Annotated in this window: 58 protein-coding genes (1 of these 58 cut by a window edge); 32 read left to right on the top strand and 26 right to left on the bottom strand. The window is 66.3% G+C overall.

Features of this window, described 5'->3' with window-relative positions; translation table 11 throughout:
- From AB0L57_RS31545 to AB0L57_RS31530, 4 genes are all read left to right on the top strand, one after another.
- Positions 1–801 carry the 3' portion of a hypothetical protein gene (locus AB0L57_RS31545; RefSeq protein ID WP_364970097.1) on the top strand. Its footprint begins 168 nt before the window's first position, so the window shows 801 of its 969 coding nt (coding positions 169–969); its start codon lies beyond the left edge, outside the window; its stop codon occupies positions 799–801.
- An 11-nt stretch (positions 802–812) separates the two neighbouring features.
- Entirely contained in the window at positions 813–1,556 is a 744-nt protein-coding gene (locus AB0L57_RS31540; protein WP_364970094.1) for a hypothetical protein, read from the top strand.
- A 508-nt stretch (positions 1,557–2,064) separates the two neighbouring features.
- Entirely contained in the window at positions 2,065–5,565 is a 3,501-nt protein-coding gene (locus tag AB0L57_RS31535) for a DNA-directed RNA polymerase subunit beta (protein WP_364970132.1), read from the top strand.
- A 108-nt stretch (positions 5,566–5,673) separates the two neighbouring features.
- On the top strand, positions 5,674–9,627 hold the full coding sequence (locus tag AB0L57_RS31530) for a DNA-directed RNA polymerase subunit beta' (protein ID WP_364970091.1): 3,954 nt from the start codon (positions 5,674–5,676) through the stop codon (positions 9,625–9,627).
- Positions 9,628–9,936: 309 nt separating this feature from the next.
- Here AB0L57_RS31530 and AB0L57_RS31525 read toward each other — a convergent pair whose 3' ends face one another.
- Positions 9,937–10,629, bottom strand: a complete 693-nt coding sequence (locus tag AB0L57_RS31525; protein ID WP_364970089.1) for a TetR/AcrR family transcriptional regulator — start codon at positions 10,627–10,629, stop codon at positions 9,937–9,939.
- A 76-nt stretch (positions 10,630–10,705) separates the two neighbouring features.
- On the opposite strand from AB0L57_RS31525, the gene AB0L57_RS31520 reads away from it, so the two are divergent.
- Positions 10,706–11,548, top strand: a complete 843-nt coding sequence (locus tag AB0L57_RS31520; RefSeq protein WP_364970088.1) for an SDR family oxidoreductase — start codon at positions 10,706–10,708, stop codon at positions 11,546–11,548.
- Between the two features lie 246 nt (positions 11,549–11,794).
- On the opposite strand, the gene AB0L57_RS31515 is transcribed toward AB0L57_RS31520, so the two are convergent.
- From AB0L57_RS31515 to AB0L57_RS31505, 3 genes are read right to left on the bottom strand one after another with little or no spacing between them, the layout of a single operon-like run.
- On the bottom strand, positions 11,795–14,170 hold the full coding sequence (locus tag AB0L57_RS31515) for an excinuclease ABC subunit UvrA (protein ID WP_364970086.1): 2,376 nt from the start codon (positions 14,168–14,170) through the stop codon (positions 11,795–11,797).
- A 46-nt stretch (positions 14,171–14,216) separates the two neighbouring features.
- Complete coding sequence (locus tag AB0L57_RS31510; RefSeq protein ID WP_364970085.1) at positions 14,217–14,627, bottom strand: VOC family protein; 411 nt, start codon at positions 14,625–14,627, stop codon at positions 14,217–14,219.
- 17 nt (positions 14,628–14,644) lie between these two features.
- Positions 14,645–15,082, bottom strand: coding sequence for a helix-turn-helix transcriptional regulator (locus AB0L57_RS31505; RefSeq protein WP_364970082.1), 438 nt, complete (start codon positions 15,080–15,082; stop codon positions 14,645–14,647).
- A gap of 81 nt (positions 15,083–15,163) precedes the next feature.
- Here AB0L57_RS31505 and AB0L57_RS31500 point away from each other — a divergent pair, with 81 nt between their 5' ends.
- Both AB0L57_RS31500 and AB0L57_RS31495 read left to right on the top strand, forming a co-directional pair.
- Entirely contained in the window at positions 15,164–15,487 is a 324-nt protein-coding gene (locus AB0L57_RS31500) for a metalloregulator ArsR/SmtB family transcription factor (RefSeq protein WP_364970080.1), read from the top strand.
- A 5-nt stretch (positions 15,488–15,492) separates the two neighbouring features.
- Positions 15,493–15,972 (top strand): SRPBCC family protein, encoded by a 480-nt coding sequence (locus AB0L57_RS31495; protein WP_364970078.1) that lies wholly within the window; start codon positions 15,493–15,495, stop codon positions 15,970–15,972.
- Here AB0L57_RS31495 and AB0L57_RS31490 read toward each other — a convergent pair whose 3' ends face one another.
- The gene (locus AB0L57_RS31490) at positions 15,973–16,650 is read right to left on the bottom strand and encodes a hypothetical protein (RefSeq protein ID WP_364970076.1); all 678 of its coding nucleotides are present in this window, start codon (positions 16,648–16,650) and stop codon (positions 15,973–15,975) included.
- Between the two features lie 216 nt (positions 16,651–16,866).
- Between AB0L57_RS31490 and AB0L57_RS31485 the strand changes: the two genes are divergently transcribed.
- Entirely contained in the window at positions 16,867–18,018 is a 1,152-nt protein-coding gene (locus tag AB0L57_RS31485; RefSeq protein WP_364970073.1) for a nucleotide pyrophosphatase/phosphodiesterase family protein, read from the top strand.
- 9 nt (positions 18,019–18,027) lie between these two features.
- Here the strand turns inward: AB0L57_RS31485 and AB0L57_RS31480 are convergent, their stop codons facing one another.
- The 4 genes from AB0L57_RS31480 to AB0L57_RS31465 are packed head-to-tail and all read right to left on the bottom strand — an operon-like array spanning position 18,028 to position 20,686.
- Positions 18,028–18,534: a hypothetical protein gene (locus tag AB0L57_RS31480; protein ID WP_364970071.1), complete on the bottom strand. Its 507-nt coding sequence runs from the start codon at positions 18,532–18,534 to the stop codon at positions 18,028–18,030.
- Positions 18,531–19,607, bottom strand: coding sequence for a MerR family transcriptional regulator (locus tag AB0L57_RS31475; protein ID WP_364970068.1), 1,077 nt, complete (start codon positions 19,605–19,607; stop codon positions 18,531–18,533). Before AB0L57_RS31475 ends, AB0L57_RS31480 begins: the two co-directional genes overlap by 4 nt.
- 39 nt (positions 19,608–19,646) lie before the next feature.
- Positions 19,647–20,135 (bottom strand): hypothetical protein, encoded by a 489-nt coding sequence (locus tag AB0L57_RS31470; protein ID WP_364970065.1) that lies wholly within the window; start codon positions 20,133–20,135, stop codon positions 19,647–19,649.
- The gene (locus AB0L57_RS31465; protein ID WP_364970062.1) at positions 20,132–20,686 is read right to left on the bottom strand and encodes a cupin domain-containing protein; all 555 of its coding nucleotides are present in this window, start codon (positions 20,684–20,686) and stop codon (positions 20,132–20,134) included. Before AB0L57_RS31465 ends, AB0L57_RS31470 begins: the two co-directional genes overlap by 4 nt.
- Before the next feature lie 180 nt (positions 20,687–20,866).
- Between AB0L57_RS31465 and AB0L57_RS31460 the strand changes: the two genes are divergently transcribed.
- Complete coding sequence (locus AB0L57_RS31460; RefSeq protein ID WP_364970059.1) at positions 20,867–21,796, top strand: helix-turn-helix domain-containing protein; 930 nt, start codon at positions 20,867–20,869, stop codon at positions 21,794–21,796.
- A 99-nt stretch (positions 21,797–21,895) separates the two neighbouring features.
- Here the strand turns inward: AB0L57_RS31460 and AB0L57_RS31455 are convergent, their stop codons facing one another.
- Positions 21,896–22,033 (bottom strand): hypothetical protein, encoded by a 138-nt coding sequence (locus AB0L57_RS31455; RefSeq protein ID WP_364970056.1) that lies wholly within the window; start codon positions 22,031–22,033, stop codon positions 21,896–21,898.
- Positions 22,034–22,259: 226 nt separating this feature from the next.
- Here AB0L57_RS31455 and AB0L57_RS31450 point away from each other — a divergent pair, with 226 nt between their 5' ends.
- Positions 22,260–22,730: a DUF4442 domain-containing protein gene (locus AB0L57_RS31450; RefSeq protein WP_364970053.1), complete on the top strand. Its 471-nt coding sequence runs from the start codon at positions 22,260–22,262 to the stop codon at positions 22,728–22,730.
- 19 nt (positions 22,731–22,749) lie between these two features.
- Here AB0L57_RS31450 and AB0L57_RS31445 read toward each other — a convergent pair whose 3' ends face one another.
- Positions 22,750–23,769: an aldo/keto reductase gene (locus AB0L57_RS31445; protein WP_364970050.1), complete on the bottom strand. Its 1,020-nt coding sequence runs from the start codon at positions 23,767–23,769 to the stop codon at positions 22,750–22,752.
- A gap of 101 nt (positions 23,770–23,870) precedes the next feature.
- Here AB0L57_RS31445 and AB0L57_RS31440 point away from each other — a divergent pair, with 101 nt between their 5' ends.
- Positions 23,871–24,716: a helix-turn-helix transcriptional regulator gene (locus tag AB0L57_RS31440; RefSeq protein ID WP_364970047.1), complete on the top strand. Its 846-nt coding sequence runs from the start codon at positions 23,871–23,873 to the stop codon at positions 24,714–24,716.
- A 4-nt stretch (positions 24,717–24,720) separates the two neighbouring features.
- Here the strand turns inward: AB0L57_RS31440 and AB0L57_RS31435 are convergent, their stop codons facing one another.
- From AB0L57_RS31435 to AB0L57_RS31415, 5 genes are all read right to left on the bottom strand, one after another.
- Positions 24,721–25,704 carry a pirin family protein gene (locus AB0L57_RS31435; RefSeq protein ID WP_364970044.1) on the bottom strand — a complete coding sequence of 328 codons (984 nt, stop codon included), beginning with the start codon at positions 25,702–25,704 and terminating at the stop codon, positions 24,721–24,723.
- Between the two features lie 121 nt (positions 25,705–25,825).
- Positions 25,826–26,137 carry a GNAT family N-acetyltransferase gene (locus tag AB0L57_RS31430; protein ID WP_364970042.1) on the bottom strand — a complete coding sequence of 104 codons (312 nt, stop codon included), beginning with the start codon at positions 26,135–26,137 and terminating at the stop codon, positions 25,826–25,828.
- Entirely contained in the window at positions 26,134–26,619 is a 486-nt protein-coding gene (locus AB0L57_RS31425) for a carboxymuconolactone decarboxylase family protein (protein ID WP_364970040.1), read from the bottom strand. Before AB0L57_RS31425 ends, AB0L57_RS31430 begins: the two co-directional genes overlap by 4 nt.
- 85 nt (positions 26,620–26,704) lie before the next feature.
- Entirely contained in the window at positions 26,705–27,139 is a 435-nt protein-coding gene (locus tag AB0L57_RS31420) for a MerR family transcriptional regulator (protein ID WP_364970037.1), read from the bottom strand.
- A 77-nt stretch (positions 27,140–27,216) separates the two neighbouring features.
- Entirely contained in the window at positions 27,217–27,585 is a 369-nt protein-coding gene (locus AB0L57_RS31415; RefSeq protein ID WP_364970034.1) for a VOC family protein, read from the bottom strand.
- Between the two features lie 85 nt (positions 27,586–27,670).
- Between AB0L57_RS31415 and AB0L57_RS31410 the strand changes: the two genes are divergently transcribed.
- Positions 27,671–27,871 carry a hypothetical protein gene (locus AB0L57_RS31410; RefSeq protein WP_364970031.1) on the top strand — a complete coding sequence of 67 codons (201 nt, stop codon included), beginning with the start codon at positions 27,671–27,673 and terminating at the stop codon, positions 27,869–27,871.
- 12 nt (positions 27,872–27,883) lie between these two features.
- Here AB0L57_RS31410 and AB0L57_RS31405 read toward each other — a convergent pair whose 3' ends face one another.
- Positions 27,884–28,375: a histidine phosphatase family protein gene (locus tag AB0L57_RS31405; protein ID WP_364970028.1), complete on the bottom strand. Its 492-nt coding sequence runs from the start codon at positions 28,373–28,375 to the stop codon at positions 27,884–27,886.
- 191 nt (positions 28,376–28,566) lie between these two features.
- Here AB0L57_RS31405 and AB0L57_RS31400 point away from each other — a divergent pair, with 191 nt between their 5' ends.
- Positions 28,567–30,234, top strand: a complete 1,668-nt coding sequence (locus tag AB0L57_RS31400) for an FAD-dependent oxidoreductase (protein ID WP_364970129.1) — start codon at positions 28,567–28,569, stop codon at positions 30,232–30,234.
- 98 nt (positions 30,235–30,332) lie between these two features.
- On the opposite strand, the gene AB0L57_RS31395 is transcribed toward AB0L57_RS31400, so the two are convergent.
- From AB0L57_RS31395 to AB0L57_RS31385, 3 genes are all read right to left on the bottom strand, one after another.
- Positions 30,333–31,064 carry an acyl-ACP thioesterase domain-containing protein gene (locus AB0L57_RS31395; protein ID WP_364970126.1) on the bottom strand — a complete coding sequence of 244 codons (732 nt, stop codon included), beginning with the start codon at positions 31,062–31,064 and terminating at the stop codon, positions 30,333–30,335.
- 281 nt (positions 31,065–31,345) lie between these two features.
- On the bottom strand, positions 31,346–32,539 hold the full coding sequence (locus AB0L57_RS31390) for a transglycosylase SLT domain-containing protein (RefSeq protein ID WP_364970025.1): 1,194 nt from the start codon (positions 32,537–32,539) through the stop codon (positions 31,346–31,348).
- Positions 32,536–32,856 (bottom strand): hypothetical protein, encoded by a 321-nt coding sequence (locus AB0L57_RS31385; protein ID WP_364970022.1) that lies wholly within the window; start codon positions 32,854–32,856, stop codon positions 32,536–32,538. Before AB0L57_RS31385 ends, AB0L57_RS31390 begins: the two co-directional genes overlap by 4 nt.
- A gap of 121 nt (positions 32,857–32,977) precedes the next feature.
- On the opposite strand from AB0L57_RS31385, the gene AB0L57_RS31380 reads away from it, so the two are divergent.
- Together AB0L57_RS31380 and AB0L57_RS31375 are read left to right on the top strand one after the other, a co-directional pair.
- Positions 32,978–33,952 carry an NADPH:quinone oxidoreductase family protein gene (locus AB0L57_RS31380; protein WP_364970019.1) on the top strand — a complete coding sequence of 325 codons (975 nt, stop codon included), beginning with the start codon at positions 32,978–32,980 and terminating at the stop codon, positions 33,950–33,952.
- A gap of 57 nt (positions 33,953–34,009) precedes the next feature.
- Positions 34,010–35,122, top strand: a complete 1,113-nt coding sequence (locus AB0L57_RS31375; protein WP_364970016.1) for a winged helix DNA-binding domain-containing protein — start codon at positions 34,010–34,012, stop codon at positions 35,120–35,122.
- Positions 35,123–35,137: 15 nt separating this feature from the next.
- On the opposite strand, the gene AB0L57_RS31370 is transcribed toward AB0L57_RS31375, so the two are convergent.
- The gene (locus AB0L57_RS31370; RefSeq protein WP_364970013.1) at positions 35,138–35,659 is read right to left on the bottom strand and encodes an Lrp/AsnC ligand binding domain-containing protein; all 522 of its coding nucleotides are present in this window, start codon (positions 35,657–35,659) and stop codon (positions 35,138–35,140) included.
- Positions 35,660–35,865: 206 nt separating this feature from the next.
- Here AB0L57_RS31370 and hppD point away from each other — a divergent pair, with 206 nt between their 5' ends.
- The 9 genes from hppD to AB0L57_RS31325 all read left to right on the top strand — a co-directional run bounded on the left by hppD (position 35,866) and on the right by AB0L57_RS31325 (position 44,020).
- On the top strand, positions 35,866–37,053 hold the full coding sequence (gene hppD, locus AB0L57_RS31365) for a 4-hydroxyphenylpyruvate dioxygenase (RefSeq protein WP_364970010.1): 1,188 nt from the start codon (positions 35,866–35,868) through the stop codon (positions 37,051–37,053).
- 358 nt (positions 37,054–37,411) lie between these two features.
- Positions 37,412–37,942: a DUF3558 domain-containing protein gene (locus AB0L57_RS31360; RefSeq protein WP_364970007.1), complete on the top strand. Its 531-nt coding sequence runs from the start codon at positions 37,412–37,414 to the stop codon at positions 37,940–37,942.
- 26 nt (positions 37,943–37,968) lie between these two features.
- On the top strand, positions 37,969–38,526 hold the full coding sequence (locus AB0L57_RS31355) for a DUF3558 domain-containing protein (RefSeq protein WP_364970004.1): 558 nt from the start codon (positions 37,969–37,971) through the stop codon (positions 38,524–38,526).
- A gap of 345 nt (positions 38,527–38,871) precedes the next feature.
- Positions 38,872–39,246 carry a 30S ribosomal protein S12 gene (gene rpsL, locus AB0L57_RS31350; RefSeq protein WP_014353064.1) on the top strand — a complete coding sequence of 125 codons (375 nt, stop codon included), beginning with the start codon at positions 38,872–38,874 and terminating at the stop codon, positions 39,244–39,246.
- A gap of 1 nt (position 39,247) precedes the next feature.
- Positions 39,248–39,718 (top strand): 30S ribosomal protein S7, encoded by a 471-nt coding sequence (gene rpsG, locus AB0L57_RS31345; RefSeq protein ID WP_025352956.1) that lies wholly within the window; start codon positions 39,248–39,250, stop codon positions 39,716–39,718.
- Positions 39,719–39,919: 201 nt separating this feature from the next.
- Complete coding sequence (gene fusA, locus AB0L57_RS31340) at positions 39,920–42,022, top strand: elongation factor G (protein ID WP_364969999.1); 2,103 nt, start codon at positions 39,920–39,922, stop codon at positions 42,020–42,022.
- A gap of 115 nt (positions 42,023–42,137) precedes the next feature.
- A complete protein-coding gene (gene tuf / locus AB0L57_RS31335; protein WP_364969996.1) occupies positions 42,138–43,328 on the top strand; it encodes an elongation factor Tu in 1,191 nt (396 codons plus the stop codon).
- A gap of 24 nt (positions 43,329–43,352) precedes the next feature.
- Entirely contained in the window at positions 43,353–43,661 is a 309-nt protein-coding gene (locus AB0L57_RS31330) for a DUF433 domain-containing protein (protein ID WP_364969993.1), read from the top strand.
- A complete protein-coding gene (locus AB0L57_RS31325; RefSeq protein WP_364969990.1) occupies positions 43,658–44,020 on the top strand; it encodes a DUF5615 family PIN-like protein in 363 nt (120 codons plus the stop codon). The genes AB0L57_RS31330 and AB0L57_RS31325 overlap by 4 nt, the downstream gene beginning before the upstream one ends.
- Before the next feature lie 212 nt (positions 44,021–44,232).
- On the opposite strand, the gene AB0L57_RS31320 is transcribed toward AB0L57_RS31325, so the two are convergent.
- Together AB0L57_RS31320 and AB0L57_RS31315 are read right to left on the bottom strand one after the other, a co-directional pair.
- Positions 44,233–46,119, bottom strand: coding sequence for a hypothetical protein (locus AB0L57_RS31320; protein WP_364969987.1), 1,887 nt, complete (start codon positions 46,117–46,119; stop codon positions 44,233–44,235).
- Between the two features lie 140 nt (positions 46,120–46,259).
- Positions 46,260–46,640 carry a cupin domain-containing protein gene (locus AB0L57_RS31315; protein ID WP_364969984.1) on the bottom strand — a complete coding sequence of 127 codons (381 nt, stop codon included), beginning with the start codon at positions 46,638–46,640 and terminating at the stop codon, positions 46,260–46,262.
- Between the two features lie 124 nt (positions 46,641–46,764).
- Here AB0L57_RS31315 and AB0L57_RS31310 point away from each other — a divergent pair, with 124 nt between their 5' ends.
- The gene (locus tag AB0L57_RS31310) at positions 46,765–47,415 is read left to right on the top strand and encodes a TetR/AcrR family transcriptional regulator (protein ID WP_364969981.1); all 651 of its coding nucleotides are present in this window, start codon (positions 46,765–46,767) and stop codon (positions 47,413–47,415) included.
- 10 nt (positions 47,416–47,425) lie between these two features.
- On the opposite strand, the gene AB0L57_RS31305 is transcribed toward AB0L57_RS31310, so the two are convergent.
- Positions 47,426–47,902 (bottom strand): MarR family transcriptional regulator, encoded by a 477-nt coding sequence (locus AB0L57_RS31305; RefSeq protein WP_364969978.1) that lies wholly within the window; start codon positions 47,900–47,902, stop codon positions 47,426–47,428.
- A gap of 96 nt (positions 47,903–47,998) precedes the next feature.
- On the opposite strand from AB0L57_RS31305, the gene AB0L57_RS31300 reads away from it, so the two are divergent.
- Genes AB0L57_RS31300 through AB0L57_RS31285 form a run of 4 tightly spaced genes read left to right on the top strand, consistent with a single transcriptional unit; the run spans position 47,999 to position 50,059 of the window.
- Positions 47,999–48,637 carry an SgcJ/EcaC family oxidoreductase gene (locus tag AB0L57_RS31300; RefSeq protein WP_364969975.1) on the top strand — a complete coding sequence of 213 codons (639 nt, stop codon included), beginning with the start codon at positions 47,999–48,001 and terminating at the stop codon, positions 48,635–48,637.
- Between the two features lie 5 nt (positions 48,638–48,642).
- Positions 48,643–49,365, top strand: a complete 723-nt coding sequence (locus AB0L57_RS31295) for an SDR family NAD(P)-dependent oxidoreductase (RefSeq protein ID WP_364969972.1) — start codon at positions 48,643–48,645, stop codon at positions 49,363–49,365.
- Entirely contained in the window at positions 49,362–49,802 is a 441-nt protein-coding gene (locus AB0L57_RS31290) for an SgcJ/EcaC family oxidoreductase (protein WP_364969969.1), read from the top strand. The genes AB0L57_RS31295 and AB0L57_RS31290 overlap by 4 nt, the downstream gene beginning before the upstream one ends.
- Positions 49,799–50,059, top strand: a complete 261-nt coding sequence (locus AB0L57_RS31285) for a hypothetical protein (RefSeq protein ID WP_364969966.1) — start codon at positions 49,799–49,801, stop codon at positions 50,057–50,059. Before AB0L57_RS31290 ends, AB0L57_RS31285 begins: the two co-directional genes overlap by 4 nt.
- A gap of 5 nt (positions 50,060–50,064) precedes the next feature.
- Here the strand turns inward: AB0L57_RS31285 and AB0L57_RS31280 are convergent, their stop codons facing one another.
- Both AB0L57_RS31280 and AB0L57_RS31275 read right to left on the bottom strand, forming a co-directional pair.
- The gene (locus AB0L57_RS31280; RefSeq protein ID WP_364969963.1) at positions 50,065–50,694 is read right to left on the bottom strand and encodes a TetR/AcrR family transcriptional regulator; all 630 of its coding nucleotides are present in this window, start codon (positions 50,692–50,694) and stop codon (positions 50,065–50,067) included.
- Positions 50,694–51,041, bottom strand: coding sequence for an SPW repeat protein (locus tag AB0L57_RS31275; protein WP_364969960.1), 348 nt, complete (start codon positions 51,039–51,041; stop codon positions 50,694–50,696). Before AB0L57_RS31275 ends, AB0L57_RS31280 begins: the two co-directional genes overlap by 1 nt.
- 210 nt (positions 51,042–51,251) lie before the next feature.
- Here AB0L57_RS31275 and AB0L57_RS31270 point away from each other — a divergent pair, with 210 nt between their 5' ends.
- The 3 genes from AB0L57_RS31270 (at position 51,252) to AB0L57_RS31260 (ending at position 54,288) form a co-directional block, all read left to right on the top strand.
- On the top strand, positions 51,252–52,436 hold the full coding sequence (locus tag AB0L57_RS31270) for an FAD-dependent oxidoreductase (RefSeq protein ID WP_364969957.1): 1,185 nt from the start codon (positions 51,252–51,254) through the stop codon (positions 52,434–52,436).
- 31 nt (positions 52,437–52,467) lie between these two features.
- The gene (locus AB0L57_RS31265) at positions 52,468–53,247 is read left to right on the top strand and encodes an aspartate/glutamate racemase family protein (protein WP_364969955.1); all 780 of its coding nucleotides are present in this window, start codon (positions 52,468–52,470) and stop codon (positions 53,245–53,247) included.
- A 291-nt stretch (positions 53,248–53,538) separates the two neighbouring features.
- Complete coding sequence (locus AB0L57_RS31260; RefSeq protein WP_364969952.1) at positions 53,539–54,288, top strand: DNA alkylation repair protein; 750 nt, start codon at positions 53,539–53,541, stop codon at positions 54,286–54,288.
- Positions 54,289–55,150 lie beyond the last annotated feature (862 nt).

Raw genomic sequence — 55,150 nt, 5'->3', positions numbered from 1 at the left:
CGCATCGACGATGCGGTGGCCGCCACCGACGACGACACCGTGCGTATGTCGGTGCCGGCGGGCGCGGTGGTCGCCGATGCGGACCCCACCGTGCGTTCGACCGATGCCGAGACCGTGCGCATGCAGATTCCGGGCGCCGTACCCGCGGCGGCATCCGGTGGTGGATCGGTGGTCCGTACCGTGGTGACCTCGTTCGCGGCGGTGTGGCTGGTCGCGGCACTCGTGCTCGCGGCCTGGTTCGGCACCGGCTGGGTGCGCGGGATGTGGTTCACCGACGGGCCCCGCGCCGATGCGCGCGACACCGCCCTCGATTCCGCCCAGCAGGCGGCGATCAATCTCACCTCGATGAATCCCGACGATGTCGAGGCCTCGATCAACACCATGCGCTCGTCGATGACCGGCGACATGCTGGCCCAGCTCAACGAGAACCACGACCGGATCAAGGACGCTGCCGAGAAGTCCAAGACCAAGATCGAGAGCAAGGTCCTCGGCGGCGCACTGAGTTCGCTGGACAGTGAACGGGACAAGGCGTCGGCGGTCGTGGTGCTGAAGCTGACCCAGACCGCTCCCAACGTGCCGGTGCAGTCCTTCCGGGCCACCTGGACGCTGGATATGAAGAAGGACGGCGATACCTGGAAGACCGAGCAGGCCAATTCGCTCGGTCAGCTGGTCGCGCTGGACACCACCGGTCCCGCCGGAGCGACGCCGCCGCCCGCGAACGGATCCCAGCCCGCACCGCCGAGTGCATCGGAGAATCCGGCCGGTCCGTCGCAGGCGCCCGCTCCGCAGCCGGGATCGTAGGAGGTACCCCGATGGCATCCCGCCCACCAGTCAACAAGGTTTCCCCGCGGCTGCGTCCCGGTGACCGCGCGTCCGAATCGGCCGATCGCACCGTCCGTCGGCGCGCCGCCGCGGCCGGCGCCAAGTCCGGCACCGCCCGGCCCGCCGGTGGAAAGTCGCGGACGCAGACCGTTCGCGTCACGCCGACCTCGCCGCGTCCCGTTCCGCCGGTCCCGCCCCGGTCCCCGATCGGGCGGCCGAGTGCGCGTCGGCTGCCCCGGCTGAAGGTTGCCGGTTGGGGTCTGGCGATCGCATTCATCGTGGTCAGCGCGCTTCTCACCGCATTCGCGGTGATCGCGGCGATGAAGCCTGGAGTCGACGACGGCAACAAGGCATTCGTCGACAACAAGGCCACCCAGGAGGTGACCGCGGCCGCAGACCACGCGCTGAAGACGGTCTACTCCTACGACGCCAAGACGATCGGTGGCTACAAGGACGCTGTGCACCAGGTCGTCACCGGCAAGATGCGCACCGACTTCGACAAGTTCGCGGACACCTCGGTGTCCGCGATACAGCAGGCCCAGTCGACCGCGCAGGCCAAGCCGGATCCGATCGGTGTGACATTGCTCACCGACGATCGCGCGGAGTTGCTGGTGGACCTGACGGTCAGCGCGACCAAGGACGGCGTTCCGCAGGAAAGTGCCTCGGGTCCGATCGTGTTGCACATGGAGAGGGTCGACGGTCGCTGGCTGGCGAGTGAGATCTCCGACCGGTGAGCCCGAAAAACGGTTCGGAAGTATGTTCGAGCCGTTCACCTGAAGGATCTGCCCAGCTCAGGGGCATGTAACCCGCCGCTGACCGGCGTGATTCGCCAGTGCCACAGCCGATCTCGTTGTTATTCGGGTGGTCTCGCCACTTGACGAGTTACGTCCGAACCGTCACGCTATTCACAACAGCGGCAGCTGTGACAGGGTCGAGTACCCAGGTCGAGGCGCCGCCGGAGACTCGAACGCAGCCAGCGGAACCGGGTCCGGCGCGCCGAACATCCGGAACTCGGTTCGGATGGTACTTTGACACCCCTTCTGGATGGGTGTAGGTTTGGTCTTTGCGCTGGCTGCCTCCTGTCCATTCCTTGATCGCATCACGAAAGTTCCACCTTTACGGTGTTACTTCCGTTGTTTGCTGTTCGGGTTTTGTCCGGGTCGTAACCAGCAGAACTCGTAGCAGACAAGCGACGGTCGCTTCGGTGTCTTGTACGTACAGGCACCGGGTGACGCGCGTGAGGTGCTGGAAGGACGCATCTTGGCAGTCTCCACCCAGACCAAGGCCGGTATTCCCGGAGCCCCGAAGCGGGTGTCTTTCGCGAAGATTCGTGAACCGCTGGAGGTTCCCGATCTTCTCGATCTACAAACCGAATCGTTCGCGTGGCTGGTCGGTTCCCCCGATTGGCGTCAGCGGGCCATCGCCCGAGGCGACGCCGGACCGGTCGGTGGGCTCGAGGAGGTGCTCGAGGAGCTGTCGCCCATCGAGGACTTCTCGGGTTCGATGTCCCTGTCCTTCTCCGATCCGCGCTTCGAAGAGGTCAAGGCCTCCATCGAGGAGTGCAAGGACAAGGACATGACCTACGCGGCGCCGTTGTTCGTGACCGCGGAGTTCATCAACAACAACACCGGTGAGATCAAGTCTCAGACGGTCTTCATGGGTGATTTCCCGATGATGACCGACAAGGGCACGTTCATCATCAATGGCACCGAGCGTGTCGTCGTCTCGCAGCTGGTGCGCTCGCCCGGCGTGTACTTCGACGATTCCATCGACAAGACCACCGAGAAGACACTGCACAGCGTGCGGGTCATCCCGTCGCGCGGTGCGTGGCTGGAATTCGATGTCGACAAGCGCGACACCGTGGGTGTTCGTATCGACCGCAAGCGTCGGCAGCCGGTCACCGTGCTGCTGAAGGCCCTCGGCCTCACCACCGAGGAGATCACCGAGCGCTTCGGTTTCTCCGAGATCATGCTCTCGACCCTGGAGAAGGACAACACCGCCGGCCAGGACGAGGCGCTGCTCGACATCTACCGGAAGCTGCGCCCGGGCGAGCCGCCCACCAAGGAGTCCGCGCAGACTCTGCTGGAGAACCTGTTCTTCAAGGAGAAGCGCTACGACCTGGCTCGCGTCGGCCGCTACAAGGTCAACAAGAAGCTGGGCGTCAACACCGGTGAGCCGGTGATCGGTTCGACGCTGAACCGCGAGGACATCGTCGCCACCATCGAGTACCTGGTGCGCCTGCACCAGGGCGACAAGCTGATGACCGTCCCCGGCGGCGTCGAGGTTCCGGTCGAGGTCGACGACATCGACCACTTCGGTAACCGTCGCCTGCGTACCGTCGGTGAGCTGATCCAGAACCAGCTGCGGGTCGGCCTGTCCCGGATGGAGCGTGTCGTGCGTGAGCGCATGACCACGCAGGACGTCGAGGCCATCACCCCGCAGACCCTGATCAACATCCGTCCGATCACGGCGGCGATCCGGGAGTTCTTCGGCACCTCGCAGCTGTCGCAGTTCATGGACCAGAACAACCCGCTGTCGGGCCTGACCCACAAGCGCCGCCTGTCGGCGCTGGGCCCGGGTGGTCTGTCTCGTGAGCGTGCCGGTCTGGAAGTCCGCGACGTTCACCCCTCGCACTACGGCCGTATGTGCCCGATCGAGACCCCGGAAGGCCCGAACATCGGCCTGATCGGTTCGCTGTCGGTGTACGCGCGGGTCAACCCGTTCGGTTTCATCGAGACCCCGTACCGCAGGGTCGAGAACGGCCGGGTCACCGATGAGGTCAAGTACCTCACCGCCGATGAAGAGGACCGGCACGTCCGGGCCCAGGCGAACTCGCCGGTCGATGCCGACGGCAACTTCCTCGAGGACCGGGTGCTCGCGCGCCGCGGCAACGAGGAGATGGAGTTCGTCGCGCCGACCGAGGTCACCTTCATGGACGTCTCCCCGCGCCAGATGGTGTCGGTGGCGACCGCGATGATTCCGTTCCTCGAGCACGACGACGCCAACCGCGCCCTGATGGGTGCGAACATGCAGCGTCAGGCCGTGCCGCTGATCCGTTCCGAGTCGCCGCTGGTCGGTACCGGTATGGAGCTGCGTGCCGCGGTGGACGCCGGCGATGTCGTCGTGAACGAGAAAGCCGGTGTGGTGGAGGAGGTTTCGGCCGACTACATCACCGTCATGCACGACGACGGCACCCGTAAGTCCTTCCGGATGCGCAAGTTCGCGCGTTCCAACCAGGGCACCTGTGCCAACCAGCGTCCGATCGTGGACGAGGGGCAGCGCGTCGAGCAGGGCCAGGTCCTGGCCGATGGGCCGTGCACCGAGAACGGTGAGATGGCGCTCGGCAAGAACCTGCTCGTGGCGATCATGCCGTGGGAGGGTCACAACTACGAGGACGCGATCATCCTGTCGCAGCGTCTCGTGGAGGAGGACGTGCTCACCTCGATCCACATCGAGGAGCACGAAATCGATGCTCGTGACACCAAGCTCGGTGCCGAGGAGATCACCCGCGACATCCCGAACGTCTCCGACGAGGTCCTGGCCGACCTCGACGAGCGTGGCATCGTCCGCATCGGTGCCGAGGTTCGCGATGGCGACATCCTGGTCGGCAAGGTCACCCCGAAGGGTGAGACCGAGCTGACCCCGGAGGAGCGGCTGCTGCGCGCGATCTTCGGTGAGAAGGCCCGCGAGGTCCGCGACACCTCCCTGAAGGTGCCGCACGGTGAGTCCGGCAAGGTCATCGGCATCCGCGTGTTCTCGCGCGAGGACGACGACGATCTGCCTCCGGGCGTCAACGAGCTGGTCCGCGTGTACGTGGCGCAGAAGCGCAAGATCCAGGACGGCGACAAGCTCGCCGGCCGCCACGGCAACAAGGGCGTCATCGGCAAGATCCTCCCCAAGGAGGACATGCCGTTCATGCCCGACGGCACTCCGGTCGACATCATCCTGAACACCCACGGTGTTCCGCGTCGTATGAACATCGGCCAGATCCTGGAGACCCATCTGGGCTGGATCGCCAAGGCCGGCTGGCAGGTCGACGGTGTCGAATCCGACAGCCTCCCCGATTGGGCCAAGAACCTGCCCGAGGAGATGCTGGGCCAGGAAGCCGACACCAATATCGCCACCCCGGTGTTCGACGGTGCGCAGGAGGACGAGCTGACCGGTCTGCTGGGGTCGACCCTGCCGAACCGCGACGGCGAGACCATGGTCGACGCCAACGGCAAGTCGGTGCTGTTCGACGGACGTTCCGGCGAGCCGTTCCCGTACCCGGTGGCCGTGGGCTACATGTACATCCTGAAGCTGCATCACCTCGTGGACGACAAGATCCACGCGCGGTCGACGGGTCCGTACTCGATGATCACGCAGCAGCCCCTCGGTGGTAAGGCACAGTTCGGTGGTCAGCGCTTCGGTGAGATGGAGTGCTGGGCCATGCAGGCCTACGGCGCCGCCTACACCCTGCAGGAGCTGCTGACCATCAAGTCCGACGACGTGGTCGGTCGCGTGAAGGTCTACGAGGCGATCGTCAAGGGCGAGAACATCCCCGAACCCGGTATTCCGGAGTCGTTCAAGGTTCTGCTCAAGGAACTCCAGTCGCTGTGCCTCAACGTCGAGGTGTTGTCTTCGGACGGCGCCGCGATCGAGATGCGTGACGGTGACGACGAGGACCTGGAGCGTGCCGCGGCGAACCTCGGCATCAACCTGTCCCGCAACGAGGCTGCGACGGTCGACGACCTCGCGCAGTGAGTGATCGGTCCCGGCGCCCGAATTGGGCGCCGGGGCAGTACTCCGCTCCGGCGGAAGAACTAGCGAACTTTGCTCGATACTGAACCCGAACAGGGGAAAGGAAGTTACGTGCTAGACGTCAACTTCTTCGATGAACTCCGGATCGGCTTGGCCACCGCCGAAGACATTCGGAACTGGTCCTTCGGTGAGGTCAAGAAGCCGGAGACCATCAACTACCGCACGCTCAAGCCGGAGAAGGATGGCTTGTTCTGCGAGAAGATCTTCGGTCCCACCCGGGACTGGGAGTGCTACTGCGGCAAGTACAAGCGCGTGCGCTTCAAGGGCATCATCTGTGAGCGCTGTGGCGTCGAGGTGACTCGCGCCAAGGTGCGTCGTGAGCGGATGGGCCACATCGAGCTGGCCGCCCCGGTCACCCACATCTGGTACTTCAAGGGTGTGCCGAGCCGCCTCGGTTACCTGCTGGACCTGGCGCCGAAGGATCTCGAGAAGATCATCTACTTCGCCGCCTACGTCATCACCGCTGTCGACGACGATCTGCGCCACAACGAGCTGTCCACGCTCGAGGCGGAGATGGAGGTCGAGAAGAAGACCATCGCCGACCAGCGCGACTCCGATCTCGAGGCGCGGGCGCAGAAGCTGGAAGCCGATCTGGCCGAGCTGGAGGCCGAGGGCGCGAAGTCCGACGTCCGCCGCAAGGTCAAGGACGGCGGCGAGCGCGAGATGCGTCAGCTGCGCGACCGTACCCAGCGTGAGCTGGACCGGCTCGACGAGATCTGGACCACCTTCACCAAGCTGGCTCCCAAGCAGCTGATCGTGGACGAGCTCCTCTACCGCGAGCTGCAGGACCGCTACGGCGAGTACTTCACCGGCTCGATGGGTGCCGAGGCCATCCAGAAGCTGATGGAGAACTTCGACATCGCGGCCGAGGCCGAGAACCTGCGCGAGACCATTCGCACCGGTAAGGGCCAGAAGAAGCTGCGTGCGCTCAAGCGGCTCAAAGTCGTGGCCGCCTTCCAGACCAACGGCAACTCGCCGATGGGCATGGTTCTCGACGCCGTTCCGGTGATCCCGCCGGAGCTGCGCCCGATGGTTCAGCTCGACGGTGGCCGATTCGCCACCTCCGACCTGAACGACCTGTACCGCCGCGTGATCAACCGCAACAACCGCCTCAAGCGACTGATCGATCTGGGTGCTCCCGAGATCATCGTCAACAACGAGAAGCGGATGCTGCAGGAGTCCGTGGACGCGCTGTTCGACAACGGCCGTCGCGGTCGCCCGGTGACCGGTCCCGGTAACCGCCCGCTGAAGTCCCTGAGCGATCTGCTCAAGGGCAAGCAGGGCCGGTTCCGTCAGAACCTGCTCGGTAAGCGCGTCGACTACTCCGGTCGTTCGGTCATCGTCGTGGGTCCGCAGCTGAAGCTGCACCAGTGTGGTCTGCCCAAGCTGATGGCGCTCGAGCTGTTCAAGCCGTTCGTGATGAAGCGTCTGGTCGATCTGAACCACGCGCAGAACATCAAGTCCGCCAAGCGGATGGTCGAGCGGCAGCGCGCCCAGGTGTGGGATGTCCTCGAAGAGGTCATCGCCGAGCACCCGGTCATGCTGAACCGCGCGCCCACCCTGCACCGCCTGGGTATCCAGGCCTTCGAGCCGCTGCTGGTCGAAGGTAAGGCCATCCAGCTGCACCCGCTGGTCTGTGAGGCGTTCAACGCCGACTTCGACGGTGACCAGATGGCCGTGCACCTCCCGCTGTCCGCGGAGGCGCAGGCCGAGGCCCGCATCCTGATGCTGTCGTCGAACAACATCCTGTCCCCGGCGTCCGGCCGCCCGCTGGCCATGCCGCGTCTGGACATGGTGACCGGTCTGTACTACCTGACCCGCCTGGAAGAGGGCGCCAAGGGCGAGTACCGGGCCGCCACCAAGGACGAGGCCGAGTTCGGCGTGTACTCCTCGCCGGCCGAGGCGCAGATGGCGGTGGACCGCGGTGAGCTCACCGTGCGTTCGCTGATCAAGGTGCGGCTGACCACCCAGCGTCCGCCGAAGGACACCGAGGCGGAGCTGTTCCCGGAGGGCTGGCAGCGCGGTGACGCGTGGACCATCAAGACCACTCTGGGCCGGGTCATCTTCAACGACCTGCTCCCGGCGAACTACGCGTTCATCGACGAGCCGATGCCGAAGAAGCGGCAGGCGGCGATCATCAACGATCTCGCCGAGCGCTACCCGATGATCGTGGTCGCGCAGACCGTCGACAAGCTCAAGGACGCCGGCTTCTACTGGGCCACGCGTTCGGGTGTCACCGTCTCCATGTCGGACGTTCTCGTTCCGCCGGAGAAGGCCGACATCATGGAGCGCTACGAGGCGCAGTCCGACCAGATCGAGAAGAAGTACCAGCGCGGTGCTCTCGATCACCAGGAGCGCAACAACGCCCTGGTCAAGATCTGGCAGGAAGCGACCGAAGAGGTTGGTAAGGCGCTGCGCGCGCACTACCCGGCCGACAACCCGATCATCACGATCGTCGATTCGGGCGCCACGGGTAACTTCACCCAGACTCGTACCCTCGCGGGCATGAAGGGTCTGGTGACCAACCCGAAGGGTGAGTTCATCCCGCGGCCGATCAAGTCCTCCTTCCGTGAGGGCCTGACGGTGCTGGAGTACTTCATCAACACCCACGGTGCGCGAAAGGGTCTGGCCGACACCGCGCTTCGTACCGCCGACTCGGGTTACCTGACCCGTCGTCTGGTGGACGTGTCGCAGGACGTCATCGTGCGCGAGACCGACTGTGGCACCGAGCGCGGCATCATGGTCGCGATCGCGGAGAAGCTGGCCGACGGCTCGATCATCCGTGACGCCCACGTCGAGACCAGCACCTACGCCCGGACGCTCGCGTCCGACGCGGTCGACGCCAAGGGCAACGTGGTGGTCGAGAAGGGGCACGATCTCGGCGATCCGGCGATCGAGGCGCTGCTGGATGCCGGCATCACCGACGTCAAGGTCCGTTCGGTGCTCACCTGCACCACCGGTACCGGCGTCTGTGCGACCTGCTACGGCCGCTCGATGGCGACCGGCAAGCTGGTCGACATCGGTGAGGCCGTCGGTATCGTCGCCGCGCAGTCCATCGGTGAGCCCGGTACCCAGCTGACCATGCGTACCTTCCACCAGGGTGGTGTCGCGGGTGACGACATCACCGGTGGTCTGCCCCGCGTGCAGGAGCTCTTCGAGGCTCGTGTGCCCAAGGGCAAGGCGCCGATCGCGGAGGTCTCCGGCCGGATCCGGCTCGAGGACGACGACCGCTTCTACAAGATCACCATCATTCCGGACGACGGTTCGGACGAAGTGGTCTACGACAAGCTGTCGAAGCGTCAGCGCCTGCGGGTGTTCAAGCACGAGGACGGTTCCGAGCGTCTGCTCGCCGACGGCGACCACGTCGAGGTCGGCCAGCAGCTGCTGGAGGGCTCGGCCGATCCGCACGAGGTGCTGCGCGTGATGGGTCCGCGTCAGGTGCAGGTCCACCTGGTCCACGAGGTCCAGGAGGTCTACCGGTCGCAGGGTGTGTCCATCCACGACAAGCACATCGAGGTGATCGTCCGCCAGATGCTGCGCCGCGTCACCATCATCGACTCGGGTGCGACGGAGTTCCTGCCCGGTTCGCTGGTCGAGCGCTCGGAGTTCGAGGCGGCCAACCGCCGCTCGGTCGCCGAGGGTGCCGATCCGGCTTCGGGTCGTCCCGTGCTGATGGGTATCACCAAGGCGTCGCTGGCCACCGATTCGTGGCTGTCGGCGGCCTCCTTCCAGGAGACGACTCGTGTCTTGACGGATGCGGCGATCAACTGCCGTTCCGACAAGCTGATCGGCCTGAAGGAGAACGTGATCATCGGTAAGTTGATCCCGGCGGGTACCGGTATCAACCGTTACCGCAACATCCAGGTGCAGCCCACCGAGGAAGCTCGGGCCGCGGCGTACGCGGTGCCGTCCTACGACGACACCTACTACAGCCCCGAGGGCTTCGGCACCACCACGGGTGCGGCGGTGCCGCTGGACGACTACGGGTTCAGCGACTACCGGTAAGCCTTCGCAGGCAACACCATTCGCCCCCCGCTCCGGTTCGGAGCGGGGGCCGAATGCGTTTCGGGGTCAGGTTCGGTGCCCGGTCCGGATCAGCCGGTCGGTCGGGCCGGCCAGCAGTGCGGTGGGGCCGAATTCGAATCCGGCGTCCGGTGCGGCGTCGTATGCGGTTGACGAGGCTGGGATTTCTGGGCCTGGACCCTTCGGAAGGTATGCAACACAGTGGTTTTCGCAGGCGCTGTCATCGGCTTGATCGCCCTGGCTCTCGTCTGACAAGGCTCGGCGGTGTCCGCCGTCCGGCCGGGCAAGCGATCAGGTTTCGTTCTCGAGGTGGTTGCGGGCGGCGATGAACAGGGCGGTGCAGACCTCGGTGAGGTCGGTGGGGGACAGCGGGCCGCTGCTCATCAGCCAGTCGACCAGGAGATGGTTGACGCCGCCGACGAGTGCCACTGTGGTCGAATGTTGTTTGGGGGTCAGGGGTTCGCTGCGGTCGGCGGCCCAGTTGATGGCGACGATCTCGGCGAATTCGCGGAGTACCGCGTGCCGGCGCTCCTCCATGGCCGGTGAGATGCCGACGGCCTCGATCAGAACCACGCGGGCCCGGCGGGGATCGGCGGTCAGATATTCGACGAAGGCGCTCAAGCCCGCGCGTATCCGGTCGTCGATATCGGATCCGGCCGATGCCAAGGCCGCGACCGTCGTCTCCCGTACTCGGTCGACCAGTTCGGAATACAGTGCGGCGAGGCAGCTTTCGCGGTCCGTGAAGGACTCGTAGAAGTAGCGTTCGGTCAGGTGTGCGGCCCGGCAGATCTGCTTGACCGAACTACCCGAGTATCCGGAGGTGCCGAACACCTCGAGGGCGGTGTCGAGGACGGCCTCGCGTCGCTGGGTCCGGCGTTCCTCGGGGGTCAGGCCGAGGTATTTCCGACCGGCCTCCGGCGCCCGGGGGGTCGCACCCTCCCGCGGCGCATCCCGCTCGGAGTGCGTAGCCGGATTCTTCGCCATTGCCCCTGCCCTCGTGTTCCTACCTATGGCACACTAGAGCATCGTTCCTGACACGCCCTCATGTCAGAATGGAGGAATGTCGATGCCCTCACCCGTGGCCGGGCGGATCGTGGCCGTGACCGGCGGTGCGCGCGGGATCGGCCGCGAGATCGCGGCCGTCCTCGCCGCGGCCGGTGCGCGGGTGGCCATCGGGGATCTGGACCGGCCGGCGGTCACCGCGACCGCCGCGGAGCTGCCGGGCACCGTCCACGGCTTCCCGCTCGACGTCACCGACACCGAGTCGTTCCGTGGCTTCCTCGCGGCCGTCGAATCGCTCTGGGGTCCGGTCGATGTGCTGGTGAACAATGCCGGTGTGATGTGGGTGGGGCCGTTCGACGCCGAGCCCGAGGCCGCCACGGCCCGCATGCTGGAGATCAATCTGCACGGCGTCATCCGGGGGGTGCGACTGGCCGCGCCGGGCATGCGCGAGCGGGGGCGTGGGCACATCGTCACCATCGCCTCGGCGGCCGCACGGTTGTCCCCGCCGGGTGAATCCACCTATGCCGCGACCAAACACGGTGTGCTGGGTTATCTGACCGGTGTGCGGGAAGAGTTGCGCGGCAGTGGTGTTCGGATTTCGGTGATCATGCCCGGCGTGGTGGCGACGGAGCTGGCCGCGGGCACCGCGAGCGGTGCGGCATCCCTGCTCGCACCCGCCGACGTGGCCCGGGCGGTAGTGCGGGCCATCGAGCGGCCGCGCTTCGAGGTGACCGTTCCGCGTTATGTCGGTCCGCTGGTCCGGCTCGCCGAACTGCTACCGCAGCGACTGCGCGACAGCACCTTTCGCCGCCTGGTTCCCGATCAGGTGGCCGCGACCCGGGGTGGCACCGAACGCGCCGGATACGAGCGCGGTGTCATCGATCCCGGAGACCGATCATGACCGAGGCGCGGCGGTCTGTCGCCGCCGGGTGCACACCTTCCCGGTCCCGGATCGGCCGCCGCCGCACAGCCGTGCGGTCGCCGGGCGGGTGCCGCCGAGAGTCGCTCGGCTGATCAGCCGAGCTTCCCAGACCGCGTCGGCGCAGCATTGAGCCGCCCGTGCCGACGCCCCGGCCTGCCGGTTACGGTCCATCGTGACCGGAACCGGCAGGCGCCGAGGACTTGTGGTGTCGAGAGCCGTCGGTGATCAACCGCCGACGTAGGCCGCCAGGTGTTCTCCGGTGAGGGTCGACCCGTCGGCGACCAGATCCGCCGGGGTGCCCTCGAAGACGATGCGCCCACCGTCGTGCCCGGCACCGGGACCCAGGTCGATGATCCAGTCGGCGTGTGCCATCACCGCTTGGTGATGCTCGATCACGATCACCGATTTACCCGAGTCCACGAGGCGATCGAGCAGACCGAGGAGGTTCTCCACATCGGCCAGGTGCAGGCCGGTGGTCGGCTCGTCGAGGACGTAGACGCCGCCCTTCTCGCCCATGTGGGTCGCCAGTTTGATGCGCTGCCGCTCGCCGCCGGACAGGGTGGTGAGCGGCTGGCCCAGCTTCAGATAGCCGAGCCCCACATCATCGAGGCGCTGCAAGATCTTGTGCGCCGCCGGAATTCGCGCCTCGCCGGTACCGAAGAAGTCCTCGGCCTCGGCCACCGACATCTCCAGTACCTCGCTGATGTTGCGGCCGCCGAGGTGATAGTCGAGCACCGCCGCCTGGAAGCGCTTACCGTCGCATTCCTCGCAGGTGGTCGCGACTCCGGCCATCATCGCCAGATCGGTGTAGATCACGCCGGCGCCGTTACAGGTGGGGCACGCGCCTTCGGAATTGGCGCTGAACAGCGCCGGTTTCACCCCGTTGGCCTTGGCGAATGCCTTGCGAATGGGTTCGAGCAGGCCGGTGTAGGTGGCGGGATTACTGCGCCGGGAGCCGCGGATCGCACCCTGGTCGACCACCACGACATCGTCACGACCGGCGATCGAACCCTGGATCAGTGAGCTTTTCCCGGATCCGGCCACACCGGTCACGACACACAGCACACCGAGCGGGACGTCGACATCCACGTCCCGCAGATTGTGGGTGCCGGCGCCACGAATCTCCAACGCGCCGGAAGACTCTCGACAGGTGTCCTTCAGTTTCGCGCGATCGTCGAGATGACGGCCGGTGATCGTGTCACTGGCCCGCAGGCCCTCGAGATCGCCCTCGAAACATACTGTGCCACCGCCGGTTCCGGCCCCCGGGCCGAGATCGACGATGTGGTCGGCGATGGCGATCGCTTCCGGCTTGTGCTCGACCACCAGTACGGTATTGCCCTTGTCGCGCAACTGCAGCAGCAGATTGTTCATCCGCTCGATATCGTGCGGATGCAGGCCGATGGTGGGTTCGTCGAAGACGTAGGTGACATCGGTGAGCGACGATCCGAGATGGCGAATCATCTTGGTGCGCTGCGCTTCTCCACCGGAAAGCGTGCCCGCCGGCCGGTCCAGCGACAGATAGCCGAGGCCGATCTCGGTGAAGGAATCCAGCAGATGTTGCAGGCCCTTCAACAGCGGCGCCACCGAGGGTTCGTCCAGTCCGCGCACCCACTCGGCCAGATCGCTGATCTGCATCGCACAGGCGTCGGCGATGCTCTTGCCGTCGATCTTCGAGGACCGCGCCTCGGGGGAGAGCCGAGTTCCCTCGCACTCGGGACAGATCGTGAAGGTGACAGCCCGTTCGACGAAGGCACGGATATGCGGCTGCAACGAGTCGACATCCTTGGACAGCATCGACTTCTGGATCTTGGGGACGAGGCCCTCGTAGGTCAGGTTGATGCCCTCGACCTTGATCTTGGTCGGCTCCTTGTAGAGCAGATCGTGCATTTCGCGTTTGTTGAACTTGCGGATCGGCTTGTCCGGGTCGAAGAGTCCGCAGCCGCGGTAGATGCGTCCGAACCAGCCGTCCATGCTGTAACCGGGGATGGTCAGCGCGCCCTCGTTGAGCGAGAGACTGTCGTCGAACAGGGCCGTCAGATCGAAATCGGTGACCGACCCCATGCCCTCGCACCGGGGGCACATACCGCCGAGCCGGTGGAAGGTCGCTTTCTCGGCCACCGTCTTACCGCCCCGCTGGACGGTGATCGCGCCACTGGCGGACACGGAAGGCACATTGAACGAATACGCGTTGGGTGAGCCGATATTCGGCTGCGCCAGCCGGCTGAACAGGATGCGCAACATGGCATTGGCGTCGGTGGCGGTGCCGACCGTGGAGCGGGGATTGCTGCCCATCCGCTCCTGGTCGACGGAGATCGCGGTGGTGAGACCGTCGAGATAGTCGACCTCGGGCCGGGCCAGGGTCGGCATGAAGCCCTGGACGAAGGCGCTGTAGGTCTCGTTGATCATCCGCTGCGATTCCGCGGCGATGGTGCCGAACACCAGCGAGCTCTTTCCGGAACCGGAGACGCCGGTGAACACCGTGAGCCGCCGTTTGGGAATCTCGACGCTGATATCGCGCAGATTGTTGACCCGCGCACCCTGCACGCGGATCAAATCGTGGCTGTCGGCGATATGCCGGTCCGGCGTGGGAGCCTTGCTCATCGTGTCTCCATTTCGAGGGTTGGCGGCACGCCGGCCGGTTCGAGGGTCAGGAAGCCTGCTGGATGCGCAGCAGATTGCCGGAGGGGTCACGGAAGGCGCAGTCGCGCACACCGTAGGGCTGATCGGTCGGTTCCTGGACGACCTCGGCGCCACCGGCCTGCACCCGGTCGAAGACCTCGTCGAGATCCTTGGCGGCGAGGTTGAGGCTGGAGTAGGTGCCCTTCGCCATCATTTCGGAGATGGTGCGCTGCTCGTCCTCGGTGATGCCGGGCGAGGCCTCCGGCGGGTACAGCACGATCGAGGTCTCCGGCTGCCCGGCGGGGCCGACGGTGATCCAGTGCATGCCCTTGTATCCGACGTCGTTGCGAACCTCGAAACCGAGTACATCGCGGTAGAACGTCAGCGCCGCGTCCGGATCGTTCTGCGGAAGGAGGGTCGAATGAATGGTGATGTCCATGTCGATCAGGCTAATTGCTACTCGGTAACCTGCGCTTCTCGATTCCTGATCGGTCTGGTGACTTGTTTGGCCACACACGACGGCATACCGAGAGTGTCTTCGGTGGCCTCGCGCCGGTACACACTCGGCGGCACTCCGACCAGTTCGGTGAATCGGGTACTGAATGTTCCCAGCGATTGGCAGCCGACCTCGAAACACACCTCGGTGACGCTGAGATCGCCACGCCGCAGCAATGCCATCGCGCGCTCGATTCGCCGCGTCATCAGATAGCCGTACGGCGATTCTCCGTAGGCGAGGCGGAACTGCCGGCTGAGATGTCCGGCCGATATGTGCTCATCGCGCGCCAGGGCTTCCACATCCAGCGGCTTCGCGTACTCCCGGTCGATGCGATCGCGCACGCGGCGTAGCCGGGCGAGATCGCGGAGGCGCTGCTCTGGGGCGGGCGTACCGGTCACAACGTGATAGTGCCACGCGAAACCGACATTGCCCAGTAGTGGCTGTTGACAGTGGAGTGCGGATCGGAAACACTGAACTGGATGGTTCAGTATGGTTCCTTGGACGCCTCCTTCGCCGCGCTCGCCGACCCCACCAGGCGTGGAATCCTCGAGCGGCTCGGCAGTGGCTCGGCCACGGTCAGCGAGCTGGCCGGACATTTCGAGATGACGCTCACCGGCATGAAGAAACACCTGGCGATTCTCGAGGACGCGGGCATGGTGATCACGGAGAAGCGCGGCCGGATCCGGCACTGCCGGCTCGGGGCGAATGTGCTCGACCGTGAGGCGTCCTGGTTGCAGGGCTATCGGCGAATGGTGGAGGCCCGCATGGACCGTCTCGGTGAATTCCTCGAACGAACGGAGTAGGGCAGATGGGTACAGCCGAAAACAACGCCGTGGCCGCCGCTTCCGGTGACCGGGAGATCCACGTGGAGCGAATCTTCGACGCGCCGGTCGCGCGGGTGTGGGATGCCTACAGTCGCATCGAGAATCTGGTGCGCTGGTGGGGCCGCGGCCACCGGCTCGATGTGGAGCGCTGGGAGTTCCGCCCCGGCGGTCATTGGCGTTTCGTCGAACATGCCGACGGCGCGACACACGGATTCGAGGGGCGATTCCGCGAGATCGCGCCGCGCGAGCGCATCGTATGGTCCTTCGAATGGGACGGTATGCCCGCTCATGTGGCCATCGATGCCACACGTTTCGTCGATCTCGGTGACGGGCGCACGAAAGTGGTGACCGACAGTCAATTCCACACCCCGGACGAACGTGACGGCATGCTGCAATCCGGAATGGAGGGCGGCATGAACGACAGCTATCGCGCCCTGGATGCGCTGCTGGCGCAGCCGGCCTAGTTATCGTTCGCGGACCTTCGGACAGGATTTGCCCGCCAGGTGACATTTCTCCTCGAACCCGGCGGGCAGCCAGTTCCCGGACACCAGCAGCGGGTGATTCGGGAAGTAGCGCTGCGCGGCGACGACGAAAAATAGTACAGCCCAGGGGCTTTGGAGCTGCCACTGAAGTAGGGTGCCGTTGCGGCGGGCGTATCGGGCCACCACCCGGTCCGGTGCGGTGAGGTCGATCGTCTCGATCGTCGAGAGGCGGATCGCGAAGACGTGGTCGGGATTGCCGAGATGGATGCGCCGGTTCGAGATCATCACCGACCCAGGACGTTCGGCGATCCATCGGGGCTGCGCACCGGCCGCTGCCCGTTGTCGCCGCGCCTCGTTGGCCAGTGCGTTCGACAGTTGTGCGGCGGCGACGAAAGCGGCACTTCCGGCGACGAAGATATTGTTCGGCTCCCAGGTGCCGTCACCCGCGGCGCGCCAGAACGACCAGCGCCCGGGCCCCTCGGCGAGACACATCTCACGCGGGTCCAGGCGGATCCGGGTGGATTGGGCGGGCAGCCGCGCCATTTCACCGCGGCGCAGCAGATCGAGCACCCCGCAGGTGTAGCGCAGGTGATCGTCGAACCAGGTCCAGCCGGCCCGGTCGGCCAGTGCCCGGTCGATATCGGCCAACGGGTCGAACACTGTGATCTCACCCCTTCGTCACGCCGGCAGCGCTGGATATCCACGGTATCCGAGCACGCCCGCACCGGGGGAGAGTCGCAGCCTCGGTGTGCTGCCGACGCCTCGATGAAGTTCGACGTGGCCGCACTCGATATCACGGCGGTGCGCGCCTGAGATCCGGTCTCCGGCCGCGAATCCCATCGTGGCGCCGATCGCGGTCCGGCACGATGGGCGGCGATGCCGCACACACTCGCCGATGTCCTGCCCGCCGTCGCCGCCTCCTTCGGGATGGCTGTGGACAACTCGCTGGACCTGGTCACCGGCCGCGATGTCGTGGTCCTGCTGATCGACGGGCTGGGCGCCGAACTGCTGACCCGCCATCGCGAGGTCGCGCCCACCCTGGCCGGGCATGTCGCCACCAACGTGAACGCCGGCTTTCCCGCGACCACCGCGGCGGGGATCGCCAGTCTGGCGCTCGGGGCGCCGTGCGCGACCCACGGAATCATCGGCTACAGCTTCGCCGTACCCGATCCGGGCGGGATGCGCCTGCTCAACGCGCTGCGCTGGCGTCTCGACTCCGCGACCGGTCCGGACGCGCGCACGGAATACCCACCCGAAACGGTGCAGCGCGGTACCAGCAGGCTGCAGGATCTCGCCGCGCACGGCGTCGACGTGCATTACGTCGTGCCCGAATATCAACGGCGCTCCGGTTTGACCCGGGCCGCCTTCCGGGCCACGGGAATCCTGCATCCGGCTGCGGACCTCGATCAGGTGTGCAGCGGAATCCGCACTGTCGCAAACCATTCCGGCCCCGGTCGCAGATTCGCCTACGCGTACTTTCCGGACCTCGACGCGGCCGGGCATCTGTACGGGCCGGGCTCACCGCAATGGCAGGACGTACTGGCCGCTGTCGACGCCGGCATCGCGGATCTGCTCACCGATCTGCCGTCGACGTGCACGCTGCTGGTGACCGGCGATCACGGCATGATCCGGGCCGATACGGTGATCGACCTGGACTCCCGCCCGGCACTGCGTCGCGATGTCCGGTTGATCGGCGGTGAGGCCAGGGTTCGCCACGTGTATCTCGAACGACCGGAGGGAGCCGCGGACGTCGCTGCGGTGTGGACCGGTGAACTGTCCGGGCACGCTCAGGTGGCCGGACGCGAGCAGGTACTGGACGAGCAGTGGTTCGGTCCCGCGCCCGGACCCGAGATCCGCGGGCGCATCGGCGATCTCGTGGTCGTCGCGCAGGGGCACAGCGTCCTGGTCTGTCCGGACCGGGAGCCGATGGAGTCGGCGATGATCGGTCATCATGGCGCCCGGACCGCCGACGAACAGCTGGTTCCGCTGATCGTCGCCGGCGGTGAGTACCTGGCCCGCCGATCGTGAGCGGTGCGCTCATGTGGTGACCCCGGGAGCGGAGTCACGGTGTTCGGTCGAGCGCGCCGCGACCATTTCGGCGCTGTCCTCGATCGCCTGCCGGATACCCCGGCCGTAGGCGTCGTCGGGTAGCGCGTCGATATGTTGCCGCGCGGCCGCCAGATGGTCGGCGGCCGCGTCGAACGAGCCCAGCCGCCGGAGGTTGTCGGCGATGTTCAGCCGCAGCGACGGCTGGAATCCCGCGATCCGCAGACCGTCGTGGTGGCGTCGCAGGCGTGCGTCGGTCAAGGCGTCGGCGGCATCCAGGGCCCGGATGTCCCAGATCAGCGCCTGTGCGGGGTCGGGCTGGAGATCGGCCAGGTGGTGCGCGAGCGTGCAGCGGTGCAGTGCGTCACCGGTCGGGCCGATGCCGGTCCACAGATCGGTGAGGTCGGCCCGCGCACGATCGATGTCACCGGCTCGTCCGCGTTCGACCGCGGTGCCGATCGCTGTCATGGTCGAGTCGGAGATGTGGTCGGTGGTCATCGAGCATCCTGTCTGTCCGGGATCGAGATGGGCATCGCGAGGGTGGTGAGATCACCGTCGTCGGCGGAACGGATGACGACCGGGTCGGCCGGACCGGCGATATCGATCATCACGTCGGGTCCGATGGCGGTGCCCACGGCCGGGTACAGAGTGGTGAGGTCGAAGCCGAGTGCGACGTCCGGACCGGTCACCGTCGCCGAGAGCGGAGTGGGGGTGCGGGCACCGGCGGCCGACAGGGTGAGGCTCCCATGCGATACGCGCAGCAGAACATGGTGTGCCCGTTCGGATTCCAATACCCGGATCAAGCAATCGCGTGCGGTGAGGACGCGCGTCCGTGCCGTCGCCAGGGAAGCGAGCAGCATGCGGTGATCGGGGAACGGGTCGGTGAGGATCCGGCAGGTCCGGGCCCGAGTGGGATCCGATCGCAGCAGCAGGGATCGGGGCCCGGCTTCCAGCCCGATACGGTGATGGCGCCGGATCTCGGGTATCGCGAGCCGGAGGTCGGCGCCGTCGACCGTGCCCACCCAGTCGCCGGGACCGGCGAGGTCGGGGACCAGGGTGCGGGTCGAGAGCCGGTAACGGTCGGTGGCGGTGAGGGTCAATGCCTCGGCGGAGACCTCGACGTGCACCCCACCGAGTACCCGATGATCGGGTTCGGATCCTGTCGCGGCGAGAATCTGCTCGACTGCGGTCGCGAAGATCGGCCCGCTGACCGTCGCGAGTACCCGGGTCCGCGGGTCACCCAGCGCCACCTTGATGTCGGCCGCGCGTTCGCGCGCCCGAGCCACCTGCCGTTCCAGGCTCGCGACATGGTCGTCGACGAGCCGCGCGGCGGTGTCGGCATCCGCGTCGAGCACCTGCGCGATCGCGTCCAGCGGCATGCCGATTTCACGCAGTTCCCGGATAGCGACCGCGCGGCCGAGTTGCTCGTCGGCGTAGTACCGATATCCGGAGCCCGGGTCCACCAGCGCCGGCGCCAGGAGACCGGAGTCCGCGTAGAAGCGCAGGGCGCTCGCCGTCAACCCACTGACCCGCGCGAACGCCCCGATCGTCGTCAAATCCGAATTCGGCACCGCCTCATCATGAAGCTTCAGGTGAGTCGAAGGTCAAGCTCACCGATGCGGCCGGAAACCGCGATGGCGGGCGGACCGCGCCGAAACCGTCGGACGCGGGCAATGCGGTCTGGGACGCCGCACTTCCACATCGGTCCGGCAGGCCAGATTCCAGCCGAAGGGCAGTAGATGGACCCGGTCGCCCAGATCGGTCAGCCGTTCGGTGAGATCGGCCAATACATCCAGGGTGTCGGCGATATGCGCCAGCACATCCGGTGAGTCCGTGCTCCCGACGCTGCGATCGGCGCACCGCGGGGTCGCACCGATCACCACTGCCGAGGTCCGCGCACGCGCACACAGCTCCAGCAGGCCCTCGACGATATCGCCACCGAGTGGGCAATCACCCGGTTCCACGACGATTCGCAGCAGGAGGCAATCGAGGAACTGTTTCGGAACTCCCACGGCCGTGGGCGGCAGTGGGACCGCGCACGGTCCCGCCGCCAGCGGCGTGTATTCGAAACTGCGCCAACGGCTTGCGATGATCTTCATCGCTCGGGCGCGGCGTTCCGGTGGAGACCGCACAGGGTGTAGGCGAACACGAACGGTTCGGTGCCGTCGTTGAACCACGCGTGCGCGGCACCGTGCTGGACGATGCTGTCGCCCGGCCGCAACAGCACGTCCGCACCGTCGCCCAGACGCATCCGGCCCTGTCCGCTCAACACCACGACGAAGTCGATGCTCTCGGTGGCGTGCGCGCCGGGCTGCTCCGGATCGAAGGCCGCCATCATGCCGGGCAGTTTTTCCTCGGCCTCGGCCATCACCTCGGCCAGCGCTTCCTCGGGCAGGCCGGGATCGGGTTCGTAGCTCAATCCGGGCGGAACCGAGATGAATCCGAAGCGCACCCCGCCGGGGCTGGGAAAATAGCTGGTGTCGGTGCCGGCGGGTAGCTGGTCGACCGGAAGGGTGGGCAACTCGTCGAGCTCCCACATCCGATGGATCTCGGCGCCGGGCAGCAGCGCCAGGGTGAGTGGGTCGACACTGTCGTCGGACAGCACCCGGCTTTGTCCGTTACCGTCGCCGCCGACCACGATTCTGCGCATGGAAAACCTCCCGAAATTCGTTTGTCGAACGCTGAGCCGCCGATATCCATTGCCGCGCAATTCGATCCGGACATCAGCTGTCCCGGGACCGTAACGAGCGTTGTGACCAGCGCGCATGTCCTGGGACGCAGGGGTATGTTTCTGGTGCGCAGAAAGCGGAAACGGGAGATGATGATGCCGATGAGCACCGCCGAATCCGCCACGAATGCGATCGAGCCGCACGAGCGGATCGACTACTGGGCGAACCTGATCGGGTCGTATCAGTGCAGCCTCGGTTTCCGTTTCCCGAAGTCCACGGATTTTCGTGGCAGCACCTCGCTGCGGCGCACCGATTCCTATCAACTGGTGGGCTGGGATTCCGATGCGGTCACCTATGTGCGCAGCCGGAAACTCATTCGTGCCGACCCCGACGACGATTTCCGGTTGCTGGTTCCGCTGACCGGTTCACTCGCCTTCCGGAACGACGACGACAGCGGTGTGCTGTCACCGGGCAATGCCTGCCTGGTGTCGACCGACCAGCCGTTCGCGATGTCGATGAGTGACGGCTCGCGCGGGCTCATCGTCACCATTTCGAACGCGGAGATCCGGCATCGGCTGCACCGCGTGGCGCCGCCGCCGCGGCCACTCGACCTCACCCGTGGCCTGGGCGGTGTGGCGGGTGCTGTGGTGAACACGCTGTATTCGGAGCGTGCCGCGCTCACGGATTTCCAATTCGACACCGTCACGGAGCAATTGGTGGATCTGCTGTGTATGCAGATTCTCGGTGAACCGCCGAGCACGTCCGGGCAGTTGGCGCAGGTGGAGGAGACTGCCCGGCGCTACATCCGGGCACATGCGGCCGATCCGGAACTCACCGGTGCCCGGGTGGCGACGGCGCTGGGGTGGTCGCTGCGTCAACTGCAACTGGCATTCAGCAGTGCCGGCACCACGCCCAGCGAGGTCATCCGGGAACATCGGCTGCTGCTCGCCCGGGATCGGCTGCGCAATCCGGCCTATCGGCATCGCAGTGTCACCGATATCGGGGCGGATCTGGGGTTCGGCACGGCCGGCGGCTTCACGAAGGCGTTCCGGCGGCGGTTCGACACCACACCGGGGCAGGTGCGCGGCTGATTCTGGCCGAATGCCGATCGGCCCGCCTCCTGCATGGGGTCCGGGGCGGGCCGATGGTTCCGGGACGTGGTCGTCCCGGAGTGTGTGGAACCGTCCAGGTCAGCCGAAGATGCCGCCGCCGTTGGTCTGCGAGCCCGCCGAGCCGGTGATGAACATGTTCATGATGTTGCTGAAGATGGTGGTCGTGGCGACCGAGTTGGAGGACTGGGAGTCGATCAGGGCGATAAAGGCGTTCATGAAGTGTTCCTCATGCATCGTGGGTCCGTGGACCCGGTCGGTTGTCCTGCCGTGCTCAGCGCAGTGGCATGAAGCTTAGTCAAAATCTGACGTTTCTGAACATCATTCTTTTCGGATTTTTCGGGCGACGGTCGAGGGGGTGGGACTGCCTGCTGTGGACAGTCACTGCTCGTACAGAGTAAAAAAGTGGAACACGTTTCAATTCTGTGCGCGACGGGAGCATGCGATGGACCACGCAGCCATGGGCGAGCTGGTGATGGCCGGATTTCAGAAGCTGGGATTCATCCAGTTCGCGGGGGTGGAAGGGGTCGAGTATCTACCCGGCCGCAGTGTGGTGAGCATGGCTCCGAAGCCCGAGCACCTCAATCACAACGGCGATGTTCACGCCGCCATCCTGTTCGGCCTGGCGGAGACGGCCGCGATGGGTGCCTCGATCTCCGGCATCGTCGATCTGATGGCGGAGACATTCATCGTGGCGCGCGACGGCCGCATCGAATATCTGGCCCGGGCCAAGGGCGAGGCGGGCCCGTTTCGCGCCACCTCCGAGCTGACCCCGGCGGAACTGGAACAGGCCCGCGCCGACATCGCCGCGCAGCGGCCGGTGGAGCTGGCGATGCCGGTCGACATCACCGACAGCACCGGAAAGTCTGTCGCCGCAGCGACTTTCACCGCGGTGATCCGGCCGCGCCGCAAATAACGGCCCGGCCGGTCGCCGTTCAGTTCTCGCTGTCGAGGGTCGCCATCTGGGCGTCGGGGTAACGCTGTCCGGCGACCGCGTCGGCCGGCGCCGCCGACTCGATCTCGGCGAGTTCCTCGGCGGAGAGCCGGATGGCAGTTGCGGCGACAGCCTCGTTCCACCGGCTCACCCGGCTGGTGCCGATCAGGGGCACGATATCGTCACCGCGGCTGCAGACCCAGGCGATGGCGAGCTGCGCGACGCTCACCCCGTGCCGCTCGGCGATTGTCGCGAGCGCCTCGACCAGCCGCAGATTCGAGGTGAGATTCTCGCCCTGGAAGCGGGGGCTGTGCGCGCGGAAGTCGTCGGGTGCGAAGCTCTGCTTGGTGCGCATCGCATCGCTGAGCAGACCGCGTGACAGTACCCCGTAAGCGGTGATGCCGATGCCGAGTTCCCTTGCCGTCGGCAGGATTTCGCGCTCGATATCGCGGGAGATCAGTGCGTACTCGATCTGCAGATCGGAGATCGGCGCCACCGCCGCCGCCCGGCGCAGGGTCTGCGCGCCGATCTCCGACAGCCCGATGTGGCGGACGAAACCGGCCTCGACCATCTCCGCGATCGCGCCCACGGTGTCCTCGATCGGCACCGCGGGGTCCAGCCGGGCCGGACGGTAGATGTCGATGTGGTCCACGCCCAGCCGCTGCAGGGAGTAATACAGGAAATTGCGCATCGCCACCGGGCGGGTGTCCACCCCGCCGAAGCTGCCGTCCGGTCCGCGCAGTGCCCCGAATTTCACGCTGAGCTGGTAGTCCTCGCGCGGCCGCTGTGCCAGCGCGCGGTGGATCAGCGCCTCGTTGTGTCCATTGCCGTAGAAGTCGCCGGTATCGATGAGGGTGGCGCCGGAGTCCAGCGCCGCGTGGATGGTGGTGATCGACTCCGTCTCGTCGGTCTTCCCATAGGAGCCCGACATACCCATCGCGCCCAATCCGATGCGGCCGACCTGTGGTCCGCTCGCGCCCAGCCGTGTCGTTCCGATGGTTGCCGTCTGGTTCGATGTCATGACCGATATCCTGCGCGCCCGCGCCGGATGCCGGCAGAGATCGTTCATCGGGGGATCGCGGATCCCTGGTTGCGGGCCGGGGGGCCGGGCACAGTGGAGAGATGGACCGCGAAGATCTGGCCGATTTCCTCCGGCGGCGGCGCGAACAACTGCAACCCGCCGATGTCGGCCTGCTCCCGGGCACCCGCCGCCGGACACCCGGATTGCGCCGCGACGAGGTGGCCCTGCTCGCGGGCATGTCCACCGATTACTACACCCGGCTGGAACAGTCGCGTGGTCCGCGTCCCTCGACACAGGTGCTGAGTTCGCTGGCGCGTGCATTGCGGTTCACCGACGACGAGCGTGACCACCTCTACCATCTGTCCGGCCATCCCGCGCCCGCCCGCGGTGGCGACGGTCATGTGCGTCCGGGACTGTTGTACCTGCTGGACCGGCTGGTGGATACACCCGGCTGCGTCCTCTCCGATCTGGGTGAGATCCTCGCGCAGAACCGTATGCACATCAACATGTCCGGGGACCTCACCCACTACACCGGTCTGGACCGGTACCTGTTGTGGCGCTGGTTCACCGAGCCGGCCGGTCGTACGCAGTTTCCGCACGCCGACTGGGATCGGCTGACCCGCAGGCACGTGGCGGATCTGCGGGCGACAGCGGCGCGGCGGTCCGGGGACGCCGATGTCGAAGAGCTGGTCACCGCGCTGCGTGCGATCAGTCCCGAATTCGAGCGGTTGTGGTCGGCCCACGAGGTGTCGGTGCGGCGCAACGATGCCAAACAGATCGACCATCCCCGCGTCGGGTTACTGGATCTGGTCTGCGAAACACTGGTCACACCGAATTCCGCTCAGTACCTGCTGGTCTACTATCCGCGGCCCGGGACCGACGCACAGGAGAAGCTGGATCTGCTGCGGGTCATCGGAACGCAGTCGCTGGCGGGGGAGACCAGCTGATCGCTCAGTGCTCGGGGAACCGGCGCCGGGTGCGCGGCCGCAGCCGCAGATTCGGCAGCGGTGGCGCCGGAATGCGTTCCTGTGGCCGATGTCCCGGAACATCGCCGAATCGGGATGTGTCGTGGTCCTCCCAAGCGATGCGCGCGGCGTCGATCTCGTCGTGGCTACGCCCCACGAAGTTCCACCACATCACCAGATCCTCGCCGAAGGGCGCGCCACCGATCAGCGCCATCCGGGCGCCGGATTCGCTGTGCAGCCGCAGCTCTGCCCGGTCACTGCCCAGGTACAGCAGCGGGCCCGGCTCGACCGACACGTCGTCGACCCGCACCTGCCCCGACATCACCAGCACCGCGTGCTCGAACTCGGCGGTGAGCGGGAGGGTGGCAACGGCACCCGGTGCCACGGTGATGTCGGCCCCCACGATCGGTGAGTAGGTCACCGCCGGTGAGGTGACCCCGCCGAGTGATCCGATCAGGACGGTGGCGCGTAGGCCGGGCCGGGCCAGCACCGGCAGCTCGCGGTGCTGCTCGAATTGCGGTGCGATATCGCGGTGTGTGTCCGGCAGAGCGATCCAGAACTGCAGGCCCTGCCCGGCGGGTGCGCCCGCAACCGTGTACTCGGAGTGGGCGATGCCGCGCCCGGAGGTCATCAGGTTCAACTGCCCGGGCTCGATCTCCACATCGGAGCCGAGGCTGTCGCGATGCCGGATCCGGCCGTCGAACGGCCAGGTCACCGTCTGCAACCCGATATGCGGATGCGGATCGATATCCGGTGGTAGCCGATGTGCGGATTCGGTCGCGCCGAAATGGTCCAGGAAACACCAGGCGCCGACGGTGGGCAGATCGCGCTGCGGCAGTGCCCGCATCACCGTGACCCCACGGACCCCGCCCAGCGGCACCTCCCGCGCCGGATAGAAATCCGAACGTGGGCCCGGTGCCGGCGAGGATTCGCACAACGCTTCCGTGGGGTTCGACTCGAGATCACTCATGCCCGCACCTCGCCGGCGCTCGGCTCCGGCATGCGCGGGGCACGCTGTGCTGATGATTCGCTCGCAAGCTCGCTCATGCTGTGCCTCACCCGTCCGCGGTCACGACGGTGGCCCGAAACGGCTACCGCTGAATACCTTTTCCGACTACTCGAGCATCGTAGTCCGGGTGCTTGTCCAGCCAGCTCTTGATGAACGAACAGCGCGGCACGATCGCGCGCTCACGGGACACCGCATCCTCGATCGCGTGCCGGGCCAGCGTGGTGGCCAGGCCTTTGCCGCTGAACTCCCCGTCGACCTCGGTGTGAATGAAGGTGGTGTCGTCGCCGTTCTCGCGATACTCGGCGAAGCCGGCGAGCTTGTCGCCGTACCACACCTCGTACCGGTGCTGGGCGTCGTTGCGGACGACTGCGGCGGTGGCGGCCTGATCGATCATGAGTGCTCCTGTGTTCTCGCCCGCACCGGATGCCTGCTCATGATCGACACGCGATTGAACGCGCCGATGGTCGTCGCGGCCCAGATGATCACCGAGACCTGTTCGTCCGACAGGTGTTGCCGCGCAAGGGCGTACGCACGCGCCAAGGTGTCCTCATCGGGCAGCGTGGTGGTTGTCTCGGCGAGGACGAGGGCGGCACATTCGAGCGGGGTGAACAGATCGGTACGACGCCAGGCAGGCAGCACCTCGAGCTGTTGTGAGGTAACACCGGCCTGGAGCGCCGCACGAGAGTGCACATCCAGGCAGTACGCGCATCCGTTGAGCTGAGAGACCCGTACGTTGACCAGCTCGATCAGCGAGCGATCGAGACCGGCGGCCTCCGCCGCGCCGCGGACGGCCAATGCGACACCGTTGAGCGCGCGGAACGGTTCGGGGCTCTGTTTGTCGACCCAGACACGGGCATCGGCAGGGGGATTTGGCATAGCCCAGGCATCCTAACCGTGCGCTGCGTCACCATGCGCGGGATGTATGCGACGTCACGCACCTCTACGGCCGGGCACGCCCGGCTCAGATGTGTTGCATCACAGCCGCATCGGCCACTCTGCCCTCGTAGAGATCGATCTTGTGGTCGAGGACGGCCAGAGTGCGATGCAGATCCGCGATTCGGTCCAGGACCCCTTCGCGGGTGTGGCGGAACATCTCCAGACGCTCCGCCGTGGTGCCGTCGCCCGCGCGCACCAATTCCGCGTAGTGGACCATATCGGCCACCGACATCCCGGTGGCGCGCAGACAACTGATCAGATGCAGCCAGTTCAGATCGCGATCGCTGAACCGGCGTTTGCCGCTCGAATCGCGCCCGATGTAGTCCATCAGGCCGATGCGTTCGTACCAGCGCAGGGTGTCGCGGGACAGGCCGGATCGCTCCGCGACATCACCGATGGAGTACTTGGGGCGCTCGTAGTCCTCGGCGTGCTCGAGGGGAATCGCGGTAGTGGTCGTCATGGCCGGTCGCCTTCCTGCCGAATCTCCCTTCGAGATTACCGACCTGGAGTGAACTCCAAGCAAGCTCTCCGGACGAGTCAGTTGTACTTCGGCAACTGCTGAACAGCCCACTTGTTGCCGTCCGGATCGGCGAAGTAGGTGAACAAGCCCCATCCCTCGTCCTTGACCGGGGTGGCTTCGACGCCCGCGGCCACCAGCTGCCGGTACGCGTCCTCGGCACTGGCCACCACCATCTGCATGCCGACCACACTGCCCGGCGCGGCATCGGTGATGCCCTTGCCGATGCAGATCGAGCACCCCGACCCCGGCGGTGTCAGCTGGACGAAGCGGATGTCCTCCGAGGGGCTGGCGTCGTGATCGGCAACGAATCCGATTCGGGTGTAGAAATCCTTGGCCCGGTCGATATCGGTGACCGGGATCGCGACGAGCTCGATTTTCCAATCCATGTGAGGAGCATCTCACCGGTCACCGACAAGTTCGGGCGGGCGGCAAGTTCGGGCGGTGACGGCCGCCAGCACCTACCCTTGATTCATGGCAAAAGAAATCGATCGGATCCGGGCGCGATCGGCGCTGGAGACGATCAAGGAAAACCCGTTCCTCGCCCTCGTCGTGGCGATTCCGGTGATCGTCGTCCTGGGGGTGGTGTGGGCGGTGACCAACTGGTTCGTCGCGCTGATCGTGCTCGTCGCCCTGGGCGCGGTCGTCATGGTGCGCGGCAAGTTCCTGCGCTGACGCGAGCGTCGCTCAGCGGGGCACGTGGAACCGCCGCAGATCACCGGTGCCCGGATCCACCTGGGGCCAGGCTCGGTCGAATTCCAGCACCGCGAGCGCAGAGGTCGGGAATTTGCGGCTGAGTTCCTCGGCCGGCAACGAGGCGCGGTTGCCCGCCAGCTCCCAAGCCGTCCACGGCATGCCGGGGGAATGCCCGACCACCAACAGGGTCTGCACCTGTTCGTCGGTCAGCTGGATCAGTTCGATCAGCGTGTGCGGGGACGCCTCGTAGATCGAGTGCTCGAAGTTCACCGGCGCGGTGAGCTCGGTGGCGGCCAGCGTCTCGCGGGTCCGCACGGCATCCGAGCAGTACACCGCGTCGACCGCGGGCTGGTTTTCGCGCAGCCAGGTGCCGGCCAGCGCGGCCTCGCGTCTGCCCCGGGGCGCCAGTGGCCGGGCGTGGTCCTCGACGCCCGGCGGATAGGCGGATTTGCCGTGCCGCATCAGGATCAGCGTGCGCACCATCTGCACACCGTAAGCCCGCGCACATTCGTGTGTGGCACAGGGGACACCATCCTGGTGGGAGATGTAACTCACTCTCGAGGCACACTGAAGGTGGTGTCACATCAACTTGCCTACCGGTGTCCGGTGTGACGCACGCTCCGCCCGGACCCCGGGTGGGGATGCCCCATGATGTTTTCGAGGATCTGCGAGATATGGCCTACGTGATCACGCAGCGTTGTTGCAACGACGCCAGCTGCGTTCCCGAGTGCCCGGTCGATTGCATTCGTCCTACTCCGGAGCAACCCGAGTTCGCGACGACCGAGCAGCTGTACATCGACCCCGACACCTGTATCGACTGCGGTGCCTGTGTAGATGCCTGCCCGGTGGAGGCCATCTTCTCCGAGGACGATCTGACGGCTTCCCTGGCCCGCTTCCGCGATATCAACGCCGCCTACTTCCAGCGGCACCCGCTGGAGTCGAATTTCGACCCGCTGGTGACCCCCTCGCGCCCGCCGAAGGAGCTGGGCACGTTGCGGGTGGCGATCGTCGGCGCCGGGCCCGCGGCCTGCTACGCGGCCGATGAGCTGCTGCGCCGCGCCGACGTCGAGGTCGAGATGTTCGACCGCCTGCCCACACCGTTCGGGCTGGTCCGCGCCGGCGTCGCGCCGGATCATCCGGGTACCAAATCGGTGTCCGCCATGTTCGAGAGCGCGTTCCGCCGTGACACTCTGCAGTACCGGCTGAACGTCGAGGTGGGCAAACACATTTCGCACGACGAGCTGCTGGGCCACCACCACGCGGTGATCTACGCGGTCGGCGCCTCCACCGACCGCCGGCTCGATGTCCCGGGTGAGGATCTGCCCGGCAGCCACTCCGCCACCGAATTCGTGGCCTGGTACAACGGCCATCCGGATTACGCCGAGCGCACCTTCGACCTGTCGGGCGAGCGGGTCGTCATCGTCGGCAACGGCAATGTCGCGCTCGACGTGGCGCGCGTGCTGACACTGCCGCCGGACGAACTGGCCAAGACCGATATCGCCGATCACGCCCTCGACGCGCTGCGCAACAGCAATGTGCGCGAGGTCGTGGTGCTGGGTCGGCGCGGTCCGTTGCAGGCCGCGTACACCTCGGCGGAATTCCTGGCGCTCGGATATCTGAAGGGCGTCGATGTGATCATCGATGCCGCCGAGCTGGAACTGGATCCGCACAGCCGCGAGCTGCTCGACGATCCGGATATCGAACCCTCGCTGAAGCTGAAGTACGAGCTGGCGCAGGAGTACGCGGCCAAGGCGCCGAATCCGGAGAACAAGCGCATCGTCTTCCGCTACGCGGCCTCGCCGACCGAGATCAGCGGTGACGGCAAGGTCGAGGCGGTCGAGTTCGTGCACAACGAACTCGTCGCCGAGGACGGCGCTGTGGTGGCGCGGGCGTCGGATCGCACCGAGACCCTGTCCGCCTCGATGGTGTTGCGGTCCATCGGATACCGCGGTGTGCCGATCGCGGAACTGCCCTTCGACGACCGCAAGGGCATCGTCCCCAACGAGCACGGCCGCGTCATCGCCGACGCCGCACACGTCACCGGCGTGTATGTGTCGGGCTGGATCAAACGCGGCCCGCGTGGTGTCATCGGCTCCAACCGGGTCGATGCCACCGAAACCGTGGAACAGCTGCTCGAGGACTTCACCTCCGGCAAATTGGCTGCGCCACAGGGTGATCGGGCGGCACTCGAGGCACTGCTCGCCGAGCGGCAGCCCGAGGCGGTGAACCGCGAGGGCTGGAAGGCCATCGACATCGCCGAGAAGACCGCCGGTAAGTCCGGTGGCCGGCCACGGGTCAAACTCACCTCGATCGAGGATCTGCTCAAGGCCGCACGCGGCTGATTCTGCGGCGTTCCGGGCTCGACCACACGGCGGGCCCGGAACGGCGAGCACCCTTCGCGAACACCCCGCTACCGCATCGGTCCCACCGGTCGCGTAGATCAGCCGGGGAGCGCCCCGATCCGGACGGTCGTCGTGATGGTGCCGTCGACCACGAACCACAACCGCAGCACCGGCTGACCGTTGCGGTCGCCGGGCTCGTAGCGGCTGCGAACGCTGATGTGCTGGCGGGCCAGTACCGGGGCGAGATATTCGATCACCGCGCGGTGGGGGCCGGCCACGAGTTTCGGGTAGTCCACCAGATAGTGCTCGACGGCTTGCCAGTACACCGCGTTGTTGAGGTGGTTGAGCTGGTCCACATCGGTCGCGCGCACCGGAAACGGCAGATCGGTGTCCGATTCCGGCGGTATCGCGTCGGTGAGCCAGGGGCGCCAGCGCAACCGGTGTTCGTCGGTGGTCCGCGCCAGGTGGGCCAGGCCCCGATCACTGATCCGGGTCGGCATGTTGGTCGACTCGTTGATATTGATCCAGAAGCCCTCGGTCTCGACCAGACCGCCGTTGTCGCTGGTGATGCGCACCCGCATATTGGTCCACCGGGTCGACATGGCCGAACACCAGCGCCGCAGTTCCACCCGGTCGGGCCAGACGATCGGCCGGACCACATCGATCACGGTGCGGCGGACGATCCAGGCCGGATCGGTGCGGTGGAAGAAGCCGCTGTGCCATTCCTCCCACGCGATATCTTGCAAATATCGAGCCACGGCGTCGAGCCGTAACCGACTGTATGGATCTACATCGCCAGCCCGGATGGGCCACGCCGAGGCGAAGCCCATGCCCTCCTGGGGAAGCGGGGCGAGTGGCTGATCGAGTGACACTGGTGCTCCTCGCGCTGCACGGTGTGCCGCGTACTTCTGCGGTGCTTCTTGTGACATGACTTTACGGGGCGTAGGTCACACTGTTACGTCGAGATGGCTCTACTCACACGTAGCTAATCTCCGGTTTCGGTGCGCCGGGACGGTGCCTCGATGAGAACGGCCCCGCCCCTTGCGATTTCGTCCGTCCGGCCGTGGCGGAGTCTGAAACGCGCCCATTGCCGATTCGGGCGGGGATCGGATCAGTAGCCGACGTATCCGCTGCCGCCCGACACCGCCGACACGCCGGGCACGCTGTCGAGTGAGCCGTAGCGATCGATCGAGTAGCGGGTGGCGGCGACGATGTTGTCCACCGGATTCCAGATATCGGTGTGGCCGGGGGCGGCGTGGGCACTGAAGGTGCTGTCGATGCACTGCATCAACCCCTTCGACGGGTGCCCGGCGGCGGCATTGCTGTCCCAATTGTTGATGGCATTGGGATCGCCGCCCGATTCGTGCTCGATGATCAGCGCGATGGCGTTCTCGTCGATCGACTCCGGCGGGTAGCCCATGTCGATGAGGACCTGCTTGGCCTGTGCGATCCACTGCTTCACATCACCCGAGGGGTGCGCCGTCGGCGGCGGACCGCTGGTGCCGCCACCGCTGTAGGCGGCGCTGCTGTAGCCGCCGGACGAATCGCCGCTGCCGTGGTGCGGAGTGCCCATGGCCTGCGAGACGGGGCTGCCCGAGTGGCTCGGCGCGGGGGCGGCGCTCTGCGGGGTGGTGGCGACCGGGACCGCCGGGGCAGGCGCTGCGGCCCCGGCTCCGGTGACCGGATCACCGAGCCCGGTGAAAGCCGTATCCATCTGCGCCTCGGCCAGATTCAGTGCGGTGGTGGCCGAGGTGGCGACGCTCAGCGCCTGTGCCAGCGCGCGCTGGATACCGACCTGCTGGTTGAGGGCGTCGATGTTCTCCTGGAGGATCTGCTCGTTGAGTTTGTCCTCGGTGAACAGGTCGTTGCCCTGGGAATCTTTCCTGTTCTGCCGAAGCCACGCGATGCGATCGGCGGCCGACACACTGCCGTCGTCGTTGACCTTGAAGGCCGGAACATTCGGTGCGGGTGGGGTTTCCGCGATGTTCTTCAGGCGTGCGACTTCGCTCTTGGTGTGTATCAGGTTCGCGACCTGCTGGGTCAGTGCGGTCTGCAACCCCAGCACGGCCTGGCTGACCACCGATGCGCGCGTCTTCTCCAGTTGCATCCGGGCGTCCGCGACCTGCGCGGCGCCGCCACCCCAACTCTGCTCGTGTCCCAGGCGCTGTGTGCTGTCGACGGCCGCGAGTACGGCCTGATCGAGATCACCGGACAATTTGCCGACAGCGTCGGAGGCGGTGGTGAGTGCGTCGGGATTCCACTTCTCGACATCCGAAACGGTCAGTGTCCCACCGGTTCCCGTCATGGATGGATTCCGATCTTGGCCAGCTCGTCGCGCAGCTGCTGGTCGGTATCGATGATGACCTTGCCGGCCTTCTCGACGGTCTCGGCGATATTCGTCACCCGGGAACCGATTCGCTTCAGGGCGTTGTCGACCGAGGTCTTGGCACCGTTGCAGGCCGCCTCCCAGCCGGTACCGGGTAGTGCGCCCGCGGCCGTGCCGAGTCCGGAATCGAGTTTGCCGATGGCATCGGACTCGTCGTGCAGGGTTTTCGAGAAACTTCGCAAGGCGCCGGGATCGATCTTGATTCCGTTCGCGGGTGCGTTGTCGGGGCCGGCCATGAGAAATCCCCCTCCTGCTAGGTCAGCCGGCCAAGCGTAACAAATCACGGACCCGTGGACAGGTGCACGCGAAGAGCGGTTAACTTTGTGGGAAAGCAGCCGTGGACAGAGAGGTCGATTCATGCGTGCAGCCCAGGTGAGCAAGCTCGAGGGCCCGGAAGCCATCGAGGTCGTGGAGATCGCCGAACCGGCGGAGTTTCCGGGTGGTGTGGTCATCGACGTCCACGCGGCGGGGATCGCCTTCCCGGATGTCCTCATGACCCGCGGGTTGTATCAGATGAAGCCCGAACTGCCGTTCGTCGTCGGCGGTGAGGTCGCCGGAATCGTGCGGTCGGCTCCGGAGGGCGCTCGGGTCCGGCCGGGTGATCGGGTGGTCGCGCTGACCATGCTCGGCAATGCCGTCGCCGAGACCGCGGTGACCGCGCAGGACATGGTGTTCCAGCTGCCGGACAACATTTCCCTCGAAGCGGGTGCGGGGATCGTTTTCAACGATCTGACCGTGCATTTCTGCCTGCGCAATCGCGGGCGGCTCGCGGCGGGGGAGACCGTACTGGTGCACGGCGCGGCCGGTGGTATCGGCACCTCGACGCTGCGGATGTCGAAGGCGCTGGGCGCGGGCCGGGTGATCGCGGTGGTCAGTACCGAGGAGAAGGCCGAGGTGGCCCGGGCCAACGGTGCCTCGGATGTGGTTCTGACCGACGGCTGGCTCGGTGCGGTGAAGGAACTCACCGGTGGACGTGGTGTGGACATCGTGCTGGACCCGGTCGGCGGTGACCGGTTCACCGACAGCGTTCGCTCACTGGCACCGGCGGGGCGGCTGCTCGTGGTCGGTTTCACCGCGGGCGAGATCCCCACGGTGAAGGTGAATCGCCTGCTGCTCAAGAACGTCGAGGTCGTGGGTGCCGCGTGGGGTGAATGGGTGATGACCCACCCCGGCTATCTGCAGGAGCAGTGGGAAGAGGTGGCACCGCTACTCGCATCCGGTGCGATCAGCGCACCACAGCCGGTGCTGTACCCGCTGGAGCGAACCGCCGACGCGGTGGCCGCACTCGACAACCGTTCGGCGAAGGGCAAAGTCGTCGTCACCGTGCGGTGAGAGTCGGCGCTGCTCGGGCCGCCTGATGTCGGTGGGCGGCCGTAGGGTGTGGCGACCATGGAGCTGTCGAATCGGGTTCTCAATCGCACGCTGCTGGCGCGCCAACATCTGCTGCGCCGTTCGGAGCTGACCGCCGCGCAGCTGTGCGACCACCTGGTGGGCTTGCAGGCGCAGGATGTCGCGCCGCCGTTCATCGGCATGTGGAGCCGGATCGCCGATTTCGATCCGGCCGGGGTCTCGTCCGGGCTGGCGGACCGGTCGCTGGTGCGAATCACTCTGATGCGAGCCACGATTCATCTGGTCACGGCGGCGGACGCGCTGCGCATCGCACCGCATATCCAGCCGGAACTGGAGAAGATTCCGTTCCGGAAGGGATTCAACTACGGCGCGATGGTGGGGCTCGATCCGGAGGAGGTGCGGGCCCGGGGTGAGAAGGTCCTGGGGACACAACCGATGTCGGCGGCGCAGTTGCGCGAGTGCGCGGCCCGGGAGTATCCCGACCGTCCACCGGCCACGGTGACGCAGGCCTGGATCTATCAACTCCCGGTGTTGCAGACCCCACCGCGCGGGTTGTGGAAGAACAACAGCCGTCCGGTCTGGTCGCGGATCGAGCCGTGGCTGGGGGCGCCCCTCGATCACACCTATCCGGTGGAGGAGCTGATCCTGCGCTATCTGCGCGCGTTCGGCCCGGCCACGACCATGGACGTGCAGACCTGGTCGCGGCTGCTCGGCATCAAGAACACGCTCGCCGGCCTCGGTGATCGCGTGCGGACCTACACCGACGAGTGCGGCCGCACCCTCTACGACGCCGCCGAGGCCGAACTCGCCGACCCGGATCTGCCCGCACCGGTGCGGCTGCTGGGCTGGTACGACAATGCGCTGCTGTCGCATCAGGATCGCAGCCGGATCATTCCGGGCGGTGCGCCGGCGCCGCTGCGGCATCTGGCCGCACAGATCTCGCCGGTCCTGGTCGACGGATATCTCGCCGGGATCTACAAGATGTCCACCGATCGCACCGCCGCCCGGCTGCGAATCGTGCCCGGCCGTACCTGGACGGCCGGCGAGACCGCGGAGGTCGAGGCGGAGGCATACGCGCTGCTGCGATTCCAGGAACCCGAGCTGAACCCGAAGGTCGAAATCCTCACCCCCGGAGCCGACCTCACCTCGTAGGCGCCGCGGGTGGGTTCAGTGGGTGGTGTTGCGATAGGCCGGTGCCTTACTGGTTCCCGCGGGGGTGAGGGTGTGCAGCAGCGGGAGCGTGCGCCGGGCCACCACGGTGGACAGCACGATCACGCTGTGTGACCTGACCACCGCCGGGCTGCGGTCGATACTCAGCAGCACCGCCTGCAGCCCCGAATGCGAATCGGCGCCGATCCGGCACAGCACATCGCTGGATCCGGTGGTGGCGTAGGCCTCGAGCACTCCTGGAATCGCCTCCAGATCGGTGGTCACCGCGTCCAGCGCACCCTGCGCGATCTCGAGGCTGACGAAGGCCTGCACATCGAAACCGGCCGCGGTCACATCGACCTGCGGATCGTAGGACGCGATGACGCCCGCCTCCTCCATCCGCGCGATCCGGGACTGGACGGTCGCGCGCGCGACCCTGGTGCGCCGGGAGAGTTCGAGGATGCCCGCCTTCTGGTACTCGTGCATGGCGCCGAGGATCGCGAGATCCAGGTCGTCGAGTTTCGCGGGCGTGCGGGTCATCGCGGTCTCCTGTGTTCCGTGGTCACGTGCATCCGGTCGCACCGGCGCGAGGCTCCGCGTCGCGTCTCCTCGGCTTTCCTGTGCTGGACGGTGCAGCTATTCAAATTGTCCAGCACATGCCCGTGATCGATGGCCAATTACGCCAGGGTGTCTACCCTGAATCGTCGATATTGCTCAGTGTGGTGGCGCGGAGATTATCTGAATGCATGACTATCGAGCATCTCTCCAGGAACACCCGGCCCGCCGTGCCGAGCGATGCGGAGCTGCGTCGGCTGGTGGGTCTGGTCGATCACGATTCCGATGCCGATCCGTTCCCGGTTCTCGGGTGGGACGCGCTGGTGTGGGTGGTCGGCAACGCGACGCAGTTCGCGCACTACCTGCGCGCCTTCGGGATGGTGCCGGAGGCGTACTCCGGCCCCGAGACCGGCAACCGTGATCACAAGGCATTCGTATTGCGCAGCGGCAGTGCGCGATTCGTGGTCTGCGGTGCGGTGGATCCGGCCAGTCCGCTGATCGCCCATCACGACCGTCACGGTGACGGCATCGTGGACATCGCCCTCGAGGTGCCGGATGTGGATCGCTGTATCGAACACGCCCGCCGCGCCGGTGCCACGATCCTCGTCGAACCGCACGACGAATCCGACGAATTCGGCACGGTGCGCTCGGCGGCCCTGGCGACCTACGGCGAAACCCGTCACACCCTCGTGGACCGGTCCGGGTACCACGGTCCGTATCTGCCCGGTTATGTGGAACGGCGCGCGGATCCGCGGGCACCGCGGGGTGTGTTCCAGGCCGTCGACCACGTCGTCGGCAATGTGGAACTGGGGCAGATGGACAGCTGGGTCGAGTTCTATCGCCGCGTCATGGGTTTCACGAATATGGCCGAGTTCGTCGGCGACGACATCGCCACCGACTACTCCGCACTGATGAGCAAGGTCGTCGCCAACGGCAACCACCGCGTGAAGTTCCCACTGAACGAACCTGCCGTCGGCCGCAAACGTTCGCAGATCGACGAATATCTCGAGTTCTACGGCGGCCCCGGCGTCCAGCACATCGCCCTGGCCACGGGTGACATCCTCGCCACCGTCGATGCCCTGTTCGACGAGGGCATCGAATTCCTCCCCGCCCCCGACACCTACTACGAGGACCCGGAACTGCGCGCCCGCATCGGTCACGTGCGAGTCCCGGTGCGCGAGTTGCAGTCCCGGGGAATCCTGGTCGACCGCGACGAGGACGGCTATCTACTCCAGATCTTCTGCAAACCCTTGACCGACCGCCCCACGGTCTTCTTCGAGCTCATCGAACGCCACGGCTCCCTGGGATTCGGAAAGGGCAACTTCAAAGCCCTGTTCGAAGCAATCGAGAAAGAACAACGGACCCGCGGAAACCTCTGAGTCGACCGAGGTGAACGCTTCACCGACAGTGCTGCTCGGCGGTTGTGCGGCCGCCCGCCCAATGCCCGCCCCACAAAGGCCGACGTTCCCGAGATGGTGCTCCGCACTGGGTTTAGGCCCGCCTCGATTCTGGACTGCCGGAGCGGGGGAGCGAAGCGGAGGAGGGAAGAATCGAGGCCCAGGGGGCCGAAACCCCGCCGGAGCGAAGCGGAGGCAAAAGATACAGACCTTTTGGGCAGTGCCCCCCAGATCCCGGCCACTCCCAGGGGCCTCGCCCGCGCATACCGGGCGCGGGTTGTCGAAAGCTCCCGCTTCTCCACGCCCTGAGTCAACGCTTCCGAACCAGTAGAGTGCGGGCATGCGATTGACGGCGGTGATTGTCACCGGGGCTGCTGTCGCGGCGCTACTGGCGGGGTGCGGGTCGGGCGACCAGGCCGACGACGAATCCCCGTCGGTCCGGCCACCGGCGAAGGTGGCGGCGCCGGGGCCGTTCGTGGGGGAGTGTGGACATCTCACCGATGACGAGGTCCGAGATCTCGGTGGGCTCGGTCAGGTGTCGCAGGTGTTCAAGAATGCGGTCGGATGCAGCTGGCAGGCGGGCGGTATCGGCGGACCGTCGGTGACGTTCGCGTCCTATCGAGGCAGCCCGATCGATCGGGAACTCGCGTGGGTCACCGCGCAGGGGCGCAATCCGGAGACGATCGACATCGACGGGAAGAGGGGCTTCCAGGACGCCGATCAGACCTACGGCATCTGTGATCTGGCCGTGCAGCTGGGTGACGACTTCTTCGAATGGTCGACCGCTGCGGGAGCGTTCGGCACGCCGACCGGTTCGCCGTGCGAGAAGAACCGGAAGATGGCCGAGTTGACAGTTCAGCGGCTGAAATGAGGGCGGCGCACATGCGGACGGCCGAGATGAGCGATCGGGGCCGAGGCCGGCGGGGTCTGCGCGCGGGTGTGATCGCGGTGGTCGCGATCGCGGTCGCCGTGACAGTCGGCGGATGCGGGAAGACGGTGTCCGGCACCGCGATGCCCGCCGGTAGCAGCGGCGGGTTGAATACCAACTTCGACAAGTTGCTGCGCGAGTGCGAGGTCGTGACGACGGATCAGATCGTCAAGTCGACCGGTGCCCAGGACGCGGTGGGCTCCTTCAACGGCGCGGTGTGCATGTGGGAGCTGGCGGGTACGCCCGGCACCGGTATGGCCACGCTGAACTGGTACGAGATGGGGTCGCTGACCAACGAGAAGGCCAACAACGATCGGCTGGGTTACATCACCACCGATACGAAGGTGGTCGATCGCAGGGCGCTGCAGGTGCGCCGGCCGAACGATCCGGATTCGTGCGGTGTGATGGCGCCGGCCGCGGATGCCGGAGTCGTGGGGTGGTGGGTCAACTATCAGCCGGGTGGACATCCCGACCCGTGCACCGGCGCGAACAAGCTCACCGAACTGACGCTGAATCTGGCGCGCTAGCCCGTGGTGTCGCCCCGGATGTCGGGCGAGGCTGGGCTCGAGAGATAGTTGATGTGCATCGCAGGTGGTGAATGCGGGTCGCGGGGCCCCACTTTTGCCCCCCGTCATGCCTGCGGGTATCGTGGATCGCTGTGCCCGGAAGCGTGCGGGCAGGTTAGTGCGTAGAACGTAAGCCAGCGAAAGCGGCCGACCGTTTCAGCGTGCCCGAAAAAGTAGGCATGTAGTGCGCGCGACACGCCCGACCTCGGGATGCGTGAGAACGCAGTCCGGGCAAGTGGTGACAGATCACTGAACAGACATTGAAGAGTTCCAGACACCTGGTTACTGAATAAGGAAAGCCGGTATATGCCAACCATCAACCAGCTGGTCCGCAAGGGTCGTCGCGACAAGGTCGCCAAGACCAAGACCGCGGCCCTCAAGGGGAGCCCGCAGCGTCGTGGCGTGTGCACCCGCGTGTACACCACGACCCCGAAGAAGCCGAACTCCGCGCTCCGTAAGGTCGCGCGTGTTCGCCTGACCAGCGCGGTCGAGGTCACGGCTTACATCCCGGGTGAGGGTCACAACCTGCAGGAGCACTCCATGGTGCTCGTTCGTGGCGGTCGTGTGAAGGACCTCCCCGGTGTGCGCTACAAGATCATTCGCGGCTCGCTCGACACCCAGGGTGTGAAGAACCGCAAGCAGGCACGCAGCCGCTACGGCGCCAAGAAGGAGAAGAGCTGATATGCCACGCAAGGGCCCCGCACCCAAGCGTCCGCTGATCAACGATCCGGTCTACGGGTCGCCGCTGGTCAGTCAGCTGGTCAACAAGATCCTGCTGGACGGCAAGAAGTCGACCGCCGAGCGCATCGTCTACGGTGCCCTCGAGCAGGCGCGCGAGAAGACCGGCACCGATCCGGTCGTCACCCTCAAGCGTGCGCTCGACAACGTCAAGCCTGCTCTCGAGGTCAAGCCCCGTCGTGTCGGTGGCGCCACCTACCAGGTGCCGGTCGAGGTCCGTCCGGGCCGCGCCAACACCCTGGCGCTGCGCTGGCTGGTCAACTACTCCCGCGCACGTCGTGAGAAGACCATGATCGAGCGTCTGGCAAACGAACTGCTGGATGCCAGCAACGGTCTGGGCGCTGCGGTGAAGCGTCGCGAGGACACCCACAAGATGGCCGAGTCCAACCGGGCGTTCGCGCACTACCGCTGGTGATTGGTCACCCGGTCCGCCGGTGAAGGAACGGCGCCGGGAGGCGAGTCACGGTCGGGTGCGGCCCGTGCCCCACGTGGGCACCGGTGAGCCGCACCCGACGTTGACATAGTGATGGCCAGGGCCGCATCGCGGCGGATGCCGGGCCGTTCCCGAAAATACCGACTAGCTGATCGCTAACAGAGCAGAGCGGGGAAGATTTCCGTGGCACAGGACGTGCTCACCGACCTCAACAAGGTCCGCAACATCGGCATCATGGCGCACATCGATGCCGGCAAGACCACCACTACCGAACGAATCCTGTTCTACACCGGTGTGAACTACAAGATCGGTGAAACCCACGACGGTGCATCGACCACCGACTGGATGGAGCAGGAGCAGGAACGCGGCATCACCATCACCTCGGCGGCGGTGACGTGTTTCTGGAACAACAACCAGATCAACATCATCGACACCCCGGGACACGTCGACTTCACGGTCGAGGTGGAGCGTTCCCTCCGTGTCCTCGATGGCGCCGTCGCCGTCTTCGACGGTAAAGAGGGTGTCGAGCCGCAGTCCGAGCAGGTGTGGCGTCAGGCCGACAAGTACGACGTTCCGCGTATCTGCTTCGTCAACAAGATGGACAAGCTGGGCGCGGACTTCTACTTCACCGTGCAGACCATCAAGGACCGCCTCGGTGCCAAGCCGCTGGTCATCCAGCTGCCGATCGGCGCGGAGGACACCTTTGAGGGCATCATCGACCTGGTCGAGATGAACGCCAAGGTGTGGACCGGCGAGACCAAGCTCGGTGAGAAGTACGAGGTCCAGGAAATCCCGGCCGATCTCAAGGAGAAGGCCGAGCAGTACCGCCAGGAGCTGCTCGAGACCGTCGCCGAGTCGGACGAGGCCCTGCTGGAGAAGTTCTTCGGTGGCGAGGAGCTCTCGATCGACGAGATCAAGGGCGCCATCCGGAAGCTGACCGTCGCCTCGGAGCTGTACCCGGTGCTGTGTGGTTCGGCGTTCAAGAACAAGGGCGTGCAGCCCATGCTCGACGCCGTCGTGGACTACCTGCCCTCGCCGCTGGATGTCGAGAACGTGGAAGGCCACGTCCCCGGCAAGGAGGACGAGGTCATCACTCGTCGGCCGAGCTCCGACGAGCCGTTCGCGGCGCTGGCGTTCAAGATCGCCGTGCACCCGTTCTTCGGCAAGCTGACCTACGTCCGCGTGTACTCGGGCAAGGTCGACTCCGGTGCTCAGGTCATCAACTCGACCAAGAGCAAGAAGGAGCGCCTGGGCAAGCTGTTCCAGATGCACTCCAACAAGGAGAACCCGGTTCCTTCGGCGTCCGCCGGCCACATCTACGCGGTCATCGGCCTGAAGGACACCACCACGGGTGACACCCTGTGCGATCCGCAGAACCAGATCGTGCTGGAGTCCATGACCTTCCCGGATCCGGTCATCGAGGTCTCGATCGAGCCCAAGACCAAGTCCGACCAGGAGAAGCTGGGCACCGCGATCCAGAAGCTCGCCGAAGAGGATCCGACCTTCTCGGTGAAGCTGGACCAGGAGACCGGCCAGACCGTCATCGGCGGTATGGGCGAGCTGCACCTCGACATCCTGGTCGACCGGATGAAGCGTGAGTTCAAGGTGGAGGCCAACGTCGGTAAGCCGCAGGTGGCCTACCGCGAGACCATCACCAAGAACGTCGACAAGCACGAGTACACGCACAAGAAGCAGACCGGTGGTTCGGGCCAGTTCGCCCGCGTCATCATCGGCCTGGAGCCCTTCACCGGCGAGGACGGCGCGACCTACGAGTTCGAGAACAAGGTCACCGGTGGCCGCGTTCCGCGCGAGTACATCCCGTCGGTGGACGCCGGTATCCAGGACGCCATGCAGTACGGCGTCCTCGCCGGATACCCGCTGGTCAACTTGAAGGCCAAGCTGCTCGACGGCGCCTACCACGAGGTCGACTCCTCGGAAATGGCGTTCAAGATCGCGGGCGCGCAGGCCCTGAAGGAAGCGGCCCGCAAGGCCGGTCCGGTGATCCTCGAGCCGCTCATGGCTGTCGAGGTCATCACGCCCGAGGACTACATGGGCGACGTGATCGGCGACCTGAACTCCCGCCGTGGCCAGATCCAGGCCATGGAGGAACGCAGTGGTGCCCGTGTCGTCAAGGCGCTGGTTCCGCTCTCGGAGATGTTCGGCTACATCGGTGACCTGCGGTCGAAGACCCAGGGCCGGGCCAACTACTCCATGGTGTTCGATTCGTACGCGGAGGTTCCGGCCAACGTGGCGAAGGAGATCATCGCCAAGGCGACCGGCGAGTAATCGCTGCCGGGGCGGGTTTGCGAGAATCCGCCCCGAACGGTCGTCGAACGACCCCAGTAAATACAAACCGCACTGCTGCAAAAAAGCACGCACTAACTAGTCCAGGAGGACCACAGTGGCGAAGGCGAAGTTCGAGCGGACGAAGCCCCACGTCAACATCGGCACCATCGGTCACGTCGACCACGGTAAGACCACGTTGACTGCCGCCATCACCAAGGTGCTGGCCGACAAGTACCCGGACCTGAACCAGAGCTTCGCGTTCGACCAGATCGACAAGGCTCCGGAGGAGAAGGCTCGTGGTATCACGATCAACATCTCCCACGTCGAGTACCAGACCGAGAAGCGTCACTACGCGCACGTCGACGCCCCCGGCCACGCCGACTACATCAAGAACATGATCACCGGTGCGGCCCAGATGGACGGCGCCATCCTCGTGGTCGCCGCCACCGACGGCCCGATGCCGCAGACCCGTGAGCACGTGCTGCTCGCCCGTCAGGTCGGCGTGCCCTACATCCTGGTCGCGCTGAACAAGTCGGACATGGTCGACGACGAGGAGATCCTCGAGCTCGTCGAGATGGAGGTCCGCGAGCTGCTGGCCGCCCAGGAGTTCGACGAGGACGCCCCCGTCGTGCGCGTCTCCGGCCTGAAGGCCCTCGAGGGTGACGAGAAGTGGGTCGAGTCGATCGTCGAGCTGATGAACGCCGTCGACGAGTCCATCCCGGACCCGGTTCGTGAGACCGAGAAGCCCTTCCTGATGCCGATCGAGGATGTTTTCACCATCACCGGTCGTGGCACCGTGGTGACCGGTCGTGTCGAGCGCGGCATCGTCAACGTGAACGAGGAAGTCGAGATCGTCGGCATCCGCGAGAAGACCCAGAAGACCACCATCACCGGTATCGAGATGTTCCGGAAGCTGCTGGATCAGGGTCAGGCCGGTGACAACGTCGGTCTGCTGGTTCGTGGTCTGAAGCGCGACGATGTCGAGCGTGGTCAGGTTGTCGTCAAGCCCGGCACCACCACCCCGCACACCGAGTTCGAGGGCCAGGCGTACATCCTGTCGAAGGACGAGGGTGGCCGCCACACCCCGTTCTTCAACAACTACCGCCCGCAGTTCTACTTCCGCACCACCGACGTGACCGGCGTCGTGACCCTCCCCGAGGGCACCGAGATGGTCATGCCGGGCGACAACACCGAGATGAGCGTCAAGCTGATCCAGCCGGTCGCCATGGAAGAGGGCCTGCGCTTCGCGATCCGCGAGGGTGGCCGCACCGTCGGCGCCGGCCGCGTCACCAAGGTCATCAAGTGACCTTGTGATGGGCCGTCACGGTAGGTGACAGCACTGAGAAGGGCCGTTCCCGTTGGGGAGCGGCCCTTCTCGCATGTCAGGTCGGGCCGACCAGGTGCCCGGTATGCTGTGGCGGTGTCCAGGATTACCTTTGACCCCAACCAGCTGGGGGGGCGCCCGTGCATCCGCGGTATGCGGATCAGGGTGAAGGATGTGCTCGAACTCCTTGCCGCAGGGGAGAGTGAGGATTCGATCCTCGAGGACTATCCATACCTCGAGCGCGAGGATATCCGTGCCTGTCTGGCATTCGCTGCCGCTGAGGCGGACCATCCGATCCTGCGTACCGCATCTTGAAGTTCATCGTCGACGCACAGCTCCCACCTGCTCTTGCCCGCGCGGTGTCAGCTGAGGGACACGAAGCCGTTCATGTCTGCGATATCGCCATGACATCGGCCAGTGATCAGGTGGTCCGGGATGAAGCGATCCGTCGCGGCGCGGCGGTGATCACCAAGGACGAGGACTTCATCCTGATCGGTCGCTCCCACAATGCAGAAACTGGTCCGCCAGTGGTGTGGATCAGGATCGGCAATTGCGCCAAGAAGGTTCTCCTCGACGCATTCATGCCGATCCTGCCAACGGTGGTGGAGATGAGAGAGTCCGGAGAGAAGATCATCGAAATCCGCGGTGCGCTGAATGACTCCGGTGGTCGCTGAGGTCTTCTTGCCGCGGGCGATCTCGGCGAGCATCGCGGCTTCCTGCCACGCGTGATCGGCCAGCACCCGTCACGCTCGGCCGTGGTGCGATCTCGGTGGGACAGCTCGGGAAGCTGAACCAGTTGCCCGCGCCGCCACCGTGCAGGTTCGGCCGCAGCGTGGCAGCCCGGTACAGCATGCACACCAGCAGCGATACGGCGAGGGTGCCGGCCTCAGCTTTCGGTCGCCGCCAGCAGTGCTTGGGCGAATTCGCGCATCTGCTCCGCTCCGCCGAACCAGGTGGTGACCAGTTCGACCGCGGCGGCGCGGGTGCGGTGGGCGGCGGTGATGAAGTCCTCCAGGGAGACGTCGCCGGCCTCGGCGTTGCGGGCCACATTCTCCAGGTTGTGGCTGGCCAGGAGCAATTGCATGATGACGCTGACATCCAGGGCCGGGGCGTCGCCGGTCTCGGCCCGGCGGCGCGCGGCGCGGCGGGAGCTCGGGGCGATGCCGGTGCGGGAGGCGATGTCCTCGGTGGATTCACCGGCCGTGTGATCGGGTGCCGCGCGACGATTCCGGCGGGGGGTGGTGGGCTCGGCCGTGGAACTCGAGGTGATGGTCTCCGCGGGCGATTCCGTGGCCGTGTGGTGCGCCGGTGCGAGAGTCTCGGCATCGGTCGACAGCGGGTCCGCTGGGTCGGTCGACGAATATGGCTGTGCGGCAGGGAAGTATTCCCCGGCGGGGGTGTTCTCGGCCGGTTCGGTGGTGGACCCGCGACGGGGCAGCGTGAAACCGGCGGCGGTCGAATCCGATTCTGCTGCGGTCGTTTCGGAGGTTCGCCGTCGCAGGACGTCGGTGTCGGACGGATCGCCGGGGTCGGTGACCGGGGCCGAGAGCTGGTCGACCGCTGTGCCGTTGCGGCCGGAGATCGGTCGGCGTGTGGGCAGACCGCTCGTGGCAGCTGGAACGTCGACGATCGCCGCGAACGAGGCGGTGTCCTCGGACGACGGTTCGGGATCGAGCGGGCTCGGTTCGGGATCGGTGCCGCGCACGGCGTCGGCGGCGGCCGGCTCACTCGAATGCCGGTGCGGGAGACGGGAGGGGAGCGCGGAACCTCCGTCGCGGCCCGGCTCGGCCGACGCACCGTCGGGGCCCGCGTTGGTCTCGCCGCCTCGCTTCTGTGCCGCTGCTGCCGCTGCCGCCGGCAGGCGACGGGCGGGCGCCCGGGTCTCGTCGGTCGGCGCCTGGCCCGGGTCCGGCGCACCGGCATCGGTCCGTGCCAGACCGTATGCCGGCGTGGGGGTGCGCAGGGGCAGTTTGAGGGGATCCGGTGCGGGGGCCGCGGAATTCGTGGCGGATTCCACCGGCCTCTCGGCCGGGGCGGCGTCGTAATGCTCGCCGGCGGTGTAAGGCTCGGTCGATCCGATCACTCCATTGTGATTGCCGACAGATGGCTGGCTGTCAGTATCTGCGCGTTCGGAACGGGAGCGGCCGGTCAGATCGGTATCGATACCGAGGCTCTCCGCGATCCGGCGGATGGTGTCCTCGGCATCCTGTGAGCTGTCCTCCTGCTGCGGAATCGCGCTCTCCGAAGCTGGGGGCGTGGCCGCGAAACTCGAAGTCGGAGCGGATTCGTCGACGATCGGCTCGGATTTTTGTTCGGCCGTACCGGCTGCGGCCCGTTCGAATTCGGCCGCGAACGGCGAGGCGAAGGTGCTGTGCGGCGCGGGTTCGCGGCGCGGCAGCTGCGGTGCCCCGCCAAGGGATGCTGCCGAATCGCGGACGGGCAGAGAAGAACCCGATGCCGGGGTGGTGCCGCTGCCCGAAGACACCGAGGTGCCGGTGAGGTAGTCGGGTGTGTAGGAGGGGGTGTCGCCGGCCGATCCGTCGGGTGCGGGGCCGAATATACCGCCGGCATCCTCGTTCGAATAGCCGCCGAAGGTGAGGGATTCGTCGTGCCCGCGCGAGGTGTCGCGGATCGGTAGTACCGCGGGCGCGCTCCCCGATCTCGGATCGTCGAATTCCTTACCGTCCCAGCGCAGCCCGTGATGCTCGCTGCCCGGTGCGGCGTAGCCGGTGGTATCCGCCCGCGGCTGCAGATCCTCCTCGGAGCGAGTCAATCGCGACCCCTCTCGTGCAGCATGGGGTTCTCCGAAACGGGCATTGGCGGGATCCGTCATACGGCCCATTCTTATCCTTCACCGTTTCAGTTGCGAGTCCGCGGGGTGCGCAACGGGTGCCGTCGCCGTTGCGCCGCAGCTCAATCCGCCCGTTTCTCGAGTTCGGTACCGGCCCGCAGCGTCAGTGACATCAGCTCGCTCGGTTCGTCCAGTTCGATGCGATGCCAGCGGCCGCGGGGCACGATGAATGCCTGCCCTGCGCGTAGCGGTACCGATGTCTCCGGCGTCTCGCCCGCTCGAAGTATCAGTCGGATGCCTCCGGACAATACGGTCACAAGCTCCGCGCCGTCCGGATGCATCTCCCACAGATCGCCGTGGACCTCGGCATCGGTTGCGACCCGGAATGCGGCCAGAGTCCATCCGTCGATATCTCCGGACATTCGGCGCGGCTCGTCGAAAATCTTGCCGTCCGGCAGTATTCGGATGCCACGCTCGAACAGCGCGATGGGCGTCGTTTCCATGTGTTCCCTCTCGTTCGGCACCGACCGAGGCCGGTGTGGGTTCGGCCGCGATCTACTTTCTATACGCGTATAAAAAGTAGCCGATCACCGTCGCTGCTGTCCAGAGGCATGTGAAGATGGCTGGGTGAGCACTCGAACCGGACGTCCGCCGCGACTCTCGCGCGCTCGGATCGTGGCCGCGGCGCGCGAGCTGATCGAGACCCACGGTGTGCAGGCGCTGACCATGCGGCGATTGGCCACCGAACTCGGGGCCACGCCGATGGCCGTCTATCACCATGTGCCGGACAAAGACGCCCTGCTGCTGCTTCTGCTCGAGGAGGCGGCGGCCACAGCGGTGCGGCCCTCGCTGCCCGCCGATCCGCGTGCGCGGCTGATCGTCGCGGCCCGGGCCATGCGTGACATCCTGGCTCCGGTTCCGTGGATCACGGAGGTGCTGACCGCTGACGATCTGCTGTCGCCGGAGGCGTTGTGGTACCCGGAAGCCATCCTGGACGCGGCGATGGAATGCGGGCTGGAGGCCGATCGCGCGGTCCATGCCTATCGATCGATCTGGTACTACACGGCCGGTGAGATTCTGATCCGTGCCGCCGCCGACCGCCGGCGCAGCCGAGACGATCGCCCGCCCTTCCGTGAGCAGGTCTTCGCCGATATCGATGCCGAGCAGTTCCCCAGACTCGCGGCGGTCGCGGATCGCTGGGCCGAACTCACTGCCGCCGACACCTATGAGCAGGGATTGCGGGCCCTGGTGGCCGGGTTGCTCGCCGGGGTCGGGTAGGTCGCGGAATCTATTCGCCCGCTTCGTGATCGGTCCCTTGCGCTGCGATGTCCTCGGCGGCCCGCTGATACGCCTCCCCCGCGCGGGCGAAATAGTCGAACAGCAGCTCGCGCTGTTCGGGTGAATAGGTCTGGATGATCTCGCCGATCCGGCGGCGTGCGGGAGCGAGCGCCCGGTCCAGGCCCTCCGGCCGGTTGACCGGTTCGACGATGACCTTGCGGCGGTCGCCCGGATCCGGGGCCCGTCGCACATAGCCGGCCTGTTCGAGGCGGTCGATGAGCCGGGTGGTGGGGCCGGTGGTCAAACCGGTCCGGGTCCCCAGTTCGCCGGGAGTCATCGCACCGCTCAGCTCCAGGATGTTCAGCGCATACAGGTCGGTGGGGCCGAGGTCCACGGCCTTTGCGCCTGCTTGCGCGTGCAGTACGACCGCGCTCAGGTACCGGCGAAAGACCTGGCCGGGGTCGTTTTCTCCCTGTCCTGTTGACACGGATCACCTCATTCCTTAATCTCTTCCTCAACGAAGAGAGTTCTTAAAAGAAGAAACATCTTCTGAGCAGATATTAGCACTGGGAAAGGCTCGGCCATGACCGCAACCATCGACAACACGCCGGATACCGGCTCTCGGAAGTCTCGCCGACGCACCGTCGCCAAGGCTCTGGGGGCGATCGCACTGGGCCTGGGAGTCACCGCCGCTGGGGGATACATCTGGCTGGACCGCACCTCGGAGGTTCGCAATACCGGTGTCTCCGACTGCGCGAGCGTCGTGGCGGACGGCGGCAGTGCGGCGGATCTGCGAGCCGTGTGCTCGACCATCGGCGAGATGACCGCCGCCTGGGATCGCAATGACGCCGACGCATACGGCGCGACTTTCACCGAGAACGCGACCTATACGACCTTCGTCGGTACCTACTACAGCGGTCGGCGCGATCTCACCGAGGCGCATCGCGCACTGTTCAACGGATTCCTGAAGGGCACCAAACTGGCCGACTCGTTCCTGGGTGTGCGCTTCTACGGCGACGACGTCGCGATCGTCACCAGTCGGGGTGACCGATACGAGGATGGGCGGCCGGCCGAACTGTCGAAGACACAGACCTACACCGTCGTGCGCGAACGTGACGGCACATGGCGGATCGCGAGTTTTCACAACACCAAGCGGCAGTCGGTCTTCGAGCGCGTCTCATTCCTGTTCGATCCGGCCACCGAGCCCGAGGCCGAACGGTGAGAGCAATGGTGACCGGGGCGAGTGCCGGTATCGGGTATGCCTTCGCGACCGCGCTTGCGGCCGAGGGATATTCGGTGACCGCGGTGGCGCGTGGAGAAGCCGGATTGCGGCGGCTCGTGGCCGGACTCGGCTCGGGGCACGATTACCTCGTCGCCGATCTCACCACCCGGGTGGGTCTGGAGACAACGGCCGAACTGGCTGGTTCCGGGGAATACTCGCTGCTGGTGAACAATGCCGGCACCGCGACGCACGGCGACTTCGTCCGGCTTCCACTCGAATCCGCCCTCACCACAATCGATCTCAACTGCCGCGCCGTGACCACGCTGGCACATGCCTTCCTGTCCGCCGCCGCGCCGGGTAGTGCTCTGGTGAATGTGTCGTCCACACTCGGGCATTCGCCGAAACCGGGGCTGGGTGTGTACAGCGCGTCCAAGGCATTCGTCACGGCGCTGTCGGAAACGCTGTGGCAGGAACAGAAGTCGCGCGGGATCCATGTCTTGGCCCTGTGCCCGGGCGTCACCGCCACCGCATCGCAATCGGCGGCCGATGTGCCGGCCTGGCTGGTGCAGTCGCCGTACGAAGTAGTACGTCGGGCTCGGAAGGCGTTGTCCGACAAGAACGGTCCGGTGGTGCTCACCAGCCCTGTCAATCACCTCTTCGCCGCCGCGCTGCGGCTGCTTCCCCGCCGGGCCGCCCTGGCCCTGCTCGCAGAACAAGGAGAATCATGAACGTCACCGACACCGAAATTCGCGCCCTCATCCAGCGCAGCCAGGATGCCTGGGCCCGGGGCGACGGCGCCGCCTACGGTGCGTGCTTCACCGATGACGCCACCGATGTCACTTACACGGGCACCGTCTACCACGGCGGAGCCGAGATCGGCCGTGGTCACCAGGCCCTGTTCGACAGCTTCCTGAAGGGCACCGGTCTCACGATCGAGATCATCGAGATCCGCCACTACGGCAGTGATACCGCGGTCGTCGTCACCCGGGGCGAGTCGGCGAAGGGAAAACCCGCGCGGCTCGGCAAACTCGCCACCTACACCGTGATCCGCGACGGCGCGGGGCAGTGGCGGATCGCCGCGGTGCAGAAGACGCAGCGTAAGCGATGGATGGAGGCGCTGACCTTCAGGCTGCAACCGGCCACCCGTCCGGCGGCACACCGATGACGGCCGTTGCGATCCTCGGGGCCACCGGCCGTACCGGACGGCTCGTCGTGGATGAGGCGCGCAGTCGCGGCTTCTGCGTCACCGCGGTGGTCCGTGGAGCCGGTAGCCTCGGCCCGGCGCGTGGTGAGCCGCGGATCTCGCCGGGAGCTCGCGGGAAGGTCGGGCCACGGATCTCGCGCGCCGACCTGGCCGCATATCTGCTGGATGCGATCGATGACCCGAGTGCGTATCGGACGGCTGTCGCCGTGTCCTCATGACCCGGTCAGCCGAGATTGGTCATGCCCGCGGCGACCACCCGGGACAGGTTCGTGATCTCTTCGGCGCCGGCCATGGTCAGGCCGTCGAGTGCGTGCAGCCGGTCGGTACTCGCGATGCTGAGCATGGCGGAGACCCAGGCGGCGGCGCAGGCGCGCAGGGTGCCCGGCTGGACCTGGCCCGGCGCGCTGGCCTGCAGCACCCGCGCGGTGATGTCGAGGAGTTGATCACGCATGTGCCGCAATTGTTTTCGCACATCGGGATGGGTGTCGGCCTCGCGCCACATGATCACGCGCAGGACCGAGGAGTGGTGATCGCGCAGATTGAGTGCCGCATCCAGCTTCACGAGGCTGGTCGCCGGGTCGCCCGGGGTGACCACGGCGCCGATGTCCTCGATGGGGTGGGTGGGGACCCGCTCGGCCATCAGGGCCGACAGAATCGAGTTCTTGGTGGGGAAGTAGTAGAAGACCAGTCCCTTGGGCACGTCGGCCGCATCGGCGATCGCGGCCGTCGCGGTCGCGTCGAATCCGTTTGCCGCGAAAAGGGTTTCGGCGGCATCCAGAATGAGAGCGCGGGCGTCGCCGTCGATCTTCCTGTTCCGGCGGCGCCCCGCTCGATGGGGTTTGTGCATCTGCATCAGTGTGCAGTATGCATCCGTGCCGATACTTGCGGAAGTGCGGCCACGGCGACGACGACGGTCAGTACGCCGACGATCCACGCGGTCCACGAGGCGGCATTGAAGGCGCTGTAGTTCATCACCCACGGTGAGATGAACAGCAGGACGCCGAAGAGTCCCATGGCGTAATCGGTTCCGGTCATCGCCGGGCGGGACAGCTGGGCCAGGCCGGTCAGCGCGATCAGGACGCCGAGCACGATCAGGGTCCACATGGCGCGGGTGCTGTGGTCGGTCCAGATGGGCGACAGCGCGGTGTATGCGCCGAGTACCACTGCTACGAAGTCCTGGGTGCGGGATTCGGTGAGCATCGGGGGCCTCCTCGGGGGCGGAATTGTGTTCTGTACTCGGTATATCTCTGATTGACCGCCCGGTCAATACCTGCAATCGACATAATCCTTCATTGGTGTCGGATATGGTGCCCGTCACCGTAGATTAGAACGTGTTCTAGAATATGGTGGATTGGTGCAGCAAAACGTGCCAGCAATTGTGATCGCCCCGATCGTGCGAGGAGTGCTGCGATGACCGCCCCGATCGTGATCGTGGGAGCGGGTCTCGCGGGACTGCGCACCGCCGAGGAATTGCGCCGTGCGGGCTACGAGGGTGGGCTGATCCTCGTCGGCGACGAATCGCGGCTGCCCTACGATCGTCCGCCGCTGTCCAAGCAGTTCGTCCGCGGCGAGACCGAGGACACGACGCTGCGGCCCGCGGAATTCTTCGCCGAGAAGGAGATCGAGCTGCGCCTGGGGGTGGCGGTCACCGGAGTCGACACCGCGGCCCGGGTGCTGACCTTCGCCGATGGGGCCACCCTCGAATACGGTGCGCTGATCGTGGCAACGGGCCTGCGTCCCAAGCGGATTCCGGGCCTGCCCGAGGCGTCCGGTATCCACGTCCTGCGGCGGCACGAGGATGCGGCCGCACTGCGTGACCAGCTGGCGACCGCACGGCGGGCGCTGGTGGTCGGCGCCGGATTCATCGGTTGTGAGCTGGCCGCGAGTTTCCGCTCGCGCGGGGTGGATGTCGTCCTGGTGGAGCCGCAGCCGACTCCACTGGCCGCCGCCCTGGGTGAGGCGGTGGGACGTCTGGTCGGCCGGTTGCACCGCGAAGAGGGTGTGGATGTGCGCTGTGGCGTCGGACTGACCTCGCTGCACGCGGAGAACGGGGCCGTCACCGGCGCCACCCTCGCCGACGGCAGCACGGTGAGCGCGGATCTGGTCGTCATCGGCGTCGGGTCGGCGCCGGTGACCGAATGGCTGGCCGATTCCGGTATTCCGCTGGCGGAACCGCAGGCCGGCGGTGGGGTGCTCGCCGACGAGGTGGGCCGCACCGGCGTCGAGGGCGTGTGGGCGGTCGGCGACGTCGCGGCCTGGCGGCACGACAACGGCCGGCACAAGCGCGTCGAACACTGGACCAATGCCGGTGAACAGGCCAAACTACTGGCCACCGCACTGCTCGGCGGGGAGATTCCCGAAGCGGTGCGGGTGCCGTATGTCTGGAGCGATCAGTACGACGTGAAAATCCAGGTTCTCGGCACCCCGGCGGGTGCCGACGAGATCCGGGTGATCGACGACGACGGCCGGAAATTCCTGGCGCACTATTTCGACGCCGGGGTTCTCACCGCGGTGGTGGGCGGCGGACGCACCGGTCAGGTGATGAAAATGCGCGCCGAACTGGCGGCCAACAGCAGGTCCGCGGCGGTGAAGTAAGCATCCGGGCACGCTGTAATACAGTTGGCCCGTGATCGTTGCGCTCATCGATTCGGGACTCGGGTTGTTGCCGACGGGCGCGTGGCTGCGCACGTTGCGTCCCGACCTCGATCTGCTGCTGCAACTGGACCCCGACGGTGCGCCGTGGGGGCCCAAACCCGAGCAGTGGGTGATCGATCGGGTCCTCGCCGCCGCGCGGCGCTCGCTGGATCTGGGCGCCGAGGCGATCGTGTTGCCCTGCAACACCGCCAGTGTCACCGCACTCGAACATGTGCGTGCCGAGGTGGGACCGCAAGTGCCGGTGATCGGTACGGTCCCGGCGATCAAACCGGCCGCGGCGGCCTGCCACTCCGTGGCGGTGTGGGCCACCGCCGCGACCACCGCGAGCCGTTATCAGGCCGATCTGATCGCGCGGTTCGGTGGGTCGGCCGATGTGACCGGTGTGGCCTGTCACGGCCTCGCCGATGCCATCGACCGCGGTGATCTGACGGCCGTCGAAGCGGCCATCGCGCGCGCGGCGGCCCAGACACCGGACGGTACCGAGGCGATCGTGCTCGGCTGCACCCATTACCCCCTGGTGCTCGATTCGATCGTCGCCGCGCTGCCTGCCGGGGTCCGCCTGTTCGACAGCGCGGAAGCCGTTGCGGGTCAGACGCTTCGACGTATCGACGCGCTGGGGCGGCCCACCGCGGGATCGGGTACCGTCACCGTCTTCAACAGCGGCCGCGCCGGAGAATTGCCGGCCGGCGCGGCAGCATACGAGTCGGGTCGCGAATTGGGCGCGGTGGACCGCGCCTGTAATACCGCCTAGCCTGCCGTCACGTTGTGTGACGGGCTCGGATGCGGTCTCGGCCGGATTCATCGGCGCGCCGACGACGGGTGTACCTGTTGTCCGGCCGGACCTGTGCGAGCTTCGGGTGCCATCGGATTCGTGCCGGTGATCGCCGGAGCGAGCCGGATGTCGCTACCCCTGCCGACCGGAGTGACAGTCACCGATGTGCTCTCACCTGGCGGCATTGCGGGCTGATCGGCTTCCGGTGCGCGATACTCTCCGCGTGGTCGATATGGATGACGCGATCGATGCCGGCATGCGGGTGTGCTCATGACCGCCGGATATACCGCTGCCGACGTGGCACGGGCCGTGGACGAGGCGGCCGACCCGGACCGGGTGGCCGTGTTGCGGAGCTTCTTCAAGACCGGGCCGGGTGAGTACGGCGAGGGTGATGTCTTCGTCGGGGTGAGCGTTCCGAAGTCCCGGGCGATCGCCGGACGGTTTGCGGCCTTGCCGATCTCGGAGATCGAAACGCTGCTGGCGAGTGCGGTGCACGAGCATCGCTTCGTGGCGCTGGTGATCGCGAACAATGCCATGGCGAAGGCGGGGAAGACGCGAGCCCGCGACCGGGCTGCCGAGGCCGCACAACGCGAACTCGTCGACATGTACCTGACGGCCGTGCGCGGTGGCCGGGTGAACAATTGGGATCTGGTCGATGTGTCGGCCGAGAACATCCTCGGGCCGTGGTTGCTCGAGCGGCCGCGCGGTCTGCTCGGTGAGCTGGCACAGGCGGATTCGCTGTGGGAGCGCCGGGTGGCGCTACTCAGCACCTTCGCGTTCATCAAGGCCGGGGACGCCTCGACGACCTTCGAATTGTGCGAGCGGTTACTGGACGATCGGCGCGATCTGATCCAGAAGGCGCTCGGCTGGATGCTGCGCGAGGTGGGCAAGCGCATCGACCGCGCCCTGCTGACAGGTTTCCTGGACGAGCACGCCCAGGATATGGGCCGCACCGCATTGAGCTACGCGACCGAGCATCTCGAACCCACCACGCGAGCGGCATATCGCGCCCAGCGATAGGGGTGTGTTCGGCCTTCGCTTCGCTCCGGGGGGCTGTATCTTCTGCCGTCGCTTCGCTCCGGCGGGGTTCGCGGCCCCTTGGTCTCGCCGATCGGTGCCCGTCGCTTGCTCCTTCGTCGCGTACGCGACGGGCACCGATCGGCGAGACGGCCGCGAACCCGCCCGGGGAGCACTGCCTCGGGAACGCTTTCAGCGTGCCGGGCCGGGGCGGGGTGGATGTCGCCTGTTTGCGGTGATCTGGCCTGCCGGCGGGATGAGTATTCGTCACTGTCTCGTCTTGTGGGGTGCCGCTGTTGCGCGAAAAGCATTCTCGGTAAACCCATCCCGATGGCTACCTCACGCACACAAATGATCCGGCACGCTGAAAGCGTTCCCGAGGAAGGTCGTGCCGAGTGGGTTCGCGGCTGTCTCGTTGTTTGGGTTTTCGTTGTGTGGGTGGCGAAGGAGCAGGTGGTGGTGTGGAAGGGAACCTCCCGCTTGATGTTCCCCGGCATGCTGAGAGCGTTTCCGGGGTAGTGCTCCCTGGGTGGGTTCGCGGCTGTCTCGTTGTTTGGGTTCTCGTTGTGGGCGGCGAAGGAGCAGGCGGCGGTGTGGAAAGGAACCTCCCGCTTGACGTCCCCCGGCACGCTGAAAGCGTTTCCGGGGTAGTGCTCCCTGGGTGAGTTCATGGCCGTCTCGGCGTTCGGGTTCTCGCTGTCTAGGCGACGAAGGAGCAGGCGGCGGTGCGGAAAGGAACCTTCCCGCCTGACGTTCCCCGGCACGCCAAAAGCGTTTCCGAGGAAGTTCCTGCCGGGTGGGTTCGCGGCCGTCTCGCCGTTCGGGTACCGCTGCTTGCTCCTTCGTCGCGTACGCAGCGGTACCC

Source organism: Nocardia sp. NPDC052254, from assembly GCF_040679495.1.
In the GTDB taxonomy this organism is placed as follows: domain Bacteria; phylum Actinomycetota; class Actinomycetes; order Mycobacteriales; family Mycobacteriaceae; genus Nocardia.
The sequence above is the reverse complement of the archived record's forward strand: the minus strand, read 5'-3'. Positions and strand labels throughout refer to the sequence as shown.

Bases quoted from the DNA above. Each gene is read 5' to 3' on its own strand.
- AB0L57_RS31355 (WP_364970004.1), top strand. From the start codon at position 37,969: ATGAGCGATCGGGGCCGAGGCCGGCGGGGTCTGCGCGCGGGTGTGATC.
- AB0L57_RS31390 (WP_364970025.1), bottom strand. From the start codon at position 32,539: ATGACGGGAACCGGTGGGACACTGACCGTTTCGGATGTCGAGAAGTGG.
- AB0L57_RS31510 (WP_364970085.1), bottom strand. From the start codon at position 14,627: ATGGACATCACCATTCATTCGACCCTCCTTCCGCAGAACGATCCGGAC.
- AB0L57_RS31435 (WP_364970044.1), bottom strand. From the start codon at position 25,704: ATGAGTGATCTCGAGTCGAACCCCACGGAAGCGTTGTGCGAATCCTCG.
- AB0L57_RS31420 (WP_364970037.1), bottom strand. From the start codon at position 27,139: ATGACGACCACTACCGCGATTCCCCTCGAGCACGCCGAGGACTACGAG.
- AB0L57_RS31260 (WP_364969952.1), top strand. From the start codon at position 53,539: ATGACCGCCGGATATACCGCTGCCGACGTGGCACGGGCCGTGGACGAG.
- AB0L57_RS31410 (WP_364970031.1), top strand. From the start codon at position 27,671: ATGGCAAAAGAAATCGATCGGATCCGGGCGCGATCGGCGCTGGAGACG.
- rpsL (WP_014353064.1), top strand. From the start codon at position 38,872: ATGCCAACCATCAACCAGCTGGTCCGCAAGGGTCGTCGCGACAAGGTC.
- AB0L57_RS31295 (WP_364969972.1), top strand. From the start codon at position 48,643: ATGGTGACCGGGGCGAGTGCCGGTATCGGGTATGCCTTCGCGACCGCG.
- AB0L57_RS31495 (WP_364970078.1), top strand. From the start codon at position 15,493: ATGGGTACAGCCGAAAACAACGCCGTGGCCGCCGCTTCCGGTGACCGG.
- AB0L57_RS31300 (WP_364969975.1), top strand. From the start codon at position 47,999: ATGACCGCAACCATCGACAACACGCCGGATACCGGCTCTCGGAAGTCT.
- AB0L57_RS31360 (WP_364970007.1), top strand. From the start codon at position 37,412: ATGCGATTGACGGCGGTGATTGTCACCGGGGCTGCTGTCGCGGCGCTA.
- AB0L57_RS31275 (WP_364969960.1), bottom strand. From the start codon at position 51,041: ATGCTCACCGAATCCCGCACCCAGGACTTCGTAGCAGTGGTACTCGGC.
- AB0L57_RS31315 (WP_364969984.1), bottom strand. From the start codon at position 46,640: ATGGAAACGACGCCCATCGCGCTGTTCGAGCGTGGCATCCGAATACTG.
- AB0L57_RS31415 (WP_364970034.1), bottom strand. From the start codon at position 27,585: ATGGATTGGAAAATCGAGCTCGTCGCGATCCCGGTCACCGATATCGAC.
- AB0L57_RS31380 (WP_364970019.1), top strand. From the start codon at position 32,978: ATGCGTGCAGCCCAGGTGAGCAAGCTCGAGGGCCCGGAAGCCATCGAG.
- AB0L57_RS31455 (WP_364970056.1), bottom strand. From the start codon at position 22,033: ATGAACGCCTTTATCGCCCTGATCGACTCCCAGTCCTCCAACTCGGTC.
- AB0L57_RS31485 (WP_364970073.1), top strand. From the start codon at position 16,867: ATGCCGCACACACTCGCCGATGTCCTGCCCGCCGTCGCCGCCTCCTTC.
- AB0L57_RS31270 (WP_364969957.1), top strand. From the start codon at position 51,252: ATGACCGCCCCGATCGTGATCGTGGGAGCGGGTCTCGCGGGACTGCGC.
- AB0L57_RS31375 (WP_364970016.1), top strand. From the start codon at position 34,010: ATGGAGCTGTCGAATCGGGTTCTCAATCGCACGCTGCTGGCGCGCCAA.
- AB0L57_RS31445 (WP_364970050.1), bottom strand. From the start codon at position 23,769: ATGACATCGAACCAGACGGCAACCATCGGAACGACACGGCTGGGCGCG.
- AB0L57_RS31540 (WP_364970094.1), top strand. From the start codon at position 813: ATGGCATCCCGCCCACCAGTCAACAAGGTTTCCCCGCGGCTGCGTCCC.
- AB0L57_RS31430 (WP_364970042.1), bottom strand. From the start codon at position 26,137: ATGATCGATCAGGCCGCCACCGCCGCAGTCGTCCGCAACGACGCCCAG.
- hppD (WP_364970010.1), top strand. From the start codon at position 35,866: ATGACTATCGAGCATCTCTCCAGGAACACCCGGCCCGCCGTGCCGAGC.
- AB0L57_RS31465 (WP_364970062.1), bottom strand. From the start codon at position 20,686: ATGCGCAGAATCGTGGTCGGCGGCGACGGTAACGGACAAAGCCGGGTG.
- AB0L57_RS31285 (WP_364969966.1), top strand. From the start codon at position 49,799: ATGACGGCCGTTGCGATCCTCGGGGCCACCGGCCGTACCGGACGGCTC.
- AB0L57_RS31280 (WP_364969963.1), bottom strand. From the start codon at position 50,694: ATGCAGATGCACAAACCCCATCGAGCGGGGCGCCGCCGGAACAGGAAG.
- AB0L57_RS31470 (WP_364970065.1), bottom strand. From the start codon at position 20,135: ATGAAGATCATCGCAAGCCGTTGGCGCAGTTTCGAATACACGCCGCTG.
- AB0L57_RS31520 (WP_364970088.1), top strand. From the start codon at position 10,706: ATGTCGATGCCCTCACCCGTGGCCGGGCGGATCGTGGCCGTGACCGGC.
- AB0L57_RS31515 (WP_364970086.1), bottom strand. From the start codon at position 14,170: ATGAGCAAGGCTCCCACGCCGGACCGGCATATCGCCGACAGCCACGAT.
- AB0L57_RS31460 (WP_364970059.1), top strand. From the start codon at position 20,867: ATGAGCACCGCCGAATCCGCCACGAATGCGATCGAGCCGCACGAGCGG.
- AB0L57_RS31290 (WP_364969969.1), top strand. From the start codon at position 49,362: ATGAACGTCACCGACACCGAAATTCGCGCCCTCATCCAGCGCAGCCAG.
- AB0L57_RS31450 (WP_364970053.1), top strand. From the start codon at position 22,260: ATGGACCACGCAGCCATGGGCGAGCTGGTGATGGCCGGATTTCAGAAG.
- AB0L57_RS31395 (WP_364970126.1), bottom strand. From the start codon at position 31,064: ATGGGCTTCGCCTCGGCGTGGCCCATCCGGGCTGGCGATGTAGATCCA.
- AB0L57_RS31370 (WP_364970013.1), bottom strand. From the start codon at position 35,659: ATGACCCGCACGCCCGCGAAACTCGACGACCTGGATCTCGCGATCCTC.
- AB0L57_RS31400 (WP_364970129.1), top strand. From the start codon at position 28,567: ATGGCCTACGTGATCACGCAGCGTTGTTGCAACGACGCCAGCTGCGTT.
- rpsG (WP_025352956.1), top strand. From the start codon at position 39,248: ATGCCACGCAAGGGCCCCGCACCCAAGCGTCCGCTGATCAACGATCCG.
- AB0L57_RS31525 (WP_364970089.1), bottom strand. From the start codon at position 10,629: ATGGCGAAGAATCCGGCTACGCACTCCGAGCGGGATGCGCCGCGGGAG.
- AB0L57_RS31385 (WP_364970022.1), bottom strand. From the start codon at position 32,856: ATGGCCGGCCCCGACAACGCACCCGCGAACGGAATCAAGATCGATCCC.
- AB0L57_RS31500 (WP_364970080.1), top strand. From the start codon at position 15,164: ATGGTTCAGTATGGTTCCTTGGACGCCTCCTTCGCCGCGCTCGCCGAC.
- AB0L57_RS31405 (WP_364970028.1), bottom strand. From the start codon at position 28,375: ATGGTGCGCACGCTGATCCTGATGCGGCACGGCAAATCCGCCTATCCG.
- AB0L57_RS31480 (WP_364970071.1), bottom strand. From the start codon at position 18,534: ATGACCACCGACCACATCTCCGACTCGACCATGACAGCGATCGGCACC.
- AB0L57_RS31425 (WP_364970040.1), bottom strand. From the start codon at position 26,619: ATGCCAAATCCCCCTGCCGATGCCCGTGTCTGGGTCGACAAACAGAGC.
- AB0L57_RS31440 (WP_364970047.1), top strand. From the start codon at position 23,871: ATGGACCGCGAAGATCTGGCCGATTTCCTCCGGCGGCGGCGCGAACAA.